The organism is Aeromonas sp. RU39B, from assembly GCF_900156095.1.
GTDB lineage: Bacteria > Pseudomonadota > Gammaproteobacteria > Enterobacterales > Aeromonadaceae > Aeromonas.
The window spans coordinates 1-57,671 of sequence record NZ_FTMJ01000016.1 but is presented as its reverse complement, the minus strand read 5'-3'; the positions used below and the strand labels follow the sequence as shown (position 1 = coordinate 57,671).

General features: G+C 58.8%; 48 protein-coding genes and 1 pseudogene (1 of these 49 running past the window's edge). 17 read left to right on the top strand and 32 right to left on the bottom strand.

The annotated features are described in order from the left end of the window. The 5 genes from recD to BW958_RS18075 all read right to left on the bottom strand — a co-directional run. Positions 1-604 carry the beginning of an exodeoxyribonuclease V subunit alpha gene (recD, locus tag BW958_RS18095; RefSeq protein WP_076577307.1) on the bottom strand. The gene continues 1,445 nt to the left of window position 1, outside the view, so 604 of the gene's 2,049 nt are visible here — the first part of the coding sequence; it begins with the start codon at positions 602-604; its stop codon lies beyond the left edge, outside the window. Beyond that, positions 601-4,128, bottom strand: coding sequence for an exodeoxyribonuclease V subunit beta (recB, locus tag BW958_RS18090; RefSeq protein ID WP_076577306.1), 3,528 nt, complete (start codon positions 4,126-4,128; stop codon positions 601-603). Before recB ends, recD begins: the two co-directional genes overlap by 4 nt. Further along, positions 4,128-7,424 (bottom strand): exodeoxyribonuclease V subunit gamma, encoded by a 3,297-nt coding sequence (gene recC, locus BW958_RS18085; RefSeq protein ID WP_076577305.1) that lies wholly within the window; start codon positions 7,422-7,424, stop codon positions 4,128-4,130. The genes recB and recC overlap by 1 nt, the downstream gene beginning before the upstream one ends. Before the next feature lie 115 nt (positions 7,425-7,539). Further along, complete coding sequence (locus BW958_RS18080) at positions 7,540-7,932, bottom strand: DoxX family protein (protein WP_076577304.1); 393 nt, start codon at positions 7,930-7,932, stop codon at positions 7,540-7,542. A 16-nt stretch (positions 7,933-7,948) separates the two neighbouring features. Beyond that, positions 7,949-8,635, bottom strand: a complete 687-nt coding sequence (locus BW958_RS18075) for a pirin family protein (protein WP_076577303.1) — start codon at positions 8,633-8,635, stop codon at positions 7,949-7,951. Between the two features lie 316 nt (positions 8,636-8,951). On the opposite strand from BW958_RS18075, the gene BW958_RS18070 reads away from it, so the two are divergent. Further along, positions 8,952-9,866, top strand: a complete 915-nt coding sequence (locus tag BW958_RS18070) for a LysR family transcriptional regulator (protein ID WP_076577302.1) — start codon at positions 8,952-8,954, stop codon at positions 9,864-9,866. A 214-nt stretch (positions 9,867-10,080) separates the two neighbouring features. Here the strand turns inward: BW958_RS18070 and BW958_RS18065 are convergent, their stop codons facing one another. Both BW958_RS18065 and BW958_RS18060 read right to left on the bottom strand, forming a co-directional pair. Further along, complete coding sequence (locus BW958_RS18065) at positions 10,081-10,404, bottom strand: hypothetical protein (RefSeq protein WP_076577301.1); 324 nt, start codon at positions 10,402-10,404, stop codon at positions 10,081-10,083. 955 nt (positions 10,405-11,359) lie between these two features. Beyond that, positions 11,360-11,683 (bottom strand): hypothetical protein, encoded by a 324-nt coding sequence (locus BW958_RS18060; RefSeq protein WP_076577300.1) that lies wholly within the window; start codon positions 11,681-11,683, stop codon positions 11,360-11,362. 712 nt (positions 11,684-12,395) lie between these two features. Between BW958_RS18060 and BW958_RS18055 the strand changes: the two genes are divergently transcribed. After that, positions 12,396-13,160, top strand: coding sequence for a helix-turn-helix domain-containing protein (locus BW958_RS18055; RefSeq protein ID WP_076577299.1), 765 nt, complete (start codon positions 12,396-12,398; stop codon positions 13,158-13,160). A 3-nt stretch (positions 13,161-13,163) separates the two neighbouring features. Here BW958_RS18055 and BW958_RS18050 read toward each other — a convergent pair whose 3' ends face one another. Beyond that, entirely contained in the window at positions 13,164-13,625 is a 462-nt protein-coding gene (locus BW958_RS18050; RefSeq protein ID WP_076577352.1) for a hypothetical protein, read from the bottom strand. 137 nt (positions 13,626-13,762) lie between these two features. Between BW958_RS18050 and BW958_RS18045 the strand changes: the two genes are divergently transcribed. After that, on the top strand, positions 13,763-14,260 hold the full coding sequence (locus BW958_RS18045; protein WP_076577298.1) for a GspH/FimT family pseudopilin: 498 nt from the start codon (positions 13,763-13,765) through the stop codon (positions 14,258-14,260). A 62-nt stretch (positions 14,261-14,322) separates the two neighbouring features. Here the strand turns inward: BW958_RS18045 and metF are convergent, their stop codons facing one another. Further along, the gene (gene metF / locus BW958_RS18040; RefSeq protein ID WP_076577297.1) at positions 14,323-15,213 is read right to left on the bottom strand and encodes a methylenetetrahydrofolate reductase; all 891 of its coding nucleotides are present in this window, start codon (positions 15,211-15,213) and stop codon (positions 14,323-14,325) included. A 343-nt stretch (positions 15,214-15,556) separates the two neighbouring features. Between metF and BW958_RS18035 the strand changes: the two genes are divergently transcribed. Then, a complete protein-coding gene (locus tag BW958_RS18035; RefSeq protein ID WP_076577296.1) occupies positions 15,557-16,345 on the top strand; it encodes a GNAT family N-acetyltransferase in 789 nt (262 codons plus the stop codon). A gap of 45 nt (positions 16,346-16,390) precedes the next feature. Here the strand turns inward: BW958_RS18035 and BW958_RS18030 are convergent, their stop codons facing one another. From BW958_RS18030 to BW958_RS18020, 3 genes are all read right to left on the bottom strand, one after another. Then, the gene (locus BW958_RS18030) at positions 16,391-17,851 is read right to left on the bottom strand and encodes an extracellular solute-binding protein (RefSeq protein WP_076577295.1); all 1,461 of its coding nucleotides are present in this window, start codon (positions 17,849-17,851) and stop codon (positions 16,391-16,393) included. 8 nt (positions 17,852-17,859) lie between these two features. Beyond that, positions 17,860-19,830, bottom strand: coding sequence for a methyl-accepting chemotaxis protein (locus BW958_RS18025; RefSeq protein ID WP_076577294.1), 1,971 nt, complete (start codon positions 19,828-19,830; stop codon positions 17,860-17,862). Positions 19,831-20,006: 176 nt separating this feature from the next. Then, positions 20,007-21,842: a M3 family metallopeptidase gene (locus tag BW958_RS18020; protein WP_076577293.1), complete on the bottom strand. Its 1,836-nt coding sequence runs from the start codon at positions 21,840-21,842 to the stop codon at positions 20,007-20,009. A 193-nt stretch (positions 21,843-22,035) separates the two neighbouring features. Between BW958_RS18020 and BW958_RS18015 the strand changes: the two genes are divergently transcribed. Next, the gene (locus tag BW958_RS18015) at positions 22,036-23,685 is read left to right on the top strand and encodes a methyl-accepting chemotaxis protein (protein WP_076577292.1); all 1,650 of its coding nucleotides are present in this window, start codon (positions 22,036-22,038) and stop codon (positions 23,683-23,685) included. A gap of 46 nt (positions 23,686-23,731) precedes the next feature. Here BW958_RS18015 and BW958_RS18010 read toward each other — a convergent pair whose 3' ends face one another. Further along, a complete protein-coding gene (locus BW958_RS18010) occupies positions 23,732-24,637 on the bottom strand; it encodes a 1,4-dihydroxy-2-naphthoate polyprenyltransferase (protein WP_076577291.1) in 906 nt (301 codons plus the stop codon). 183 nt (positions 24,638-24,820) lie between these two features. On the opposite strand from BW958_RS18010, the gene BW958_RS18005 reads away from it, so the two are divergent. The 7 genes and pseudogenes from BW958_RS18005 to BW958_RS17975 form a co-directional block, all read left to right on the top strand. Continuing rightward, positions 24,821-26,131, top strand: coding sequence for an isochorismate synthase (locus BW958_RS18005; protein ID WP_076577290.1), 1,311 nt, complete (start codon positions 24,821-24,823; stop codon positions 26,129-26,131). Positions 26,132-26,153: 22 nt separating this feature from the next. Continuing rightward, a complete protein-coding gene (gene menD, locus BW958_RS18000) occupies positions 26,154-27,851 on the top strand; it encodes a 2-succinyl-5-enolpyruvyl-6-hydroxy-3-cyclohexene-1-carboxylic-acid synthase (protein ID WP_076577289.1) in 1,698 nt (565 codons plus the stop codon). Next, positions 27,844-28,596, top strand: a complete 753-nt coding sequence (gene menH / locus BW958_RS17995; protein ID WP_076577288.1) for a 2-succinyl-6-hydroxy-2,4-cyclohexadiene-1-carboxylate synthase — start codon at positions 27,844-27,846, stop codon at positions 28,594-28,596. The genes menD and menH overlap by 8 nt, the downstream gene beginning before the upstream one ends. Next, positions 28,589-29,449 carry a 1,4-dihydroxy-2-naphthoyl-CoA synthase gene (gene menB / locus BW958_RS17990; protein WP_076577287.1) on the top strand — a complete coding sequence of 287 codons (861 nt, stop codon included), beginning with the start codon at positions 28,589-28,591 and terminating at the stop codon, positions 29,447-29,449. Before menH ends, menB begins: the two co-directional genes overlap by 8 nt. Continuing rightward, entirely contained in the window at positions 29,449-30,378 is a 930-nt protein-coding gene (menC, locus tag BW958_RS17985) for an o-succinylbenzoate synthase (RefSeq protein WP_076577286.1), read from the top strand. Before menB ends, menC begins: the two co-directional genes overlap by 1 nt. Then, entirely contained in the window at positions 30,371-31,783 is a 1,413-nt protein-coding gene (gene menE, locus BW958_RS17980; protein ID WP_076577285.1) for an o-succinylbenzoate--CoA ligase, read from the top strand. The genes menC and menE overlap by 8 nt, the downstream gene beginning before the upstream one ends. 26 nt (positions 31,784-31,809) lie before the next feature. Then, positions 31,810-32,523, top strand: a pseudogene (locus BW958_RS17975) (vancomycin high temperature exclusion protein); the annotation flags it as partial. A 23-nt stretch (positions 32,524-32,546) separates the two neighbouring features. On the opposite strand, the gene BW958_RS17970 reads toward BW958_RS17975, so the two are convergent. From BW958_RS17970 to BW958_RS17945, 6 genes are all read right to left on the bottom strand, one after another. Continuing rightward, positions 32,547-33,251: a hypothetical protein gene (locus BW958_RS17970; protein ID WP_076577283.1), complete on the bottom strand. Its 705-nt coding sequence runs from the start codon at positions 33,249-33,251 to the stop codon at positions 32,547-32,549. 155 nt (positions 33,252-33,406) lie between these two features. Next, positions 33,407-34,018: an outer membrane protein OmpW gene (gene ompW, locus BW958_RS17965; protein WP_076577282.1), complete on the bottom strand. Its 612-nt coding sequence runs from the start codon at positions 34,016-34,018 to the stop codon at positions 33,407-33,409. Between the two features lie 205 nt (positions 34,019-34,223). Then, positions 34,224-35,882, bottom strand: a complete 1,659-nt coding sequence (locus tag BW958_RS17960; protein WP_076577281.1) for a sensor domain-containing diguanylate cyclase — start codon at positions 35,880-35,882, stop codon at positions 34,224-34,226. 123 nt (positions 35,883-36,005) lie between these two features. Then, a complete protein-coding gene (gene uvrA, locus BW958_RS17955; protein WP_076577280.1) occupies positions 36,006-38,831 on the bottom strand; it encodes an excinuclease ABC subunit UvrA in 2,826 nt (941 codons plus the stop codon). Between the two features lie 105 nt (positions 38,832-38,936). Next, positions 38,937-39,596: a LuxR C-terminal-related transcriptional regulator gene (locus tag BW958_RS17950; RefSeq protein WP_076577279.1), complete on the bottom strand. Its 660-nt coding sequence runs from the start codon at positions 39,594-39,596 to the stop codon at positions 38,937-38,939. Between the two features lie 471 nt (positions 39,597-40,067). Then, on the bottom strand, positions 40,068-40,667 hold the full coding sequence (locus BW958_RS17945) for an autoinducer binding domain-containing protein (RefSeq protein ID WP_076577278.1): 600 nt from the start codon (positions 40,665-40,667) through the stop codon (positions 40,068-40,070). A gap of 335 nt (positions 40,668-41,002) precedes the next feature. Here BW958_RS17945 and BW958_RS17940 point away from each other — a divergent pair, with 335 nt between their 5' ends. Beyond that, positions 41,003-42,040 carry an acyltransferase gene (locus BW958_RS17940; RefSeq protein ID WP_076577277.1) on the top strand — a complete coding sequence of 346 codons (1,038 nt, stop codon included), beginning with the start codon at positions 41,003-41,005 and terminating at the stop codon, positions 42,038-42,040. 149 nt (positions 42,041-42,189) lie between these two features. Continuing rightward, positions 42,190-42,642, top strand: a complete 453-nt coding sequence (locus tag BW958_RS17935) for an N-acetyltransferase (protein WP_076577276.1) — start codon at positions 42,190-42,192, stop codon at positions 42,640-42,642. Here the strand turns inward: BW958_RS17935 and BW958_RS17930 are convergent. The 5 genes from BW958_RS17930 to BW958_RS17910 form a co-directional block, all read right to left on the bottom strand. Then, on the bottom strand, positions 42,632-43,534 hold the full coding sequence (locus tag BW958_RS17930) for a sensor domain-containing diguanylate cyclase (RefSeq protein WP_076577275.1): 903 nt from the start codon (positions 43,532-43,534) through the stop codon (positions 42,632-42,634). The two genes, BW958_RS17935 and BW958_RS17930, sit on opposite strands and share 11 nt — an antisense overlap. 96 nt (positions 43,535-43,630) lie before the next feature. Further along, positions 43,631-44,578, bottom strand: coding sequence for a sensor domain-containing diguanylate cyclase (locus BW958_RS17925; RefSeq protein WP_076577274.1), 948 nt, complete (start codon positions 44,576-44,578; stop codon positions 43,631-43,633). A 142-nt stretch (positions 44,579-44,720) separates the two neighbouring features. Next, positions 44,721-45,347, bottom strand: a complete 627-nt coding sequence (grxB, locus tag BW958_RS17920; protein WP_076577273.1) for a glutaredoxin 2 — start codon at positions 45,345-45,347, stop codon at positions 44,721-44,723. Positions 45,348-45,400: 53 nt separating this feature from the next. After that, positions 45,401-46,126 carry an SDR family oxidoreductase gene (locus BW958_RS17915; RefSeq protein ID WP_076577272.1) on the bottom strand — a complete coding sequence of 242 codons (726 nt, stop codon included), beginning with the start codon at positions 46,124-46,126 and terminating at the stop codon, positions 45,401-45,403. Further along, complete coding sequence (locus BW958_RS17910; RefSeq protein WP_083687396.1) at positions 46,126-46,563, bottom strand: GlcG/HbpS family heme-binding protein; 438 nt, start codon at positions 46,561-46,563, stop codon at positions 46,126-46,128. Before BW958_RS17910 ends, BW958_RS17915 begins: the two co-directional genes overlap by 1 nt. A 341-nt stretch (positions 46,564-46,904) precedes the next feature. Between BW958_RS17910 and BW958_RS17905 the strand changes: the two genes are divergently transcribed. After that, positions 46,905-47,333 (top strand): Sbal_3080 family lipoprotein, encoded by a 429-nt coding sequence (locus tag BW958_RS17905; protein ID WP_076577271.1) that lies wholly within the window; start codon positions 46,905-46,907, stop codon positions 47,331-47,333. 42 nt (positions 47,334-47,375) lie between these two features. Here BW958_RS17905 and citG read toward each other — a convergent pair whose 3' ends face one another. The 8 genes from citG to BW958_RS17865 are packed head-to-tail and all read right to left on the bottom strand — an operon-like array spanning position 47,376 to position 54,830. After that, complete coding sequence (citG, locus tag BW958_RS17900; protein WP_076577270.1) at positions 47,376-48,284, bottom strand: triphosphoribosyl-dephospho-CoA synthase CitG; 909 nt, start codon at positions 48,282-48,284, stop codon at positions 47,376-47,378. Then, positions 48,262-48,795, bottom strand: coding sequence for a citrate lyase holo-[acyl-carrier protein] synthase (gene citX / locus BW958_RS17895; protein ID WP_076577269.1), 534 nt, complete (start codon positions 48,793-48,795; stop codon positions 48,262-48,264). The genes citG and citX overlap by 23 nt, the downstream gene beginning before the upstream one ends. A gap of 5 nt (positions 48,796-48,800) precedes the next feature. Continuing rightward, a complete protein-coding gene (gene citF, locus BW958_RS17890; protein WP_076577268.1) occupies positions 48,801-50,321 on the bottom strand; it encodes a citrate lyase subunit alpha in 1,521 nt (506 codons plus the stop codon). 23 nt (positions 50,322-50,344) lie between these two features. Beyond that, positions 50,345-51,220: a citrate (pro-3S)-lyase subunit beta gene (gene citE, locus BW958_RS17885; RefSeq protein ID WP_076577267.1), complete on the bottom strand. Its 876-nt coding sequence runs from the start codon at positions 51,218-51,220 to the stop codon at positions 50,345-50,347. Beyond that, positions 51,217-51,510 (bottom strand): citrate lyase acyl carrier protein, encoded by a 294-nt coding sequence (gene citD, locus BW958_RS17880; protein WP_076577266.1) that lies wholly within the window; start codon positions 51,508-51,510, stop codon positions 51,217-51,219. Before citD ends, citE begins: the two co-directional genes overlap by 4 nt. Before the next feature lie 21 nt (positions 51,511-51,531). Next, a complete protein-coding gene (gene citC / locus BW958_RS17875; protein ID WP_076577350.1) occupies positions 51,532-52,569 on the bottom strand; it encodes a [citrate (pro-3S)-lyase] ligase in 1,038 nt (345 codons plus the stop codon). Positions 52,570-52,588: 19 nt separating this feature from the next. Then, positions 52,589-53,455: a fumarylacetoacetate hydrolase family protein gene (locus BW958_RS17870; RefSeq protein WP_076577265.1), complete on the bottom strand. Its 867-nt coding sequence runs from the start codon at positions 53,453-53,455 to the stop codon at positions 52,589-52,591. Positions 53,456-53,477: 22 nt separating this feature from the next. Further along, positions 53,478-54,830, bottom strand: a complete 1,353-nt coding sequence (locus BW958_RS17865) for a 2-hydroxycarboxylate transporter family protein (RefSeq protein WP_076577264.1) — start codon at positions 54,828-54,830, stop codon at positions 53,478-53,480. 351 nt (positions 54,831-55,181) lie between these two features. On the opposite strand from BW958_RS17865, the gene BW958_RS17860 reads away from it, so the two are divergent. Together BW958_RS17860 and BW958_RS17855 are read left to right on the top strand one after the other, a co-directional pair. Continuing rightward, positions 55,182-56,819, top strand: coding sequence for an ATP-binding protein (locus tag BW958_RS17860; protein WP_076577263.1), 1,638 nt, complete (start codon positions 55,182-55,184; stop codon positions 56,817-56,819). Further along, positions 56,809-57,528: a response regulator gene (locus tag BW958_RS17855; RefSeq protein ID WP_076577262.1), complete on the top strand. Its 720-nt coding sequence runs from the start codon at positions 56,809-56,811 to the stop codon at positions 57,526-57,528. Before BW958_RS17860 ends, BW958_RS17855 begins: the two co-directional genes overlap by 11 nt. Positions 57,529-57,671: the final 143 nt, after the last annotated feature.

Here is a 57,671-nt window from a genome sequence, read left to right as displayed (position 1 = left end):
GCTGCCAGTCCACCTGCTCGGGCAACACCAGATCGCAGTGCTGCTCGATAAAATCGGGCGCCGCAAACGCCGGAGCCAGACGCTGCGCCAACAGCGCGGCAAACATGCGGGCATAGTCACGGGCAAACAGGCGGGCGAGCAGCTCGGAGATAGCAGGAAACTCGGCGCGCTTCGCACGGCTCATCAGGTGGTGAGCCACACTGCGCTCAAAATCGTGATAACGGGTGAGATAGAGCCGGCCTTGCCAGAGCACCAGCGGTGTGGCGGCGCGCTCATGGCTGCCATCACCCACCAGGGGCGATGCGGCAAACAGTGCCGGCCACTTCGTAAGTGGCGCGAGTTCAGCCAGCAATTCACTGCGCTCAGTCGCGTCCAGTCCAGGCAATAGTGCATCACCCTCCAGCTCGCCAAGGGGCAGGCAAATGTGGCCACGCCCCAGCTCACAACTGGTCAGGGCCGCCGCCAGCACCAGCTCGGGCGCCCCTCCCAGACTCTCAATCAGCCGGGCAAACTGCAGATCGAGCTGACGTAGACGACCACTTACCGTCAAGGCCCGTAGCGCAGCAGTCAAACGGCTTTCTGTAACAGGATAAGGGGCCGTCATCGGGTCTCTCCCTTGGCAAACAGGTGATCCAGCGCGGCAACGAACCCGGCATCAGGGCAGCAGTGATAGACACCGGCCTGCGGCATGCCGCGCAAAAACAGATAGAAGATGCCACCCAAGTGGCGCGCCGGATCGTAATCGGGCAGCCGCTGGGCCAACAGACGATGCAGCGCCAGCGTGTAGAGCTGGTATTGCAGATCGTAGTGGTGATCCACCATGGCCTGCTCCAGCGCCGCGCCTTGGTAATCAGCAGCGCTCGCCCCCAACCAGTTGGACTTGTAGTCGAGCACATACCAGCGCCCTTGCCACTCGAATACCAGGTCAATAAAGCCCTTGAGCATCCCCTGCACCCGCTGGAACGACAAGGGTCTGGCCTGACGTGACAGTGGATCATATTGATGACGCAAGGCATCGAGCGACGCCGCGCTGATCCGCTCCATCGGCAGGAAGAACTCCAGCTCGGCCTGCATCCGGCTAACATCGCCAAGGCGCAGCCCGGGCAGCAACTCGGTGGTCAAGACGCCGCGCATATGCCCGGCCAGCAGCGCGGCCCACTCGGTCTCAAATCCGGCCTGACCCAGCAAGGTAGCAATACGCTGCGTCACCGGCTCGTCACACGCCGGGTTGAGCACATCGGCAAACGCCAACTCTTCAAACAGGGTGTGCAGCAAGGTGCCGGGACGCGCCCCGCGCGGGAAGGTGAAGATGGTGCGCTCGTTTTCCGGCGCGCTGCCCTGCTCACCGGCGGCGTCGGCATCAAAGCCCGGTGTGGCCAGCACGCCGCGTTCATGACCGCCGCCGTGGGAAGTGGCCAGCGCCGAGTAGGAGCTCACCCACCAGTCGCGTTCAATCTGACCGGCAAACTGGCGCACCTGCGGCTCGCCCGGTTCATCGGTCGATTCAATATAGGGATCCTCCGGACGCTGCAGTGGCGGCGCACCTACCGTCACTGCCGGCACACTGGCTACCAGTTGGTCGAGCGCTTGCTTCATCGCCTCGGACTCCCCTTCCACCCCTTGCTGCAGCAGATAGCCGATGGCGGTCTGGTGCAGATCGGTGATGGCCGATTTCCCGTTGCCCGCCCGCAGCGGCGCCAGTCCAAGCCAGGTGGCGTAAACGCCGCGAGTCAGCGCCACATAGAGCAGGCGCAGATCTTCGGCCAGCCGCTCGCGCTCGGCTTGCTCGAGAGCATCTTCGGAGTAGCTTAAATCGAGCAGGGTGCGGCCATTGTCGTGATAAAGCGGCGTCTCGTTTTTGCGGTAATTGCAGATAAAAGGCAGGAACACCAGCGGGTACTCCAGCCCTTTGGATTTGTGGATAGTGACGATCTGCACCAGCTTGCGCTCGGACTCAAGGCGTAGCACCTGCTCCTCGGCCTGACCCGCCGGCTTTGCAATCGCCTCGCCCAACCAGCGCAGCAGGGCGAACTCCCCGTCCAGTTCACTGGCCGTCTGCTCCAACAACTCGGCCAGATGCAGGTAGTTGGTAAGTCGTCGCTCACCCCAGGCCGCGCCGAGCAAGCGGGACGCTAGCTGACGGCGATGCAGCAGGGCGCGCAGCATCGCCAGCACGCCGTGGCGCAGCCACAGCCGGCGATACTCCTGAAACTCCTGCACCGTGGCTTCCCACAAGGTCTCGTCACTGCTGAACTCATCGAGCGCCCGGGCATCGAGATCAAACAGGGCGGTGGCGAGCGCCGAGCGCAGCGCCCGCTCATCTCCCGGCTGCAAACAGGCCTGCAGGATCAGCAGAATCTCACGGGCCTCGGTGCTCTCCAGCACGCTTTCGCGGTTGGAGAGATACACAGACGCGATGCCAAGGCGGGCCAGGGTTTGCTGGATCATGCGCCCTTCGTTACCGGTTCGCACCAGCACGGCAATGTCGCCGGGGCGTACCGGCGTCTCACCGATCATCGCCTGCCCGGCTTGTGCCAGGGTCAGCAGACGGTGGATTTCGTTGGCGGTGGCATTGGCCATGCGTGCCTGATAGGTGGTGCGATTAACGGTCGGCGCCTCATCGAGCCACCAGCAACAGAGCGCCGGTGCGTCCTGTCCCTCAACTTGCAAGGTGTGCGCTTTCCCCTGCGCCGCGACCGGCAGAAACGGAATATCCGCATCGAAGATGAAGGGGGCCCGTGCCCGCTCAAACAGGGCGTTCACCGCCGTCACCAGCGGCTGGCTCGAGCGCCAGTTTCGTCCCAGCGTGTAGTGATCGCTTACATTTCGCCGCGCCTGAATGTAGGTGAAGATGTCGGCGCCACGAAACCCGTAGATGGCCTGCTTGGGGTCACCGATCATCAGCAGCGCCGTGTCACTGCGCCCGCCATACAGCGCGTGAAAAATACGGTACTGCTGCGGGTCGGTATCCTGAAATTCATCGATCATCGCCACCCGATAGCTGCCGCGAATGCGCTCTTTGAGCCGCTCGCCCAGTGGCGAGTCGAGCGCCTGATCAAGATCCCCCAACAGATCGGAGAACGAGAGCAGATAGGCATCCTGCTTGGCTTGCTGCATCCGCTGCTTCACGTCATGGGCGGCGCGTTGCAACACCCGCTCAGCGATTGACGGAGGGCGGTTGACCAGATCGTCAATGGCAGAAAACAGCGGCAGATCCGGCTCTTTGCCATTTTTGGCGCGCGCATCACGCAGCACCGACAGGGCAAAGCGCCCGAGCGGGTCGGGCAGCGCATAGCCATGCTGTGGATCGCTGGCCCACTGGCCGATCTTCTCAAGCCACCCTTCGAAATTTTTCCCGGTGTAACGGCTGATCTGCTTCTCAGTTTGGGCACGAACCGCATCCAGATTAGCCAGCCAGGCGGCCTTGACCGCCGCCACCCGCGCCATTTCGCGCTCGTGGTGCTCGGTTAAACTCGCAGCATCGAGCGCTGGCAATATCTCGAGCTCCGAATTATCGAGCCAGCCATTGATGGCCGACAGCAGCGCGCTCGGGCTCTTCCATTCGGCGCGCAGGGCCCGCGCCAGCGACTCACCGACGGGATAAAAATCGCTGCGCCAATAGTCACTGACCGCCTGCAAGCGCAATTGACCATCGTCGGTCACAAACTCGCTCTCAAACAGCGCGCCTGACTCGAAGGCATTGCTTTTAAGCATCCGCTGGCAAAAACCGTGGATGGTAAAGACCGCCGCCTCATCCATCTGCCGCTCGGCGGCCAGCAACAGGCGGGCAGCCTGCTCATGGTCAGGGACTTCGGCCAGCAGTTGGGCCAGCAGCGCATCGCTGCTCTGGCCGCGCAAAAAAGCCAGCCGCGCCTCGTGGATGCGGGCCCGGATCCGGCCACGCAGCTCGGCAGTCGCCGCTTCGGTAAAGGTCACCACCAGGATCTCGGTCACATTGAGCGGCCGGGCAAATGCCGTGGGCTGCCCCTCGTCATCCGCAGGGCCATGCCCGAGCAGCAGACGCAGATAGAGACCGGCGATGGTGTAGGTTTTGCCCGTCCCGGCGGAGGCTTCGATCAAACGCTCGCCAAACAGGGGAAAACGCAGGGTTTCCAGGGTCTTGGACATTACTCAAACGCCTCCATCGCCTGCCGGACTGGCAGCAGGTGTTGCTCGGCCAGCGTCGTCATACGGCTGACCAACTCCTCATCCAACTCGGGGAAACAGCGCGCCACGTAGGGGTCGTCCACGTCGCCGCCAACCTGATACGTTCCGCTAAATCCCTCACTCAGGCTATTGATGGCTTTATCCGGATCATCAGGGGATTTGAGGTGGGCCTCGACCCACTTCCAGCAACTCTTGGGCAGCAGTGGCAAGGGGCGGCGCATCCCGGCCAGCCAGTCAGCCACCAGCGCCTCCAGATAGTGGCGCGCCTCGCTGGGCGTTAACACCGGCCAGCGCCAGTTGTTGCTTTGATCGAGCAAAATAGTGGCGGCCGGGGCATCGCTCTGACACAGGCAGAGGTGGCACAGCCACGCTTGCAGGAAATCACGGCCGTGCAGGCTGCCCGGTTTGGTGATGAGCTGCGCCTCTCCTTCTAGGTCGAGCCAACCGAGCAGGCGACCTTGGGGCAGGCTGATATCAATCTCGACGCTGCGCCGCTCACCGCGAAGGGGCGCGATCCGCTCGGCCAGCGCCGCCATATTGGCATCGAGATCATCGACCAGCAGTGGCCCGAACCAGCTTTGTGGCAACCTCCCTTCCAGTCTGAGCAACTCGCGCTGACGCTCACTGCCCCCTTCATCGAGGTGCGCTTGCAGCAGGCGGGATTTGAGATCGTAATTCTCCAATCCATCGAGGCTAAACGGTTCGCTCTCCTCCAGATGCAGATCCTGCTGCTCGAACCAGACCCGCAAGCGGCGGTTGAGAAAATAGCGGGGCGGATTGCGGTAAAAGCGCAGCAGCTCGGCCAGCTCCAATTCGCCCTCCTGCCACTCGGGCGGCAGCGGCAGCTCGCCACGTTGAAACGCATTGGCGCCGACCTGGGGCGTGAGCGCCGGCAACCAGTCGGCGGCATAGGTAAACAGGCGCGGATCACGGGCAAAGAAGTAGTCGCGGCTATAAGGGGTGAGCGGGTGCTCGGTCACCAGATGGGCCATCAAGCGCTTGCCGGAGTCGTCATCGCTCAGCGTCTCATCCCCTGCCAACCGATAACCCTGGCGGCAGTAATCGAGCAGTTCGGCCAGCAGCACCGAGGGTTCGCGCTCACTGTTATCCTGCACACTGCGCCCCTGATAGCTGATATAGAGGCCATCCTGAGCACTGAGCAGCGCTTCAAGAAACAGGTAACGGTCATCATCACGGCGCGAACGATCGCCACGCCGACCGGCCAGCGCCATCAGATCAAACCCCATGGGGGCAATCGAGCGCGGGTAGGCGCCGTCGTTCATCCCCAGCAGGCAAACCTGCCGAAACGGAATCGAGCGCATCGGCATCAGGGTACAGAAGTTGACCTGACCGGCCAGGAAACGCTGACTCGAGCGCTGCGCCGCCAGCCGTTGTCCCAGCACATCTTTCAGTAAGGCGGGCGTCACCGCCTCGGCAAAGCGGCAATCCGAGAGCGTCTCCTGCCACTGGATTAAGGTGTCACGGATCAGCTGGATATGGCGCTCTTCGTCCTCGTCCGGGGCATAAAAGGCATCGAGCAGGGCCAGCAGCAATTCGTGCCAGCGGGTCAGCGGGCGCGGCTGCTCGAGCTGTGGCAAGAATCCGGCTAACGCATCGACAAAGGCCGCCAGTTTGCCCAGTGTCACCCCCTGCTGCCCTTCAATGTGGGGATAGGCCAGAATGCCGGCCACCGGCTCCCCTTCCCCCATGGCGTAGCCGAGCAACATGCGGCGCAGGCCAAACAGCCAGGAGTTGCCACTGAGCGCCGGCAGGCCAAAGCGCTCGGGGTAGTGATCATCGAGTCCCCAGCGGATGCCGCTCTCCTGCACCCAGCTGCGTAGGGTGTCAAACTCACCGTCAGAGAGCTCAAAGCGGCGCAATACGGCAGGGACTTCCAGCAGCGAGAGCAGCTCTCCTGCCCCCAGCCGCTGCTGCGGCAAGCCGAGCAGGGCGAGGAAACTTTGCAGCAGCGGGCTCTCCTGGCTGGCCGCCCGATCCGAGATGGAGAACGGGATCTGGCCGCGAGCACCAAACACCGCCTGAATAAAGGGGGCATAACCGGCCACGTCCGGCATCATCACCACCACATCTTTCGGTGTCAGATCTGGGCGGCGTTCAAACAGATCGAGCAGACGATCATGCAGCACCTCCAACTCGCGCACCGGGCTATGGCAGGCGTGGATCTGCAGGCTGTCATCATCTAAAGAGAGGGGCGTTTTATGGCGGCTCGAGTCTGGATTTGTCAGATCCCGTCCCCGCTCGCGCTGCTCCAGCACGTCGGCTTGCAGGCGATGCAGCAGGGAGTCCTCCTCGATATCGACAAATGCCTCCACTTCGGGGGGGGAGAGATCCATCAACTGATAGAGATAGTCACGACCGAGTTTACCCATTGAGGCGAGCAGCGGATTGGCTTCTCCCTGCAGGGTCTCGAGATCGGTGCCGGGCTTGAGCTTTCGCTCTAGCCGCGCCATGGTTTTGCGATCGAGCAGATCCCCCCAGTAGTAGCGACAGGGGTTGGTGACAAACAGGTGCACCTCGCAGCGCTGGCCGAGTGCCGCCAACGCATCCACATAACGCGGCGGCAAGGCCGAGATGCCAAACACAAAGACCCGATCCGGCAGACTGCCCGGCAGCGGCGCGCCGCTTTGCAGGGTCTGAATAAACTCTTCATAGAGATTGGCGCGGTGATAGCCGCTATCGGCCAGCGCCAGCGTGCGCGCCACCAGCTCCCGCCACAATTCGGGTTGCCAGGCTTGTCCACTCACTTCACTCAATTCTGCGGGTAACCCTTCGCCGCGCTCCCACCCCTCAATCCAGTCAGGACGATAGACCAGATATTGGTCGAACAGATCCGCAACCTTCTGGCACAGCTGCCACAGCCGAACCTGCTCCGGCGCGGCACCATCCGGCGAGAGATAACCGCGCAGCGGCTCAAACTCGGGGCGATCCAGCATGTCTGGCAGGATCATCATCAACTGCCAGGCCATCCCCTCTTTGTTGTAGGGGCTGTGCGCCGGCACATCGGCCAGCACCTGGGTAAACATCTGCCAGATAAAGCTGGCGGGTAGCGGGAAATCGAGGTTGGCGGCGATACCAAACTCACGCGCCAACTCCAGCCGGAGCCACTGGGCCATGCCGGGGCTTTGCACCAGGATCTGTTCGCGGGCAAATGGATCGGTCAGTGGCGCGCGCCGGATAAGGGCGACCAGCAGTGACTTGAGCACATCGAGCTGATTGGAGTGATAAAGGGTGAACATGAGCAATCCCCAGCGAAGGCAATGACGGGATTGTCAGCGATTGAGACGCCAGATGCAAAAAAGCCGGAGCATGAGCTCCGGCATTTTGAGTGGGAACAACTTGTAAAACAGGATGTTACCAGTTGCGTCCCAGCTTGCTGTCGATGCTGAATGCACCGGGACCTGCCGCCATCAGGGCCAGGAAGCCGCCGGCAATCGACACGTCCTTCCAGAACATCATCATCTGCATCTGTTCGGCAGGCTGATAATGGAACAGGTAGGCGGCAATCAGGGTAAAGCCGGCCATAAACACCGACAGGCTGCGGGTGAACAGACCGAACAAGATCGCCAGACCGCCGCCCAGTTCAAGCAGGATCACCAGCGGCAGCATGGCACCCGGAACACCCATGGCCTCCATATAGCCCTGGGTCGCAGCATAACCGGCGATCTTGCCCCAGCCGGCAGAGATATAGAGCAGGGTCAGCAGGAGGCGGCCCAGCAGCAGTGCAGAATCATTAATGGTCTTCATATTCATTTCCTTGTCATCACGGCAGGTCAAATAACAGGGCAACACTGGCAGACGTGGCCGTGAGCTCCCACTTGGTTTCATCGCGACTGAGCACCCCGTCGCCGGGCTGGGCATGCTGACCAGAAGCGATCAGCTCACCTGAAATCTGATGCAGATAACCGTGACGGCCCTGCAGCAACCATTCAACAGACTCTCCTTCGGCCAGCTGCAGACGCCAAACCCGGGCCTGCTGGCGAATGAGGAACGAGTCATCAGCGCCATCCGGCGAGGCGACCAATACCATCCCCGGCCGGTTATTCATGCACTTTTGCTGATAACCGGGCTGGGTATTGTGCTGATCCGGCTCGATCCAGATCTGCAGCAGCTCCAGCACTTCGCTGTCGGAGGGGTTGTATTCGCTATGACGAATCCCCGAACCGGCACTCATCAGCTGAAACTCACCGGCCGGGATCTGCTCGATATTGCCGAGACTGTCGCGATGCTCGATGGTTCCTTTCAACACGCAGGTCAAAATCTCCATGTTGGCGTGCGGGTGAGTGGCAAAACCGCCACCCGGCGCCACGTGGTCGTCATTGATGACCCGCAGGACCGAATGCCCCATCCACTTGGGGTCATAGTAGTGGCCGAAGGAGAAGCTGTGACGCGCATCCAGCCAGCCGAAGTTGGCTCGTCCGCGATCTTGTGCTGGTCTCATGGCAAACATGTGAGGCTCCTTTTCTTTCGGTCGGGATGACTGCCAGCCCATTAGCATTGCGGCCCAGCCCCCGATTTATCTGTCTGTATTACGGCACTGAGTGGTGACAATTCAGCATCTTGACCGTAAATCTATTCAAAAATGTTGTGCCTGATTAGAAAGAGCGTTGTCTCTCTCTTCGCTAGCCTAACCCCCAATAAAACCAAGGTATTTCGGGGCTCTGCTATGCTTCGTGAAGCAATGAGCTCATAATAGTGGCTGCTGTGGTGCATTGTTATCGAGATAATCTGGCTTAGTGATTCAAAAAAATTGAAGGCAGGATTCAATGGGAAAAGAGCGAGCATTAACCCTGGAAGCGATCCGGGTGCTGGATGCCATTGATCGTCGTGGCAGTTTTGCCGCCGCCGCCGAGGAGCTGGGCAAGGTGCCATCGGCACTGAGCTACACGGTGCAGAAACTGGAAGATGAACTGGATGCCGTGCTGTTTGATCGCAGCGGCCATCGCACCAAGTTTACTGCAGCCGGGCGGATGCTGCTGGAGCGTGGCCGCGTGCTGCTCGAAGCCGCCGAACATCTGGTGGGAGAGACCCGGGCATTGGCTCGTGGCTGGGAGACCGATATTACAGTGGCCGTCGATGCGGTGGTTGCTATCCCCGAGCTCTATCCATTAGTCGAGCGACTGGCACAGCATACCGATACAAGGTTGCGTTTTCGTGCCGAGGTGCTGGCAGGCAGCTGGGAGTGCCTGGAAGATGGCCGCGCCGATCTGCTGATCTCGACCCTCAACCCGGATCTGGTGATGCACGGCAGCAAATATCAGGAGCTGTTCAAAGAGGTGATGCTCTATGTTGCCCACCCCGACCACCCACTGCACAACGAGCCGGAGCCGCTGGCCGACGATACGCTGCGCCGCTATCGGGCCATCGCCATCGCCGATACCGCCCTGCGCAAACCGGCGCTGACCTATCGCCTGCTCGACAAGCAGCCGCGCCTGACGGTCAGTACCATGGGCGAGAAACGCGATGCCCTGCTGGCGGGCCTTGGGATTGGCACCATGCCGCAGCGCTGGGTGCAGGAAGATATCGATGCCGGACGCCTGCGCGTCATCAGCCCTGAGTATCGTCATCAAGTTACGGTGATCCTCGCCTGGCGACGAGATGTGATGGGCAAGGCCAAAAGCTGGCTGGTACGCGAAATTCCCAAACTGTGGAACACGCCCGGTGGTAGCAAGCTGAAATAAAAAAACCGGAGCAGGGCTCCGGTCAAAACGACTATGGAATAACGTAAGGCATTGCTACTACACAGATATCTGGCGCGGGAGACAACTCCTACTCGAGCGATCATCTGTCGTCAGCCACCCTGGCTTCGGCTGCGACAGATGACCGGATACCCATTGGGTCATACCGGTCATGTCGATGGCGGGAGCTGGCCGTTTGCCAGCCCCGTCAGCACACTTAGCCTTGACGGCCTTGGCCGAGGGTGTACGGCACGCGCAGATCACTGCTTTCGTCGCCGACAGTCACAGTCAGATTGCCTTGAGCGCTGCGCGGCAGGCTGATGACTTGACGACCGCTGGCATCGGCTTGGGCTGAGGCGATCACGTCGCCGTTAAAACCGCGCACTTCGATGCGGTCACCCGGCTTGACGCTGGAAGCGGCTTGAGCCTGCCAGTTTACAAACAGGGAACCCGGAACCACGTGCAGATCAGCCGGTACAGCGGCGTTGGCAGCGACGGAACCCATCAGGCCCAGCAGGGCGATTGCGATTTGCTTTTTCATACTTTCATCTCTCTTAGGTGTCTTAGTCATTGTCGAAAGCGTTCTGTGCTTTCTTGCAATGCATCCTTGCCTAGAGACCATTCAAAAATGTTGTTGCCTCACTCAGAGTCATCGGAACTCGTTTCCGACATTTTTCTCTATAACAACAGCGAATTTCTGGTCGATTGCTGTGCTCTCCGAAGCAGTGAGGTCATAATAGTGTGACCAAGCGCACATTGTTAGCGAGTGATTCTGGATCAACTCATCAAAAATTTTGAATTCACAAATGGGGATTTTTATGAAATGAGTGAACACTCATTCTAAATTAATCTTGGTGATTATAAAAAAAATAGAGCAATAACAGAGAGATATTGCGCCCCCACACGCCGAGCTCTCACTCCAACATGTTGCGATAGTCAGCCACCCTCAAGCCAAACAAGAAAACCGAGGGCACCAGCGCCCTGCTCAGGGTTATGCCCAACCGAGCAAACGGCGTGCAAAATCAAGTGGCTAGAATGAGTGGCCTCTTACCAAGACGCGCTTGGATGGCGGCACATAGTGCATCGCTACAGTAAGAAGAGCCGTGTATGGTTGCGTGGCAAGGAGATTAACCCACCTGTAGCGAGAGTCTTGCCAAGCGGCAAACAGCTTACGGAGCCCAGCTCCTTATGACCATTACGGGTGGATTAACCTAGCGAGTGAGTTCTGCTGGCCATGCACCATAGGTGGGTGTTGCCTTAGCGAAGCGACATTGAAAATAAAAAAACCGGAGCAGGGCTCCGGTCAAAACGACGATGAAATAACGTCAGGCATTGGTTGCGGCACAGATTGCTGATACTGGAGGTAACTCCGGATCGGGCGGTCATCTGTCGTCAGCCGTCCTGTCATCGGCTGCGACAGATGACCGGACACCCATTGGGTCATACCGGTCACGTCGATGGCGGGAGCTGGCCGTTTGCCAGCCCCGTCAGCACACTTAGCCTTGACGGCCTTGGCCGAGGGTGTACGGCACTTGCAGGTCACTGCTCTCGTCGCCGACAGTCACGGTCAGGTTGCCTTGGGCGCTTCGCGGCAGGCTGATGACTTGACGACCGCTGGCATCGGCCTGGGCAGAGGCGATCACGTCGCCGTTAAAACCGCGCACTTCGATGCGGTCACCCGGCTTGACGCTGGAAGCGGCTTGAGCTTGCCAGTTTACAAACAGGGAACCCGGAACCACGTGCAGATTAGCCGGTACAGCGGCGTTGGCAGCGACGGAACCCATCAGGCCCAGCAGGGCGATTGCGATTTGCTTTTTCATACTTTCATCTCTCTTAGGTGTCTTAGTCATTGTCGAAAGCACTCTGTGCTTTCATGCAATGCATCCTTGCCTAGAGACCATTCAAAAATGTTGTTGCCTCACTCAGAGGCGTCGGAATTCGTTTCCGACATCGCTCTCTATAACAACAGCGCTTTTCTGGTCGATTGCTGTGCTCTCCGAAGCAGTGAGGTCATAGTAGCGTGACCAAGCGCACATTGTTAGCGAGCGGATCTGGATCAACCAATCAAAAAATTTGAATTCACAAATACGCTAAATCGTGAGCAATGAATGAATGCTCATTCCAGAAAGAACCCAGAAAAAGAGACTCAATAGTAAACAGGGAGAGAGACGTTGGTGGATTGGCACATGACCAGAAAAGAAAAAAGCGGAACCCTAAGGATCCGCTCAATTTGCCAGGAAAGAATAAAAACCTTGCGGTTTAATTAACCCTTAATTGGAAGCAAACGGCCGGCTGACCACTGGGGCTCACCGACCGACGGCAACCTTAGCAATGGGTTACCCACCTCGCCAGCTTTTTGTCCCCGGGTAGAGGAAACTGCACCACACGGCATCATTTTCTGATACTTTAACTGACCAATCACGATGCATTGCCCCATTACGTGACCAGTAATAAAGCACTAGTTTCATTGTGGCCTTGTTTCCAGGTATCAAAATCTGCATCCCGTCAGACCGCATCAAGGAAGTGTCATTCATGTCCTATAGCCAGGAGTTGGCCCAACAGATCCTCGACACCCTCAAGCAGGCACTGCTCGACAAGGGATTACGTTATCAGGAGTTGGCCGACGCGCTCGGCGTCTCCATTGCGACCATCAAGCGCATGATGAACAAGCCCTCTCTGCCGTTTGATACCCTGCTGGAGATTTGTCATTTGGTCGGGCTCTCCTTTGACGAGTTGCTGGAACGAACTCAGGATGCCCAAAGCCGCCGGGCCGAGTTCACCAAAGAGCAGGACGATGCCTTCCATAACGAACCGGGGCTCTATGCGTTTCTGGCCAATATATTCTGGCGGGAAAAAAGTCTGGCAGAGATCCAGCAGGAGTATTCGTTAAGCGAAGCCTCCTGTTACCTTTACCTGCGCAAGCTGGAGAAGCTGGGCGTCCTGCAGCTGGGGCTCGATAACAGCTATCACTTTCTTATCAGTGAACGTATTACCTTCGAGCAGCACAGCCGATTTGCCCGCCAGCAAGCCCGCCAAGCCATGTCGGTGCTGGGTAACTATCTGCTCGACAACATGCACCGCCCCAACAACTATATCGCTCTGTGCCAAATGCATCTTGAAGAGGATGAAGCCATGGCCCTGATCACTCGCATGAAGGAGTTCTGGCACAGTGAGCGGAAGCTCAACCGGCCTGCGGTCGGTCAGCATGAAGGCGCCAAAACCTACACCTTCTCCCTGCAGCTGGCCGACTGCGGTTATCAGAGCTACGACGACTTCATTCCCAATATCGACGGCTAAGGGTTAAAACTCCCCTTCGGCAACAAACTCTTCGGCGATCTCGACCAACTGCGGCCACATCTCTTCCGGGATCCAGGCGTCGGGATCGTCTTCATCACCATCGTATTGGCTCCAGAAGTAGCGACGCAGCGCCGTGGCAAACTCATCCTGAACTTCGGCCAGCTCGGAGAGAGGGCCAAACCAGGCAATCCGGCGCAGACCCGACGAGAGATCATTGAGCGCATCGACCAAGCCCCGTTCGTCAAAGCTCTGTTCGATCAGCAGGGCAAACCGCTCACGGGCAGCCTCTATCTGATCTTCCTCCAACTCACCCACATCGGCCAGCAGATCGACATAATCTTCCTGCAGATAGTCAATCACCGCTTCCCGATCGTCGAACCAGAGTAGCTGAGTACCCTTGGTGCCGAGCACCGGCGCCTCGAACGAGTCATCCAGATGGCACAAAGCCCACGGATCGTCAGTCATCATCTCCCTTTTCCTCCACGTGAGTCATCAGCTTTCTATGGTAAGACTGCTGACTGCTGCACGCCAACCCCGAAGGGTGACGCATTCGGTGATCCCGAGCGGTAAAGCGGCCTAATCTTGTCTAGAGAGGTGAGTTTATGCTGCAACGTGGATTCACACTGCTGGAATTGCTGGTCAGCATGGCGCTGCTGACCATACTGCTTGGCGTCGGTCTTCCCTCGCTACAATCGCTGTTGACCGATAACCGGGCCCGCTTCGAGCAAGAGCGAATACTCAAGATCCTCACTGCCGCCAGATTGCAGGCTATCAGCGACCGGCAAACCATTACCGTCTGCACCGTCAATGCCGACAATCTGTGCGTCACTCATGGTGGTCAGGCTCTGATCATGTTTAGCGATGACAACGGTGATGCCACGCAAGATCCTGGCGAGGCGCGTTTGATGGCCTCCCCCGGGTTTAGCGATGGGCTGAGCCTGACCAGCAGTCGAACCGCCATCAACTTCGCCCCGGACGGCACCACGCTCGGCAGCAATGCCACATTGCAACTTTGCGTCAGTGGGCAGCCCCGCATCGATCTGGTTATCTCCATGTCGGGTCGCGCCCAAAGCAGCACACAAAGCACGCTCTGTCCCTAAATTGCAGGCAGCAAAAAGCCGGAAAGGTCTCCCCTTCCGGCTTTGTTTTTTCATTCAACCCGTTACGCCTTGGGACGAACGCCCAGCGTGTGGCAGATGGCGTAGGTCAACTCGGAGCGGTTAAGAGTATAGAAGTGGAAATCCTTCACCCCTTCCTGACTCAATACACGCACCTGATCGATGGCAATACTGGCGCCGACCATGTTACGAGTCATCTGATCGTTTTCCAGCCCTTCAAAACGCTGGTGCATCCAGCGCGGGATCTTGACGTTGGTAAAGCCGGCAAACTTGGCCAGGGTCTGATAGTTGGAGACCGGCAGAATACCCGGCACGATCTCGGCATCAATGCCGATCGCCGCGCAGCGATCGCGAAAACGCAGGTAGGTTTCCACATCAAAAAAGAATTGGGTAATGGCGCGGTTGGCACCGGCATCGATCTTGCGCTTGAGATTGAGCAGGTCCGATTGCGCGCTCTTGGCCTCCGGGTGAACCTCGGGATAAGCGGCCACCGAGATGTCAAAGTCGGCCTCAGCCTTGAGCAGAGCGACCAGATCGGCAGCATACATGTCCGGCTTGTCAACGCCTTGCGGCAAGTCGCCACGCAGAGCCACGATATGGCGGATGCCGCTGTTCCAGTAGTCCCGGGCAATGGTTCGCAGTTCATCACGGCTGGCATCGATACAGGTCAGGTGCGGCGCGGCAATGATACCGGTGCGATCCTGGATATCTTTGATCACCTTGTGAGTACGATCCCGGGTGCCGGAGTTGGCGCCATAGGTCACCGACACAAACTTGGGCTCCAGCACCTTGAGGCGCTCAATGGATTGCCACAGGGTCTGCTCCATGCTTTCGCTGCCCGGCGGAAAGAACTCGAAGCTGACGGAAATGTTGCCATCAAGATCGGCAATGCTCTGGTTGAGTGCCTCAACCTGACGCGCGCTGTGAAAACCCATCTGAATCTCTCCCTGTAGTGCGAGCGGTCCCGATTGCCACTCCGGATGTTTAGACGTCCAAACGTCTTTCTATCCTTTCCTGATTTATGTCGATTGTCAATGTCCTTTTTTGTCCGTTCTGATAGTTGGTCTCCGCTGTAACCACAAATATTGTCGATATTCTTGGGTTGACCCATCGCAAAGCGTGCTAATCAGGCTATCATGTTGCCGGAACGTTTTACGTTCTGAATCTGCGTGTGATTGTTTGGCCGGAGGCTTCTCCGGCCCTTCTTTTATGGTCTGTTGATTAATATCTCCGTAGCGGATGCCGATAAGCAAGATAGCTTGCTGACAGGACCCCTTTATGGAGCTTCACCCCGCCATTGCCACCGATTTGCTGTTTGACGGTTATCAGGGCCGGGTCGAGTGCTTTCCGCAATATTGGGCAGTCACGCTGCCCGAACAACCTGAGTGTCAGTTTGGCAACTATCTGTTGCTCGATCACCCCCCAACCGAATACGACAGGGATTGGCTAGAGCGGGCATTTGACCAGCTAATTGGCAGCAACCCGCTGATCCGCCACCGCACCTTCCTCTGGTCCCACACCCACGACGATCCTCTGCAACTGGGCAGTTTTGTCTCGGCTGGCTATCGCTATATGGAGTGTCTGGCTCTGGCGCTGCAACGGGGCCAGCTACGTGCGCCATCGGGCCTAGCACCACTGCCGATTCGCCCCTTCGAGCCTGCGGACTGGAGTGACTGGCTGGCCTTTGAGCTAGCCGAACACCCATCAAGTCGCCAGCGCCCGGCTTATCAACACTATCTGCAGGCCAGAGCGAGCCTCTATCAGTCCATGATTGCCGATGGCCTCGGCCAGTGGTGGGGGATGTGGCAGGATGAGCTGCTGGTTGCCAGCTGCGGTCTGTTCTTTACGCCAGAGCATGGCCGCTTCCAGCTGGTGCGCACCCGTGAAGGGTGGCGCAATCGCGGTCTGTGTCGCCATCTGCTGCATGAGGTGGCAAGGCGTGGGCTGGAACGGGTCGATACCCTGGTGATCGTGGCCGACATTCACTACCACGCCCTCGGCATCTATCGTCGGTTGGGGTTTGAGCCCACCACCCGCATTGCGACCTTGTGCCGCGCCTGGAAATAGAGCGGGAGGCCACGCCTCCCGCACTTATCTCACGTCATCCCCCCATTACTGGGACGGCAACGGCGCGGCTGCCGGTGTGTCCAACTGCTGCGACAAGGCTGACTCAGTCGCCGCTTGCGGGGCAGACGTCGCCTGCACTGCCGAAGCGGGCGTGGTCGTTTGCGGCGCTTGAGCAGGCTCTGCCGATGACGCTACGGCCGTTATCGCAGGGGCTGGCGTGGCCAGTGGCAATGGACTTTCTGCAGCGCAGGTTTGGGTCAGACCGGCTTTGCTCTTTTGCTGCGGCGCATACCAACCCAGCAGCCCCTGCTCGATGCGCGAGGCAGCGGCTTTGGGGGCCAGCTTGCCGAGCAACACTGATTGGCTCACTTCGGCCAGCTCATCACTGAGCTTGGGCTTTCCGCGCGAGAGGATCTGGGTCGCAACCCGGATGGTGGAATCGCACTGGTCACGCCATCCCATCATCTCGCGGGCCGCCGGGTTGGTGACCTCAAAGAAGTGGTTGGAGAGCGAGAAAAAGCCCGGCAACGCGTTGGTATAAAGCTCGGCAAACTCCGGCGTGGTCAGCCACTGCAGGAACTGCATCGCCTCTTCCTTGTGGGCGCTGGCGGCATTCATGCCCATGCCGATGTCGGTGTGATCGGTGAAGTAGCAGCGATCCCCGGTCTTGGCCACGGGCGGGCGCAGCACACCAAAATCGACCTTGCCGGTGAAGGGGGCAATTTCCCACGAGCCGGCGGCATACATGGCCGCCTTGCCGCCGGTAAACAGACTATTGGCGGTGGCGTAATCTCGCGTCTCGGCACCTTCGCCCAGATAGGGCTGCCAGCGCGCCAGCTCTTCAAACACCTGCTCGAATGGCGGGCTGTCGAAACGCTCACTGCCGCCAAGCAGCGCCATACGGCCATCTTCGCCCTTCCAGTAATTGGGGCCGATATTCTGAAAGCCAAGCTCGGAAGCCACCCAGCTCTCGGAGCCACTGACCGCCAGTGGCACATAACGGCCATCGGCCTTCACCTTCTCAAGCGCGGCAAAGAACTCGTCGCGGGTTGTTGGCGCGGCAATGCCCAACTCTTTGAAAATGGTCCTGTTGAAGAAGAAACCGTGGATGACCGAAGCCATCGGCACACAAAAGGTCTGAGCGCCGGAGTCAGTCTGCCAGGGAGCCTGGGCAAAACTCGGGAAATTCTCCATCCCGGCCATTTCGGTCAGCTCAGAGAGGTAACCTGCCTTAAACAGCGCCAGTGAATCATCAAACGGGCGGCAGGTGATCAGATCGCCGGCGTTGCCCTCTTTGAGATTCTTCTGCAGGGTGTCCATGTAATACATGTTCTGGACCGGCTTGAATTTGAGGCTGATCCCCGGATGACTGGCCTCAAAAGCCGGAATGATCTTCTGCTCCCAGAGGTCCTTGTCATCCACACGCCAGCTCTCGATGGTCAGCTCGGCCGCCAACAACGGGCAGCACAGCAACAAACCGAGCGCCCCTATCCATTTTTTCGCCATGGTGCCTCCTAGACCTTGAAGTGGGCGATCAGTTTCTGCTGCTGGGCCACCAAGTCGGCCAGCACTTCACTGCTGCCGGCAGATTGGCGCGCCTCGCGCTCGGTTTCATAGGCCACATCAGCGATGCTGGCGATGTGCTTGGCCACCCCCTGGCTGACCGAGATCTGCTCGGCCGCAGCATGGGCAACCTGATCGGCCAGCCCCTTAATGGACTCCATGCGCTGGGCAATCGAGTGCAACGCTTCATCCAGTTCGCGGGTCTGGGACACGCACATCTGGGTCTGATCCTGACTGCGTGCCATCACCTCGACCACCTGCTGGCTGGCCGCCTGCAGGCTCTCGATCATGGTCTGGATCTCTTCGGTGCTGGTCTGGGTTCGGGTCGCCAGCGCCCGCACTTCATCAGCCACCACGGCAAAACCACGTCCCTGCTCACCGGCGCGAGCCGCTTCGATCGCCGCGTTCAACGCCAGCAGATTGGTCTGCTCGGCGATGCCGCGAATCACATCGAGGATGCTGCCGATGCTGTTACTGAACTCGCCCAGCTGATGGGTGATACCGACCGCCGACTCCATAGCCGTGGCCAGCCCTTCGGTGATGCGCCGGGTGTTGGCCACCTTGTTGCGACCGGCGCGAGCCTCATCGTTGGCCAGATCCACCTCTTGCTTGGTGTTATCGGTGGAGCGTGCCACCTCATTGGCACTCACTTCCAGCTCGGTGATGGCTGCCGCCACCTGATCGGTCTGACTCTTCTGATCCTGTACCCGCGCCATGGCACGTTCGCTGATCTGGGCCGCCCGCGCCGCTTCATCCACCAGATGGCGGGAGCCGTCGTTGATCCGCGCCAGCAGATCGCCGGTTTTGCTTGCCAGGGTGTCGATGGAGTTGGAGAGGCTGCCAAACTCGCAGCCGCTGCGGTAGTTGATACGCCGAGTCATATCGCCCGACGCCATAAAGCCAAGCTCCCGGTTGATCCGGTGCAGTGGCCGCTGGATGCTGCGGGCGGTGGTATAACCGATCAGCAGCGCCACCAGCGCTGAGACGGCGGCAACCGTGATAATCCAGAAACTGGCGCTGCTCACCGCGTCATCAGCCGAACTCCGACTCTGCGACGCCACCTGTCCGGCACTGGTGCTAAACTGATCGAGCAGCCCCAAAGTCTGCACCAGTGCCGCATCAAGCCGGCCGTTCAAATCGGCCAGCACCACATCGAGCTGCTGCTTGCTGCGCATGCTGGCCAGCAGGCCACTCTGCCCAAGGGCCAGCTCTTCCATCTTGCCGAGGTTGGCAAGATAACGAGCCTTCACGTCATCCGGCACCGCCACCTGTTCGAGGCGTTTGCGCGCCAGGCTGATATCGGTGGTCAGCACCTTCTCAAGACGGGTGAGATCGGTGCGCGCATCGGAACGCCGAATGTTTTTCAGATCGCGGGCAATCCCCGAGGTGATGAGCTCGGCCTTGTTGCGCATGGAACGCTGGCTGGAAGCTTGTTGCAACAGCAGATCCGCCGCCCACTGGTAGGTATCCTCCAGACGGATAAAGCTCTTGCCGAGCGCATCGAGCCGCTCGTGGGTCTCAACCCAACGCTGGTGCTGCTCCTGAACCTGAGCCGCCAGATCGAAGAACTGACCAGCCGCTTGCTGCACTTCGCCTAAGCGGTTGGCCGCCTGATCACTGCCGGTAAGCGACTGGCTGCTTTGCAAGAAGTGCTGGCGCTGCTCGTCATAGCGGGAAGCCAGCGAGCCAAGCTTGGCCGCTTCCTGACTGGTGCGATACTCCAGCACCCAGCGATTGGCATCCTGCAAGGTGCCCTTGAGGCTGGCGGCAGTCACCACCAGCGGGGTTGAACGCTCGGTTACGTCAGTCAATCCGGCATTAATACCCCGGATTTTCAAGGCACTGACGGCACCGAGCACAATCAGCAGCAATAACATCAGCACGAAGCCGGCGATGATCCGCTGCACGATGGAAAGGCTCATGGAGCACTCCTGAAGTTAAGGTGGTGTTCATCCAGTATTTATCGACCATGGCGCGCGGATCTGGAATTAACGTCGGTCCGATTCTGTTGATACAGCACACATTTTCAGGGTGGGAAGGTAACGAAGTGTAAAATCGCGGAGAGGCGGGCCACTTTGCCTCTCCGCAGAGGGGGTTATCAGGCGTGAGCGAGCTCGGACTGGCGCTTTATCCAGCACTCAAAATCGGCGAGTAATTGCTCGTCAGAGTGGCTGTTATCGGCGATCAATTCGCTACCGTGGATCACTCGGATTTGAGCTTCGAGGGGAAGTCCTTCTGGCTGGGGTCGATTGACAGCGCTGAGCATCATGGCTTGCGCCTGCTGCCAGGCGGTATCGACCGTCTGGTTGCACGCATCGGCCAGATACCGGGCGTTAAACCCCTCGCCGGTCAGGCTGCGCAGTGTCTCATCGTGGGTGGCAGCATTGCCCGGGGCCCAGTAGTGCTCAGCCAAATCCGGCCCGATGCGCGGGTTATCGGTCAGATAGCCGTCACGCTTGAGAAAGAAAGCGCGCGTCTGCTCCACCGCCATCTGCGCCAACAGGTAGCCGTGATAAGCGCAGGCGGACTCCTGATTGAGCAGGTGAGGAATCGCCAGCAGCGGGCGCGGACTCTCAGTGCCAAGAATGCGGCGCTCCCACTGCCGGGCCAGCGCAATCACGCGCTCGCCGGTCAGTTCATCCTCCGCCAGACGGTAAAGGTCGCGCTCAAAATAGGCTACCAGCGCAATCTGGCGCTCGTTAAAGGCACGCATCGGCTGGGTGGTTTCGATCAGGCTATGGATCAACGCATCCGGGATCACCGCGCCATCGGCATCTTTGGCATAGCGCTTGAGCCAGTCGGCATCGCCGAGCAGGCTGTCGCAGAACATGGACTGGGTTTCGGCATAGGCCATCGAAGTGGGCGGAAACTCTTGCGAGAAGCAGGGCGCATTACCGGTCACATTAGAGAAATGAGCAGCATGCCCCCCTTCGTGGAACAGAGTGTTGAGCCCGTTCCAGCCACTGCCCACCTGCCCCGGACGCGCCAGACTGGTAAAGTTGACCACCGCCGGCACCCACTGCCCTTCCTGCCAGCAACTGGGAACCGGACCGTGACAAAACCCGTTCTCATATTTGCCACTGCGATCAAGCAGATCCAGCGTCAGGGTCGCATCACGAAACTGGATGCCAAGGCGTTGGAAGCTCTCGACCCAGTCACGCAGAGCGCGTGAGAAAGGCACGTAAGGGTCGAGCTGACGCATCACATCGCCGCTGGCAAAGTAGCGCAGGTTATGGGGCTGGGCGGCCGCCGCCCCTTTTGCTGCCACCAGTTCGTCAATGCTGGCCCGGCAGCGTTGATCGGTACGGCTGATGAAATCATCGAGGATGGCAAACAGCTGCTCGGGCGACATCCGCTCGTTCTTGTTGACCTTGTAGTCGAAGTAGTCGCGATAACCCATGGCGCGGGCGAAGCGGTTACGCAGGCTCACAATGCCGAGAAAGCCGTGTTCGGTCACCCACTGCTCAAGGCTGCGAAACATGGCAAGAGCGCTCTGCCGCACCGGTTCGCTCGGGCTGGTAGCCAGCGCCGTGGCGGCGGCTGGCAAGGAGCCCGGGATGGCGGCACCCTGCTCATCTAACAGGGTCAATGCCAGTTGGCGGCGGGCGGTAAACAGGGCCGACTCAGCGGCCACCAGCGCTTCCATCAACTGCGCCGCCTGCGGATTTTCAATCACATTGCACTCGAAGAAGGCAATCCAGCCGCGCAGGCCGGCTTCCAGCTCGGCATCACCGGCTGCCTGTTCCAGCGCATGACGCAGCTGCGGCAGACGCTCAGGGTTGGCACAAAAATGCTTATAGGCCTGCTCGGCCGCGGTGAAACCGTCGTGATCCTCGCTGATCCCCATGTAGGTGGACCAGAACAGGTCTTCCTTGCGACGGTGAACCGCCAGATAGTCCCGGTTCAACTCTGAAAAATATTCCCTGGCAGACATATACGCTCCTGCTTGCACTGCACTCGCCTGATGGCGTGAATAAAAAAGAACAGGTGACACGATAAAGGTGTGATCAATATCGCCTCTGCGGTTGGACAGATCGCAACCCCCTATACAGACTTAGACTCAAGCGACTGTGGCCTGACCAGCATTTCTGGCCCGTCAATTCTCAGGGTTGGTTCAAGGAGGCTCTATGGTAAGGCTCGCGGACATCGCCGTCAGCCGCAAACTGTGGCTCATGCTCTGCATGGCGATGGTCGGTTTCATCGCGCTGCTCGCCATCTCGGCCAGCGCACTACACCAGAATCTGCTCGATGAACGGCAAGCCAAGCTCTCGGCCGTGATCGATCTGGCCATGACCCGCATCCAGAAACTGGCGGCGACCCTGCCCAAGGAGCAGGCGCAGAAAGAAGCGATGGCCATGATCAACCAGATGCGCTACGACAGTGACAACTACCTTTTCGTGCTCGATGAGAATCGTACGCTGCTGGTCCATCCGGTCAAGCCCGAGCTGGTCGGCAAACAGATGGGCGAGCAAGGAGCCAACGGCGGAGAGCACTGGTTCAAGATGGTGGATATTGCCCGTGGCGGACATACCGGCTCACTGGAATACCTGTGGGAGTCCCCTTCGGGTGAGAGCATGTTGAAGCTCTCTCGTGTGGCCGGATTCCCCGAATGGGGCTGGATTTTAGGCTCCGGTATCCTGATCCAAGATATCCGCAGCACCTTGTGGAGCGAATTTTATCGCATGGGCGCTGCCGGTCTGGTTATCGCCCTGCTAATGGGCTTTATGGGTCACGCCATCAGCAACTCCATCGTCTCTCCGCTAGCATCGATTCATAGTGCCATGCGCCGGGTAGCGGCCGGCGATCTGGTGGTGACCGTTCCGGTGCAAGGCCATGATGAATTGGGCCAACTGGCACTGAGCACCAACGCCAGTCTCAATGCGATCCGCTCAGCCTTGCTCGAAGCCAGCGAAGGGGCCAGCAGTGTGGCCGATGCGGCGCTGCGCATCGCGGCTTCTGCCGAAGAGACCAATCAGGCCGTCACCAGCCAGCGTGACCAGCTTTCGCAACTGGCCACTGCCATGAACGAGATGAGCGCCACCATCTCCGACGTGGCCGGACACGCGGAAAGCACCGCCCGCGATACTCAGGAGGCCACCAGCGAAGCCGGTCTTGGTAACAACGATGTCAATGCCAGTGTGAACGGCATCCAGAGCCTTGCCAAAGAGGTGGAGCTGGCCAGCCAGCAAGTCACTCAACTCAAGGAAGGGGTGATGCAGATCAGCGAGGTCACCAACGTTATCAGTGCTATTTCAGATCAAACTAATCTGCTGGCACTCAATGCCGCCATAGAGGCGGCGCGGGCCGGTGAACAGGGACGCGGATTTGCTGTGGTGGCTGACGAAGTACGCCAACTGGCCAGTCGCACCCGCCAATCGACCGAGGAGATTCAAAATACCGTTAGCGAACTGCAGCAACGGGCGCTCAGTGCCGCACACGCCATGGAGACCAGCCGCAAGCTGGCCGAAAGCAGCGTGCAACAATCGGCAAAGGCCGGTGAGGATCTTGGGCTGATCCTCACCCATATCCAGCACGTTAACGACATGTCAACCCAGATTGCCACGGCGGCAGAAGAGCAAAGTGCCGTGGCCGAAGACATGAACCGCAATGTGCTGGGCATCAACGACTCGGCGCAGGAGGTATCGCAATCAGCCGCGCATCTGGCCCAGGAGAGCGAAATGCTGGCCGACTTGTCACGCACTCTCGATCAGCGGCTGGGGGATTTTCGCCTTAAAGAGAATCAGCCAGAGCGGAAAGACCGCTCACCACGCCACTGACCCTTGGTTACGAAACAGGCCGTTGCAAGACGGCCTGTTGGTTTTTCTAGCCAATCGAAATACCCAGTGCCAACAGCACACTGTAGAAAAAGGCGCTGATGGCGGTTTTCTTCAAGGCGCCGTTGAGCGCAACACCATCGCGGGTTTGCGACAGCAGGCGCGCCGCATCGGTCAGCGGCTTGAGCGCTGGCATAAAAATCCAGGGCCACCACCCCTTACCCTGCAGCACCAAAAACAGGGCAGTCAGCAGCAGGGCGCCGCCAATCAGACTCCAGTGATAGATAATCGCCCGCTCCCGACCGAGCCGGACAGCCAGCGTAATCTTGCCGGTGCGGGCATCGCCCTCGATATCGCGCACATTGTTGATGTTGAGCACCGCCGTGGCCAGCAAACCACAGGCGCCGGCCGGCAGCAGCAGGGCCCAATCGAGGGTGTGGGTGAAGAGATAGTACGATCCCAGCACACCGAGCAGGCCGAAAAAGATAAACACCGAGATATCGCCAAACCCGCGATAACCATACGGCATGCGCCCCACGGTATAGGTCACAGCCGACACGATAGCAATGGCGCCAAGCGCCACAAACAACAATACATCCAGCCAGTTGTTACCAAATGCGGTGATCAGCAGCGCCAAACCGCTTAGCACCGATCCCAGCCCAACCAATACCATGGCTCGCACCATGTCACTGCGGCTAATAAGGCCAGAAACCACCGCCCGCTGCGGGCCGATCCGCTCTGCATTATCGGCGCCCGACACGGCATCACCGTAGTCGTTGGCAAGGTTAGAGAGGATCTGCAACAAGATGGCGGTTAGCAGAGCCAACGTCATGATACTGCCCTTAAACGCCCCGACACTGGCCGCCAGACCACTGCCGAGCAGGATCGATGAACAAGCCAGAGGCAAGGTGCGAGGACGGGCCGCCAGCACCCAGGCGCGGAATTTTTCAGTCATAAGTCGATGGCCAAACAGTCAGATCTTGATCCTGTCGAGGTTGTGCCAAAATGCCTTTTTTTATACTGGCCTGGCCCAAGGATCGGATATCCGGACAATTTACATGGAAGAATGGGCAGTTAATATATATGAATTGTCTGCCATTTGGCACATACCAGCTCACAGGCCCACGACATCCGATCCATGTTGGCACCCACACATCTCATGCAACAGCTCGACGCGTTGCGTCATGAGACAACCTGCGGCTTCGTGCGTTTGCGCGAACCGTTTCGCGTCGTATCCATGCTGGGCTGGCTTTCATCCCAGCCCCTCTATCCCCGTATCTACTGGCATGCCCGCGGTCAGGACCGCCCGGAATATGTGGCGCTCGGCGCCGTACATGAGCTGACCGATAGCCATGGTCTCAACGCACTGTGTGAGCGAACGGCACGAACGGAGACGGACTCGCCACGCTACTTCGGTGGGCTGGCATTTGACCCAACGACCGAGGGTTGGCCGGGGTTTGGCCCCTGCCGGATGGTGCTACCACGCATTGAGCTGGTCCGCCGAGGGGAAGATCTCTGCCTCTGCCTCAATCTCTGGCTGGAGCCGGGCAAGCGTGAAGCTGAACTCGATGCCGCCGCCGGCGCCCTGCAACAACTCCAGCCGGAGTTACCGCTGCCCACCTTGCCAGCAGTCAGTTTCGAGCGCCACGACACCCCGGATTTCGCCACCTGGCAATCGCTGGTAGAGCAAGTGACCTCGGCCGAGTTTCAGGCCCACACACCCAAGGTGGTGCTGTCACGCGCCAGTCGTTTGCAGACCAACATCGCGCTTGACCCGTGGCAACTGCTCGACAAATGGCGTGCCCGAGCCCAGGACTGTTTCCACTTCGGGTTCCAGTTCTCCCCCGACTCGGCGTTTGTCTCCTGCTCGCCAGAGCGGCTCTATCGCCGTGAAGCACGTCACCTGTTTACCGAAGCGGTGGCCGGCACCATTCGCCGCACCGGCGATCCGCACACTGACCACGCCCTCGCGGCCGAGTTGATGGCCGACAGCAAGAACCGCTGGGAAAACCGGGTGGTGCATACCGACATTCTCACCCGACTGACTCCACTCGCGCTGCATACCCAACAGGCCGAACCGCGCATTCTGCAGCTGCGATTATTGCAACATATCAAATGCGATATTGAAGCAGTTCTGCATCCAGATGTGGCAGACTGGCAGTTGCTCTCGGCGCTGCACCCCACTCCGGCAGTGGGCGGCGCGCCGCGGGAAACGGCCCTCGATTTTATCCGCCGTTTCGAGCCTTACGAGCGCGGCTGGTATGCCGGTGCCTGCGGTTTATTGAGCCGCGACACCTGCGAGTTCTCCGTCGGCATTCGCAGCGCCCTGCTGGATGCCGAGTCGATCACCCTGTTCGCCGGTGCGGGCATTGTGGCTGGCTCCGAGCCCTACGCCGAGTGGGATGAACTCGATAACAAGATCAGCAACGCACTCTCCTTGCTGCAGTAACAAGAGCCTCTCTGGATAGACTATGTTTGCGAGCCACTACCCCACCTTCAATCACGTCTGGTCCTCCTTGCTGCTCGAAGAGCTCTATCGACTGGGGGTGCGCGATGTAGCGTTGGCCCCCGGCTCACGCAGCACACCGCTGACGATGGCGGTAGCGGCCCACGAGGGGTTGCGCGCTCACCTGCATTTTGACGAGCGCGGACTCGGATTTTACGCGCTGGGACTGGCCAAAGGCTCGCAGCGACCGGTCGCCATTATTACCACGTCCGGTACCGCAGTCGCCAATCTCTGGCCGGCCGTGGCCGAGGCGCAGTTAACCGGCGTGCCCCTGATCATTCTCTCGGCCGACCGCCCGGCCGAGCTCATCGACAATGGCGCTAATCAGGCGATCAACCAGCAGGGGATCTTTGCCGGTTATCCGGTTTATCAGGTCAACCTGCCGAGCCCTGATCCGCGCATGCCGGCGGCGTTTGTGCTAAGCACGGTGGATCAGGCGTTGGCCATTCAGGCGCGCACGCCAGGCGTGGTGCACCTGAACTGCATGTATCCCGAGCCGCTCTACCCCAATGGCGATGCCCACGATGCCAGCACTTATCTGCAACCACTCGACAGCTGGCTGGGCAGTGCCAAGCCCTGGAGTCCGTGGCAAGGCCTATCGAACGCTTGCGCGACCCAAGCTGACTGGCAACCATTTTGCCAACGCCGCGGCCTGATTGTGGCAGGACGCATTGAAGATCCGCTCGAAGCAGAAGCCGTCGCCGCGCTGGCCCACACCCTGGGCTGGCCACTGGTGGCGGACCTGCAAAGCCAGCTGCGTTTTCACCCCGATGCGCTGCTGCATAGCGATCTGGCGCTGCATGATGCGGCGTTTGTGCGCGAGCTGGAACGTGCCGAGGTGCTGCTGCAGTTTGGCGCGCGCCTGATCTCCAAGCGCCTGAGCCAATTTATCCGGCGCCAGCCGTGGCAAGATTACTGGCTGGTCGATCCCAAACCGGCACGCCTTGACCCCGACTACCGGGTGCGCCGCCACCTGCGCGCTACGCCGACGCAATTTGCGGCAGCCCATCCGACCAAGACCGCCGCCCCCTGGGCACAGTTTGGTGAGACGCTCACACGCACGGCTGATGTGATAGAAGCTGCCAGCGCCGGTTTCTCCGAGCTGGGGGTGTGCCATCGCCTCAATAGTCTGATAAGCGGTCAACTGTTTGTCGGTAACAGCATGCCGGCGCGACTGATGGATATGCTGGGCAGTCGCGGCAAGGGCCCTTGCAAGGTGATGACCAATCGCGGCGCCTCGGGGATCGATGGTTTGATTGCCAGTGCCTGCGGCTTTGCCACCAGCAGCGATCAGCCTACTACCCTGCTGATTGGCGATCTCAGTGCCCTGCACGACCTCAACAGTCTGGCGCTGCTGCGCCAGCGCACCGCCCCTTTTGTCATCGTCCTGCTAAACAACGATGGTGGCAGCATCTTCAATATGCTGCCGGTGCCGACCGAACAAGGTCTGCGCGACACCTATTACCGCCTGCCGCACGGGCTGGATTTTTCCCATGCTGCTGCGATGTTTGGTATTCATTACCAAGCGCCACAGAGCCTGGATGAGTTTGCCCAAGGCTATCGCAATGCACTGAACGCAGGCACCACCCTGATCGAAATCCGGGTGCCGGCCAGCGAGGTCAGCGACCAGCTCAAAGCGCTGGGAGAGCGCATCCGTGGCTAAGATCACTACCGTTTTTTTACACGGGCTGCTTGGCGATCGGCAGGACTGGGAGCCGGTTATCCGGGATCTGCCCGGCCCGGTGTTGACGCTGGATCTGCCCGGCCATGGCGCCAACCATGTCCAGCGGGTCGCTGATTTTGCCGAGTGCAATGAGTGGCTGCGCGCAACCCTTAACCAGCACGGCATTCGTCACTACCGACTGGCCGGTTATTCGCTTGGGGGGCGCATCGCTCTGTACCACGCCAGCCAAGCGCCCAATGGTTTGCAGGCGCTGTGGCTGGAGAACTGCCATCCGGGGCTTGTGGCCGATGAGCGCGCTGCCAGAATCGTGCATGATGGCGCCTGGGCCAACCGTTTTGCCAGCGAGCCGATGACTGAAGTGCTGGCCAGCTGGTATCGTCAGCCGGTCTTTGCCGAGCTCGACGAGCAGGCGCGGCAACGGCTGATTGCCCGGCGCAGCCACAACCACGGCCCCGCCGTTGCGGCCATGCTGCAAGCCACCTCGCTTGGCCAACAGCCGGATCTGCGCCACTGGTTGCAACACACCCGGCTACCGGTCACCTACCTGTCGGGGGTGCGTGACCAGAAATTCCACCGTCTGGCTTGCCAGCTGGCGACACCGGACTCCACAATCGACCACCAGGTATTGGAGGGCGGCCACAATCTGCATGCTGCCTGTCCCGATACCTACGCCCGCCTCCTGTGCGAGTGGGTCACCCAACCAGAAGAGAAGCGTCATGATTGAAGGTTTGACCGAAGCCCAACTGTATGCCCCTATCGAGTGGCAAGACTGCTCCAGCGGCTACGAGGACATCCTCTACCACAAGTCTGCCGAGGGCATCGCCAAGATCACCATCAACCGTCCCCAGGTGCGTAACGCCTTCCGCCCGCTCACCGTCAAGGAGATGATCCAGGCGCTGACCGACGCCCGCTATGATGATCAGGTAGGGACCATCATCCTGACCGGTCTGGGTGATCAGGCATTCTGCGCCGGTGGCGACCAGAAGATCCGTGGCGACTACGGTGGATACCGTGACGATACCGGCGTGCACCACCTGAACGTACTCGACTTCCAGCGTGACATCCGCACCTGCCCGAAACCGATCGTGGCCATGGTGGCAGGCTATGCTGTAGGTGGCGGCCATGTGCTGCACATGATGTGCGATCTCACCATCGCCGCCGAAAATGCCATGTTCGGTCAGACCGGTCCCAAAGTGGGGTCATTTGACGGTGGCTGGGGCGCTTCCTACATGGCTCGTATCGTCGGCCAGAAGAAAGCCCGTGAAATCTGGTTCCTGTGCCGCCTCTACAACGCACAGGAAGCCCTCGACATGGGTCTGGTCAACACCGTAGTGGCCCTGCCGGAGCTGGAGCGCGAAACCGTGCGCTGGTGCCGTGAAATGCTGCAGCACAGCCCGATGGCTCTGCGCTGCCTGAAGGCTGCGCTTAACGCCGACTGCGACGGCCAAGCCGGTCTACAAGAGTTGGCGGGCAATGCCACCATGCTGTTCTATATGACCGATGAAGGACAGGAAGGGCGTAACGCCTTTAACGAGAAGCGTCGTCCCGACTTCACTAAATTCAAGCGGAACCCATGATGACACTGGCCCTGTATCGCTACCGAATCGAGTTTACCCAACCCCTGACATTCCATGGCCGGGTCGAAACGGCGCGGCAGGGCCTGCTGGTCAAAATGAATGACGGCTGGGGGGAGATTGCCCCCCTGCCGGGTTTTTCGCGCGAAACCTTGCAAGAGGCACAAGAGCAGGCGTTGGTCTGCCTCAAGGCACAAGTACGCGGCGAGGAGGTCACGGCTACGCTACCCTCGGTCCAGTTTGGTCTGAGCTGTGCCCGCCACCAGTGGCAACCGCTCAATACGCCGCTGCCCGAGCCCTATCCCCTGATCCAGGGTGCACCACACGACCTGCTGAAAAACTGGAAAGTCTGGCTGCATGAGACCGCCAACAAGGCCAAGCTCAAGGTCGCCCGCTACCCGATGCGTGATGAGCTGGCGCTGATCCGGCTGCTGCTCGACCGACTGCCCAACCTCAAGCTGGTACTGGATGCCAATCAGGGTTGGACCCGGGAAGAGGCGTGGGCGTTCTGCCAGCACCTCGATCCGGCCCGCATCGATTATCTGGAAGACCCCTGCGCCGACTTTAACGATATTCGGTTTGTCGCCAGCCACACCGGCATGCCCATTGCGCTTGATGAGCTGCTGGCCCAGGGCAAACCGTGGGAACCTATCCCGCAGCTCAAGGCTCTGGTGCTCAAACCGACCCTGCTCGGCTCGCTCTGCCGCTGTGAGGCGCTGGTTGCCAGAGCCAAGGAGCTCAATCTCAAGATTATCGTCTCATCGAGTTTTGAGTCGGGAGTGGGATTATCCCAGCTGGCCAAACTGGCGAGTGAGTGGGATCCACAGCAACCACCTGGACTCGATACCCGGCGCTGGCTGCGCCACGATCTGCTGACGGCAGAAGGTGAGCCGGATCTGCAGCAACTGGAGTGCCTCTGGCAGCATGACTGAACCGTGTCCCATTTCGCGCTGGGCGCATCAGCTTCCGGCGCAACTGGCTATTGTCGGTAGCCACACCCGTATCGATTACGCCACCTTGGATTGCCATCTGTGCAGTGTGCAACAGCAGTTGGCCGAGCAAGGCATGCAACGCGGTATGCGATTGGCCGCCTGCGTTCGTGACTCCCTCGAAGGGGTGCTGCTGGCCTGGAGCTGTGTGCGCTCCGGCATTCTGTTTTGCCCGCTCAATCCAGCGTTTCCCCTTGAGCAGCAGCAAGCCCTGGCCAACCGATTGCGTGTCGATGGCTTTTGGTCGCCACAGACGCCACCAGTGGGCAACTGGCGGTCGATCTGCCTCGATTTTGCAGCCCTGAGCCCGTCTTCGCACGACGACACGCTGGATCCTGACCAGCCCAATAATCTGGTGCTTACCTCTGGTTCGAGTGGCCACCCGAAAGCGGTAATGCATACCCTTGCCAATCATCTGGCGTCTGCCCGTGGCTCGGCCACACTGCTGCCACTGGATCATGATTGCGGCTGGTTACTCTCTCTGCCGCTGTTTCATGTGGGCGGTTACGCCATTTTGTTCCGGGTCTTTTTGGCCGGAGCCACTCTGATCCTCGATGAGCGCAATATCCCGCTCAAGGAGCGACTGGAGCAGCAACCCATCACCCACCTGTCACTGGTGCCCACTCAGCTCTGGCGCCTGCTGGCACAAGGTTTTGATCCCCGACGCGGTCACTTGCGCGAGGTGCTGCTCGGCGGCGCCGCCATTGCAGAGCCACTGGTTGAGCAGATGACCGCGTTGGGGCTCACCCCCAAGGTCAGTTATGGTCTCTCCGAGATGGGCAGTCAGGTCTGTACGGCCATTCCAGCGCAGCCCGGACTGGTGGGCAAGCCGCTGCCGGGACGCGAAGTGAAGATCGAAAACGGCGAGATCTGTGTACGGGGCGATACCCTGTTTCTCGGCTATGACACGGCGCACGGCATCGAACCGGCCCGTGATGCCGATGGCTGGTTTCATACCCGCGACAAGGGCTGGCTGACCGAGCAGGGCGAGCTGATCGTGGAGGGACGCCTCGACAACCTGTTTATTTCCGGTGGCGAGAACATTCAACCCGAAGCCATCGAGCAGCAGCTGGTTAACCATCCGGCTGTGGCGCAGGCACTGGTGGTGCCGGTCTGTAATGAAGAGTGGGGCGCTCGTCCCGCCTGTTTTATCGACTGGCTGGCCGAACCGTGTCCCTATGCTGAACTGGAAGCCTGGCTGCGCCAGCGTCTCCCCGGATTTATGGTGCCGGACTTCTGGCTAGCCTGGCCGGCTCAGGGCGGTGCGCTCAAGCCGTCTCGGCGGCTGTGGCAGCAGCAAGCCGAAGCACACTGCAAACATGGCGTGACAAACCAGACTGACGATTGAGCCGGCATTGTTATAAAATGCCTGACATGCAGTTTCGTATTTCCCCGAAAAAAATCGCCCTGTTTCTTCTGGCGGCTGTTTGCTTGTTGCTGGCGCTCGCTCTGCTGCTGCTGACTTACGGTGAATGGCGCGTCTCGAAAACCGGGCGCTTTACCTTCGACAACCTGGCCGATGTGCCCTACAACAAGGTGGCACTGGTGCTGGGGACGTCGAAATACCTGGTTGGCGGCGGCCACAACCCCTACTTTATGAACCGGATCAATGCGGCTACCGAGCTCTATAACAACGGCAAGGTTGATTACATTCTGGTCTCGGGAGATAACGCGACCGTTCAGTATAACGAGCCGCGTTTGATGCGCCGTGCGCTGATCAAGGCCGGGATCCCGGCATCAGCCATCTATATGGACTTTGCCGGTTTCCGGACCTTGGACTCGGTGGTGCGCGCTCGGGAAGTGTTCGGCCAAGCATCCTATACCGTGGTGTCGCAGAAATTTCACAACGAACGGGCTATTTTTATCGCCCATCGCTTTGGCATTAAGGCAATTGGCTACAACGCCCGGGATGTCGAGCCGGAAGAGGGGATCAAGACCCGCACCCGCGAGATCTTCGCCCGCTTTATGAGCCTGCTCGATCTCTATGTCCTGAGCAAGGAGCCGAAGTTTCTCGGCAAGCCGATTGAGATCGGAGCGCCGCAGCCCTGCTCGCCACTCAGTACATTAGGCACTCTGCAGCCATGCCTGGCCCAGAGCGCCACGACGACGCCTTAAGGATGAACCGCTTGCCAGGTCAGCCGGGTAACCCGATTGGCCGTCACTTGGCACACCATATCCAGCTCGACCCACTGTCCTTCCCGTGACAAGCGAACCCGGCCTTTAACCTGCTGGGCATCCAGCTGCCAATGGGCTCCATCATGGGTCACATCCGCCGCGCCGCTCATGGCCAGCATCTTCTGGTTGCACAACCACTCAGTACGCGCGCTGCCTGCCGCCGGGGCGCCGGCACCACCTTTATCTAAGCTGAGCTCGGCCTGACTCGGCACAAACAGCGACTTGAGCTCTGCCGCGCGGCGCACCAGCCAGCGCTCCCGCTGCTGCATGCTCACTTTGCTGACAAAGCGTTCCGGCTTGCCATGCTCGTCGAGCCATTCGAGTAAGTGACCGTCATGAAACGAGAAGCGCGCTTCGGGCTCGCGCACCCCGAACAGCTCGCCCTGCTTGAAATAGTAACGGCTGACGCCCTGCTGCTGGCCATTCTCGTCCAGTCGTGGCACCGCAATAATGACGGGAAGATCGCCATCAAGCCAAGCGGTCATGATGACGCCATCATGGCTCACCTGACGGGTGTCCAGCGCGGTGTTGGCACCCTTCTCCATCAGGTCAAACTGCTGATCAAGCGTCATCAGTGGCAGGGCGGTGGCCGGCAGGCCGGCCACCATCAGAGTCATCGACAGCAGGCAAGTGTGTTTCACCAAAACTCTCCAGTATTAAGGAGGCCACCATCAGCGGTGGCATACAGCAAGAATGGCGTCAGGCTACCCTGCCCCAGCGCGCGACTCAAGCCCGGACCAGCAAGAACAAAAAGGCCCGGAACAGAGTCCGGGCCCCATGTGATGACCAGTAGAGATTAGAAACGATAACCGGCGGCCAGCATAAAGACATACGGATCAATCTGGGTCTTTATCGTACCCACAGCAGTGTGCACATCAGTATCAATGTCGATCATCCAGGCGGAGGCGTTCATAAACCAGCGCTCATTCAACGCCACATCCACACCGACCTGACCGGCAACACCCCAGGAATCATCCACTTTTACGCTGGTACCTGACAGAGCGCCACGTCCCTCTTCGTCAAAGAAGGTGGTGTAGTTCACACCCACGCCGACATAAGGACGCACCGTACTTTTGGCATCACCGAAATAGTACTGACCCATCAGGGTTGGCGGCAGATGCTTAACCTTGGCGACTTCACCCAAGCCGCGGGTGCTGACCGTGTGGGAGAACGGGGTAGCAGCCAGCAGCTCTACGCCGATATTGTCGGTCACCATATAACCCAATGTCAGCCCCAACTGGGTATTATTGTTGACTTTGAGTTCGCCGGTATTAAGAACATCATCACTGCTTTCGTGAGGTACCACCATGGCGGCGCCACCGCGCACCAGGAAGTCACCGGCCTGGTGGGCCATTGCAATCGGAGAGGCTATTGCTGCTGCAATCAACAGAGGAAGTGTCTTTGTCATTGTATATTCCTTGTTCTGATTTTTTATGAAAGTGCCGTAAGCGCCCTCACTCTACGAAAAGGAAACAACCTCGTTATTGATTTAGCGCAATTGTTGCCGAATTTAATGATGGATGTACGAATCATCTTTTAAATGACAGATAAGGCGCACATTTATGCGTTTCACAATGCAACAACGCGATAAAAGATGTATTCATCAAGGATATTTATGGCTTGAACAGTTCGACCACCCCGAGGCTCTGCAGCTCATCACCATTAAAGGAAGGGAGCGGATCTGCCCCTTCAACCAGCATGCCGACCCAGGTGTTACGCCCCGATGTTTTGGCACGATAGACCGCCATGTCGGCCAGTTTAAGGCAGAGCGCCCAACCGGCAGCATGGCGCTCTGGCCCTGGCGGGAAGAGGGAAAACCCCATGGAGGCAGTCACTGAGATATCGGCCTTATCATTACCAAACGGCGCCATGGCGATGGCCTGTTGCAAACGCTCTGTGATGGCTCGGGCCTGCTCGCGGGTACGGCATTCACATACCACCAAAAACTCCTCGCCACCGAGTCGTACCAGTAATTCGTCATGGCGCAGCTGGCTGCGCATCAGGTCGGCAAACTGTATCAACACCAGATCGCCGGTATCATGGCCATGACGGTCATTGATCTGCTTGAAGTAATCGAGATCGATCGTCAGCACCAGCAGATGCTGATGACGGTACTCCAGCCGCTCCTGCCAGCTGTCGAGATAACGGCGGTTAAAACACTGGGTCAGCGGATCCAGATTGGCCGCCTCCTCCATACGTTGACTATGGAGTTGTAAGGTCCGGTGTTGCAGGTGCAGACGAACCGCCAGATCGCGGATCTTGCGCGACAACACTCCCAACTCATGGCTGCTATCGATAAGCGGCAGAACCACAGGGTCACTACCTATGTGATAGCGTTGGACGCCTTCCATCAGAGCGTGCAGTGGACGCAGTACGATGCTTTGCAACCGGACAAACGCCACCAGGCCACAAAGCAGGCAGATAAGCAGCGTGCCAGCCAGCACTATCAGCAAAGCTTGTCCGCTACCCAGCAGCATGTCACGGGGGGACACCAGCCGCAGTTGCAAACTGGCGTTGCCGCGATCATCAAGCAATAGCACCTCTCCCCACTGATGGCGCCACCCCTCATACCCCAGGCGGAACAAGGTGTTATTGCCAAGTGGCGTGTAAAGGGAGAGATCCGGCATCTCCTGTGGCGAGGTCAGGCTCATGGGAAGCGCCACCTTCTCTGACAGACGCCGCAGATAGTGCTCATCCAGCCAACGCGCCACCAAGAAATAGCCGTTCGGCGTCAGCGTTCCAGCTGAATTGGTGATGGGCTCGAGGCAAAACAGCAAAGGCCCCCACGGGGTTTCCTTAAGACCTTGAACGCCTTCACGATCCACCTTGGGCAGCTCTTCGAACTTGAGTTTATCGAGGTAGGCAGGAAAGACGTGATAGCTGTCTGGCGGTAAACCCGGCAGCATGATGCGGGTCCATTTCTCATACCCCTGCACCTTGATAAAGCTCATCACATTGAGCTCAAAGTCACGCATGGGAGCATCGGTTAACAGGTTGACCCGGACAAAATCCGGGTTGGTGTCTGCCATAAAGTTGTAGGCGTCATCCCACATGGACCAATCTTTGGCGAAGGCCTGCATGCCCTTCAGATCGCTTTGCACCAGACTGATAGCCCGCACCAGATGCTGGCGCATCTGCTGCTCTTCGATGCGGTGTAGTTGTGGCAACAACGCACTCAACAGGATTGCGATCAGCAATCCCATGGCCACCACCCAGATGACGCCCATCGAGAAGGCAACCTGATAGTTAATCGTCTTGGCGGGATGCTGCATCAAACGTATCCGGATTCATCGTTTTTTCTATTATGGCGAAGGATCAACAGAGCGGGTCCGATACTGGCATTCCTGTGAGAAAAAACAAAGGGGCACAAGGCCCCTTTTGCATCCCGATTTCACTCAGCGGACCAGTAACGGCCGCAAGAAACGGGCGGTATGTGACTCCTGATTCTCGCAAATTTGCTCGGGCGTACCGGTCACCAGAATACGGCCGCCACCGGCACCGCCTTCTGGCCCCAGATCGACGATCCAGTCAGCGGTTTTAATCACATCCAGATTGTGCTCGATGATGACGATAGTATTGCCGCGATCGCGCAGCTGGTGCAGCACCTTGAGCAGCTGCTGAATATCGTGGAAATGCAGACCTGTGGTCGGCTCGTCGAGAATATAGAGCGTCTGGCCAGTGTCACGCTTGGAGAGCTCGCGCGCCAGCTTGACCCGCTGCGCCTCACCGCCCGACAAGGTGGTGGCGGACTGGCCAAGACGAATGTAGGAGAGACCGACATCCATCAGGGTTTGCAGCTTACGCGCCACCGCCGGCACCGGGTCGAAGAAGGCACGGGCGTCTTCCACCGTCATCTCGAGGATTTCATGGATGCTCTTGCCCTTGTACTTCACTTCCAGCGTTTCACGGTTGTAGCGCTTACCCTTGCAGACATCACACGGCACGTAAACATCCGGCAGGAAGTGCATCTCCACCTTGATGACCCCATCCCCCTGACAGGCTTCGCAGCGCCCCCCTTTCACGTTGAAGGAGAACCGCCCCGGTTGGTAGCCGCGTGAACGCGCCTCCTGAGTACCGGACAACAGCTCGCGGATCGGGGTAAACAGACCGGTATAGGTCGCCGGGTTAGAGCGCGGGGTACGACCGATCGGGCTCTGATCGATATCCACCACCTTATCCAGATGCTCCAGCCCCTCAATGCTGCGATAGGGCGCCGGGGTCGATTCGGTCGCCTTGTTCAATTCGCGATGGGCAATACGGAACAAGGTGTCGTTAATAAGGGTCGACTTGCCAGAGCCGGAGACGCCGGTCACGCAGGTCATGACCCCGATGGGCAGATCCAGATTGACGTTGCGCAGGTTGTTGCCACTGGCGCCTTTCAACTTCAACCACTTGTCAGTCAGCGCAGTGCGCTGCTGGGGCACCTCAATTTTTTTGCGGCCCGAGAGATAATCACCGGTCAATGAATCAGGGTTAGCGATGATCTCTGCCGGCGTCCCTTGCGCCACGATGGCACCACCGTGCACACCGGCACCGGGACCGATGTCGAGCACATGATCTGCCAAGCGAATAGCATCTTCGTCGTGCTCCACCACAATCACAGTGTTACCGAGATCGCGCAGGTGAGTCAGGGTGTTGAGCAGGCGCTCGTTGTCACGTTGGTGCAAACCGATACTCGGCTCATCCAGCACATACATCACGCCAACCAGACCGGCACCAATCTGGCTGGCCAGACGGATCCGCTGCGCTTCACCGCCGGAGAGGGTCTCGGCGCTGCGCGACAGGCTCAGGTAGTTAAGCCCCACATTCACCAAGAAACCTAGCCGCTCGATAATCTCTTTGAGGATCTTCTCGGCGATCTGGGCGCGCTGACCAGTCAGGGTCAGCGTCTCAAAAAAGGCCAAGGCATCGCCAATCGAGTCATCGGCAATAGCCGGCAGATTGCGGTTTTCAATAAAGACATGGCGCGCCTCTTCACGCAGACGGCTGCCGCCACAACTGGTGCAGGGCTTGTTGGCGATATATTTGGCCAACTCTTCGCGCACCGTCATCGACTCGGTCTCGCGATAGCGCCGCTCCATGTTGTGCAAGATCCCCTCGAAGGGGTGCTTGCGCACGACCACGTCGCCACGGTCGTTCATATAGCGGAACTCGATATCGCTATGGCCCGAGCCACGCAGCAAGACCTCTTGCACCTTGACCGGCAGCTCTTCCCACGGCGAGTCGAGATCAAAGTGATAGTGCTCCGAGAGCGAGCGCAACATCTGGAAGTAGTAGAAGCTGCGCTTGTCCCAACCGCGAATCGCACCGTTAGCCAGACTCAGGGAGGGATCGTGGATCACCTTGGCAGGATCGAAATACTGCTGCACACCGAGCCCGTCGCAGGTGGGGCAGGCACCGGCCGGGTTGTTGAATGAGAAAATGCGCGGCTCCAGCTCCGAGACCGAGTGGCCGCACTCCGGGCAGGCGAAGTTGGCCGAGAAGGTCATCGGCTCCACCATCTCGCCATCCATCGGCGCCACCTGCACGATACCGCCGGAGAGCGTCAACGCGGTCTCGAACGACTCAGCCAGACGCTGTTGCAGATCACTGCGCACCTTAAAGCGGTCCACCACCACTTCAATGGTGTGCTTCTTTTGCAGCTCAAGGGTTGGCGGATCGGAAAGATCGCACACCTCGCCGTCGATACGGGCGCGGATATAACCCTGAGCCGCCAGATTCTCCAGCAGCTTAACGTGCTCGCCCTTGCGGTTACGCACGACCGGCGCCAGCAGCATCAGCTTGCTCCCCTCCGGCAATGCCAGCACCTGATCGACCATTTGGCTGATGGTTTGGGCGGTCAGCGGGATGCCGTGCGTCGGGCAGCGCGGCTCGCCTACCCGGGCAAACAGCAGACGCAGGTAATCATAAATTTCAGTGATGGTGCCGACCGTCGAGCGCGGGTTGTGCGAGGTCGACTTCTGCTCGATAGAGATTGCCGGAGAGAGCCCCTCGATATGATCCACATCCGGCTTCTCCATCAGGGAGAGGAACTGGCGGGCATAGGCAGAAAGCGACTCGACATAGCGGCGCTGGCCCTCGGCATAGAGGGTATCAAAGGCCAATGAGGATTTGCCCGAGCCGGATAGACCGGTGACAACGATCAGCTTGTCACGGGGCAGCGTCAGATTGATGTTCTTGAGGTTGTGGGTGCGGGCACCCCGGACCACGATCTTTTCCATCTTGCACACGCTCGTTTCGACACGTCAGAGCGAGTGAGTATCGCACAGTTGATACTGGATGGATAGACAGTGCCTTTTGTCACTGCCTATCCGGGGACAACCGCATCAATGCCACATGGCCGAGTCCAGATTCTCTTTGGCCCAACGCACAGCCTGCAGCCGGTTGCGCACATTGATCTTCTTGAACACGTTATAGAGATGGGACTTGATGGTGTGCTCGCTGACAAACAGGCTGCTCGCAATTTCGCTGTTGGAAGCACCTGTCATCAGGCAGCGCATGATCTCCTGTTCGCGAATGGTCAGATCGATCAGTGAATCGGTCTGCGCCTTGCGCGGACGGGCAGAGCGGTAATACTCAAGCAACTCTCCCATCACCTGTCGCGGTAGCCACATTTCACCAGCCAGTACTTTTCTGGTACCCAGTACCAGTTGACTGAGCGGCGCATGCCGGAAGAACAACCCCGACAAGCTGGGCCACGGCAGCAGCATGTCTGCCGCCACATCTTCGGGAGCATTGAGCAGCACGACCCGCGCCTGCGGACAGAGGCGCAGCACCTCTTCGTGCCAACGGGCATCCTGTGCCTGCCTGAGATACTCCTGATCCACCAGCAGTAACGCCGACGGAGACCACGCAAAGGAGGTAAAGTCATCCACATTGCAGATCAATGCGATATCTTGCACCAGCTGTTCCATCAGATAGTGGCGCAGTGTATCTGCCTGCAAATTGTCTTTAGTTATCAGCCCGATTTGATAGATGACTGACATAGTTATTTTCCTTATTACAGCCAACATCCGATTATCCCGACTGGGATAAACCACAGACTAAATCAATACCTTTCCAGCAAGAAGTATTAAAAAAGTACTAGTTCGGTCAACGTTTTTAAAAATGCTTATATAACATGGCGATAGCATTCACACCCCAATTGGGGTACTACTCGCAGCCAAGTTACGACAGCCTGTCATCATTTTATGGCAGTGAATCGAGCGGCCTGTTGAGCCTCGAAAGAAACCCAATGAAACCTAGAAAACAATATTCCCTTACGATTGATGAAGTTATATAGGGCACTCATATTCAAATGATAAAAGAGAAGTGAGATACCTTATTTATGGCTTGAACAATCTCTTGCCAAGAAGAAATAACAGAAGAATAAATAAGCGTCAGTATTCCGTTAAGGTCGATAAATAGAGAGATAATCCAGTAACGACCGAATATTGCATGCCTGAATGGCAGCAATGTCAGTGCAATCTGTCGGTTCTGATGACTCGGTAGGGGGTATGGCCTTCGTTAGGGCCTTCGACCGCCGCCCCAGGCAGCAGATTGCGACGGGCGACCCGAATGGCCGCAGCGAAAATGTTGTGCGACATCCAGAACAGCAGCGGAGAACTCTCCAGCACCAGCGCAGAATCCACCGCCGTGTGGGTAATAAACGAGAGGATGCCGTTTTCACCCTCAGCGCCATGCAGCGGGAAGGAGACGCCCTGGTGCAGACCGGAGCAGGCCACCTTCTCCATCAACTCAAGCGTATCTTTCTGCAAGAAGCGGGCTCGCTCGTCGAGGCGTCCCCAGTAAATAGGCAGTGTCTGCGTTTGGGCAAGACGAATTAGCGGATCTTCCGCTATGGGGTGGTCAGCTTCATGCACCTGCATCGACGCCTCGGTGGCCTCATTAAAAAGTACGACCCGGGCAGGCGATTGTGGCATGGGCATCACTAAGGCACACCCGAAATGGTCATATCCCATCTCCCGGCTGAACCGGCCAATCAGGGCTGACAGATGTCCACTATCCGAAGTACGAGAGAACCACTCCACATACTCACGTTGTCGTGCTTGCTGCATCCACACCACTCATGTCGTTTGCTGGTTTTTGAGGCGTATCAAGACACCGGAGGTGACGAAATACGCATGAGACTGATTTTCAGATCAACCGATGATTTCAGCAATACCCAAACGGCACTAATTTTTTCATCAATATTGGTCGTAAAGACCAACAACTCATGGAGTTATATTCACCAGAATCGATCGAAATGTCCACAAAGGTAACCTGAAATCTCCCTGCGTAACAAAGGGTAAGTACGGCACGGGGCGCTTCACAATTGGCAAGTTCCTGCCTTGTCCCACACCGTTCCCTTGCACTAACGTGTCAGCTTCTGACGTACTCTTGCTGCATCGTGATGAGAATTTCCAGTATCGAGTGTGGACGGGTCATCGCCATGATGGCCGTCATGACCATACACATTTCCCCGTTCAACAATGTGTTGGATCCCACTCTCTGGCGTGACCCCTTCTATTTCTGGCTGGGTGGAACGCTCAACCAGTTGTGCCGGTTTGCTGTCCCCCTGTTTTTCCTGTGCGCCGGATATTTTCTGCAGCCCAAACTGGCCGGCGGCCATCCACTCAGCGTTGCCTTGCGCTACTGCCGACCTCTGTTACTGCTGTGGCTGGTCTGGAGCCTGCTCTATCTGCTGATCCCGTTCAATCCGTTGGCTGCAGCCGAGCAGGGCTATCTGGCCACCTTGCAACAACAATGGCCGCTACAAATCGGCGATCGGCTCAACGTCTGGCTGGTCGGTGGCATGGTGCACCTATGGTTTCTACCCGCCCTGATGCTGGCGGTCATGCTCACGGCGTTGTGTCATGGGTTGGGCAGACCGGCACTGGCACTGTGGCTTGGTACATTTCTTTACCTGCTGGCGCTGATCGGTGGCTCCTATGCCAAGCCACTGCTGGGTGCTGAGTGGCCACTGCTGACTCGAAACGGCCCGCTTTTCTCGCTGGTGTTTGTGGCGCTGGGTGTCTGGTTGCGGCAAGGCCACTGGCAACCGGATGCCGGTACCGGCTGGTTGCTACTGACAGGTGGCATACTGCTCTATGCGCTGGAGGCTTGGGCGCTGCTGGAATTTGGGGATGTGCCGCTTAATCGTCACGACTTTTTGCTGGGCTCGCTGCCTTGGGGAGTCGGCCTGTTCGCTTTGCTGCTGGCTCATCCACAGCTGGGCGCCGGTAGTTGGCTGGAGCGGCTCTCACCCAAGGTGCTAGGTCTCTATTGCCTGCACATGCTGCCGGCCATCTGGCTGTTCGTATTTGGTCCGCAGGGCAAACTGCCCTGGTGGGAACTGCTCAAGCTGCCTCTCCTGTTTGCCGCGTCACTGCTGCTTTACCGCATCCTCTCCACCACGCCGATGACGCGCTGGCTGTTGCGTCCGCATTAAACGATTTGTCACCATCCACCATGGTTGGGCCTCCTAGTGAGGCCTTTTTTTTATTTAGCTGACGTTTCCTTTACCAAATTAGAGCGAGATCTCAACGATTGGGGAACCATGTGAGTATTCTGGCATTCTCTCCCTAATTTGGAGTCTGCATGTTGTTGCGTCCGTTTATTGCCACGGATACCGAGGCCCTGTTGCAAATCTGGCTTGAGGCATCCTGCCGCTCCCATGATTTTATTCCCGCCAGCTATTGGCAAAATAATCTGGAACTGATGCGCACCTATTATCTGCCACAGGCGAGCATCATAGTGGCGGAGCAAAATGGCCAGGTGGCGGGGTTTTACGCCCTGTGTGAGGAGCATCTGGCAGCCCTGTTTGTCTCTGTCACCCACCAGCATCAGGGGATCGGCACCGCCCTGCTAAACCATGCCAAGACCGAGAGCGGCCGACTGACCCTGCAGGTGTATGTACAAAATCAACACGCCTGTCGTTTCTACCGCCACCACGGCTTTGTCGTGATGGCTGAGCGCCTCTGCAATGGCACCGACTGCCCGGAGCTGGTGATGTGCTGGTCGCGTTACCCATCGGGCGATATCACCGCATGACGCAGTGCTCAACCCGGTTGCGACCGGCGCGCTTGGCACGATAGAGCCATTCGTCGGCACGGGCTAGCACTGTGCTGGCCTCCTCTTGTGGCAATACATCGGTACTGCCCAAGCTGACCGTGACCCGCAGTTCCGGCAGTGACGGATCAACCAACATCGTCTCCACTGCCAACCTGATCCGCTCAGCCACCCGGCGCAAAGCCACCCCGGCAAGACCTGGAAGCAAAATAACAAACTCCTCACCGCCACTGCGTACGAACAGATCTTCACTGCGCAGTAGCGCCTTGACGCAACGGCTGAAACACTGCAACACTCGATCACCGACCTGATGGCCATACAAGTCATTGATCTGCTTGAAGTGATCGATATCCAGCATGATTAAACCGGTCTGTGGATGCGCGGCGACCTGCTTTGGGTAGTGCTCGAAGAAGAAATGACGATTGTGCAAACCGGTCAGTTGATCGGTTTCACTGAGCTGCTTCAGCCGCTGCTGCAACTCGCGTTGACTGGTGATATTGCGGATGACCCAGGCCACAGCACGACGCCCTTCATACAGGGAGGGCAGCGGTGCTATCTTGCCTTCAAAATACTGCACACCTTGCGGGCCCGTGTCGGTATCAATGCCTTTGACCTCGCTCGGTGACAGCTCATATTCCACCACCTGAACTTGTCCGCTATCGAGGGCCGCACGGATTTGCGCCATCATCCAGGCAGCCTTATCCTCTGGCAAAATGTCAGCCACCATCTTCCCCACCAAGGGATTGCCATCCTGATAGGATTGCTGCTCGATACCGCCGATGTATTCGACGTAGTCACCCAGTTCACTCAAGATAAAAACCGGGTCGGGCAACTGCGCCATCACTTCATAAAGCTGTTCTACCGTGAGTGCCACACGACCTCCCACCCGAGTGAGCTGGCTGCCATAAGACCGAAAATCATCGTACAAGAAATAGACAGAGAGATGTTATCGCACGGGAAATCGGCGCTGTCACGCCTGCTTTGGAGGGGTGACCGGTAACGGTGAAGTGTCACGGGCCATGACCATGCAGTGGGCGGCACGATTACGACCGGCTCGCTTGGCGCGATAGAGCCATTCGTCGGCGCGCACCAGAACATTGCCGGCACTCTCCCACGGCGCCACCAGGGTGGTGCCCAAGCTGACAGTGACCCGCAGCTCGGGTAAGTCAGGGTCCACCACCATGTGCGACACGGCGAGGCGGATCCGCTCAGCCACCCGACGTAATGACTCACCATCCACGCCCGGCAACAGGATGACAAACTCCTCACCGCCGCTGCGCACAAACAGATCATCGCTGCGCAGCTCATGGCGAACACAGGCACAGAAACACTGCAGCACCCGATCACCCTGATGGTGCCCATACAGGTCATTAATCTGCTTGAAGTGGTCAAGATCCAGCATGATAAGACCGGAGCAGTCAAACGCTGCGACTTCAGTCGGATAGCGTTCGAAGAAGAAACGGCGATTATAGAGACCGGTCAGTTGATCGGTTTCGCTAAGGGATTTGAGGCGCTGCTGCAGCTCGTAGCTGCGGGTGATGTTGCGGCTGATCCAAGCCACAGCGCAGCGACCATCGTAGCGGGTTGAGAGCGGCGCAATCTTGGTTTCGTAATATTGTCGGCCAAGCGGCCCCTGCTCGGTATCGATGAAGCGAATCGACTCGATATCCAGCTCATACTCCACCTGCCGCACCTGACCCGTTTGCAGCACGGCCTGCACCTGCTCCATGACCCAGGCCGCCCGCTCGGCAGGTAATACATCTACCACCCGATTCCCCACCAAGGGATGACCACTCTGATAGGCGCCGGCATCAATACCTCCAATGCAATCAAGGTAATAGCCATCTTCACTGATGATAAAAACCGGATCCGGCAACTGCGCTATCACATCTTGCAGCTGCGCTATCGACAGGGTCATGCGGGTTCCTTCCACATCATCGTAAGCGGCGCCTGACAGTGCCGCTTACGAACAACGGATAAACAGAATTTATCGCATAAAAGAAGGAGTTAGGCTAACCCCAAGTCGGTCATAGCCAACAAAAAAGAGCGGATGGCCGAGATCAGATAAACAGCGGCGCATCCGCCGTTTTAGCGGCCTGCTCCAGCCAGCTCACAACATCAGTTGGCCAACGTCCAACGACAGGCCCCACATAGAGGCCGCGCAAAATGGAGAACACCACAGCCGCATCAAGCATGCGCTGCGCCAGTTGACCACTGAGGATCATCGGCACCAGCTCTTGCACCAACTCGTCACTGCGTTGCAGAAATTCGCTGCTACGAGCTTCCAACTCGGCAAAGGAGCATCCAGCCGCCTTCTGCTTATTTTCAATCCAGGCCAATTTGGCTTCTTCAGTCGCGTATTCGCCGAGCCCCATCTTGTACCAGCGCGGATAGCCAATTCCTTGCAAAACCGGAAACGCCCGCGATTGCCAGTCGGCAATATTGGCAGAGAGCGTCATCTGCTCGTCGTTGGCCCCCGTCAGATAACGAATAATATCCAGACTCTCAGGCATCGGAGTTTTACCCTCCTCGACCAAAATGGGAGCAACTTTACGACCTACCAGCGCGGTCGGTGTCGCTACGTCAGCATACGAAAGCACCACGGCAGACACGCGACGACCTGCCGCACCGGCGGCATAACGAACCCGCGAGCAAAACGGGCAATGCTCATAGACATACAGCTGCATCAGACTCTCCTGCAACAAGGTTGGCCAGCCACCATGGCTGGCAACCCGAGGCTCTATCCCAACATGATGCCGCCATCGACGGCAACATGCTGACCGGTGATAAATCCATTTTTCATCAAAAACAGATAAGTGGCGGCCAACTCATCGACACTGGCCAGGCGGCCAAGGGGAATGCTGGTTTCAAAATGCGCCTTGGTCGCCGCCACCTGCTCGGCCGGAACGTTGCGCCAGAACGGTGTCAGGGTCCAGGTGGGCGACACCGCATTAACCCGCACCCGCGGCGCCAGCTCAGCCGCCAGCCCTTCTACCAGCGCATTAATGCCGAGATTACCCACATAACTGGCGCAGGCGTGCTGGGCACGGCCGCCAGTTCCCGAGGTAAAGGTGAGCGAACCGCCCTCTTTCAACTTGTGCGCCGCCAGCTGTCCGATCCGGACATTGGTGAAAAATTTCGACTCCATGACGTGGCGGATCACGGCCATCTCGGCATTCAGGAAACCGCCACCCATCACATCCCCCACCATCGATACCACATGATCGAGTGGCGGCAAGTCTGCAAACAGGGCCGCAAGCTGATCATGGTCATGAGCATCACAACGCCGCGCATCGACGCGTTGTCCTGACCACGCCAGCTCGTGGGAGGCCTCAGAGAGGCGTTGCTCATCCCGCCCAACGATGATCAGATGGGCCTGCTCGGCTCTGGCCAACTCGGCAACCCGCAGCCCGATGCCTGAGCTGCCCCCAATGATCAGTACCGTCTTATCTTTCAGCGATCCCATCACAGCACCTCCAGCGTCATCAGGGCCGCTACGCCAGCGGCGGCGACTTGTGTGTCGTTAGGGCCGTGGGCACCACTGACCCCGATGGCGCCAATCACCTGCGATCCTGAATAAATTGGCAGGCCGCCCTCTAGCGGCGTGACACCCGGTACCGATAGAAAGCTGGGTTGACCGTTATTGATGAAGCGTTCGAATTCTCCGGATGGAGCCTGCAACAGCGCCGCCGTGCGGGCCTTGCCAAAGGCAACCGAGGGGGAAATACCGATGGCACTGTCACATTTTTCAAAGGCCACCGGCTCACCGGCCGCATCGACAACCGCCACGCTGATGTGCCAGCCATTGCGCTCGGCTTCACCCTGAGCACCTGCGATGGCAATACGCGCCGCCACCAGGGTGATCTGCGCAGAAGTTCGGGATAAAGGGGTCGTCATCGTCATGATTTTCTCCGTGACTGCCGGGAGGCATCAACCGGATGCAAAGCGGCAGGTTTCAGCGATCAAACATGATTAAGATATATCTTTTAATGAAAAACAAAAGCGCTATCTGCGCCAGTTTTCATTTGTGAGGCCCCTTTCCCTGACAAGAGCTGACACACGCCTCTTTCGGTCGCGCACTCTGATATCTCCTGTTGTCATCAGGTTCTGCGCACGTTCGAGACTATTCGCTGCATCTCCCATCGATGATGCTACCGGGATTCATCACTCCGCCTCTGCTATCCTGCCGGCCGCTCGACACCCAGCCCCTTATGAATCTTTTCTGCCCCTTTCGGAGAATCGTGATGCGTCGTACTGCCTTACTCTGTTTGCTCTTCCCGTTATTGACGGCCTGTACCTCGGTATCGGTGCAACCGGTCGCCAGAGAAAGCCGTCTGCAGGAGGTGTGTATTCAGCGCAATCCCAAGGTCGCAGTGAGTGATTTTCTGATGGTGTTGCAGGCCGGTTTTAGCCGTCACAACATCAAGACCCGCCTGTTTGATGGCGCCAAGCCGGATGATTGCGAGTATGTGCTCAACTACACGGCGCGCCGGACTTGGGACATCGTCCCCTATCTGAGTCAGGCCGAGCTGACACTGACCCGCAATATGGAGCAGGTGGGCTACGCCCAATACCACCTGCGCGGTCGCGGCGGGTTCTCCCTGATGAAGTGGCAAGGAACCGCCAGCAAGATTGACCCGGTGATCGACCGACTGCTGGCCAACCAGTGGTAAAGCGCCAGAAAAAAGCGCTATCCGTTGGGATAGCGCTTTTTATCAGGGCGACACGACCGGCTGATGGGTCGCCGGGGGCCGCACCGGCAACATCGGCCGAAGATCCTGCGACGGCAAGGCAGCCAGCAACCAGGCCACGGCCAGCAGATCGGCACTGCCACCGGGGCTCAGATTGCGCGCGATCAACTGCCTGTCCATCTCGACCAGATCGCCATGATGCCAGCCATTGCGCAGCAGTTGCCGGGCATAGTGCTGCACATAATGCAGCCCGGCCATCCCGCCACGGGAGACCAGATTGGTATCGGGATTGACCGCCATCAGGCGCAGCAACGCCTGCAGCAAATGCTGCTCGTCAGCATGACCTGAGGCCGGCCAGTGCGGCAGCAGATGACGGCGCACCGTGGCAAAACCGCTTTGCACCTCACCGCGAGCACCGGTCAGTCCAAACCGTAAATAGAGCTGCTCACCGGCAGTACGGCCACGGGCGCCACGGGCCAGTTCGCGCTCCACCATGCCCTGGCAGAGCAGGGCGACTTCCTGACAAAGACGCTCACGGGTAAGCCTTTCTCCTTGCGCTTGCAACCGCCCGGCCACACCGCACAGCAGCCCCAGCGAGAAGATGCCGCCCTTGTGGGTATTCACCCCGCAGGTGGCAGCAAACATCGCCTGTTCGCAGGCCATCCCGGCATCGCGTAGCGCCGCCAGCAAGCTAGCCGGTGCCTGCTCGGCAGTATCAATTCCCAGCTCATAAAAGCAGAGAAACCAGGGTGCGATGGCCGCGATGCTGGCCAAAAACAGCGGGTAATCCATGTCTTTGTGGGCGCCATTACCCAGGCGATCCACCAGCCCCGGCTTGGGGGTCAGATCGATCTCCATGCGCAGGGCGCTGGCGGCCAACTCGGGGATGGGGCGGTGAGTCCGCAGGGACTCACTGCCTTGCAAAGTAATCATCGATCAGGGTTTCCACACGGGTAACAACGTCCAGCAGCGGATGGCGCCGGGAGCGTGAGCAGGCGTGCGCCGGTTCACTGCAGATAAGACAGCCGCGTCCGGCCATGTTGATGGCTGAGCGCCCAATTGGACCGGCCTGCGGGCAAAACAGATCAAAATCCCACAACCGTCCGAGAGGATGGCTCTCTTCGAGATCGACACACAGGCGCTTGAGTGAGAAGGCCGGGTGGTTGACGCTCCACAGCGCCGTACCACCGGCAGGAGAAGCAAAGGTGGCGTGCGCCAGCACACTCAGTCCATGACGCCGCAGCATCTGCTGACAGGCCTGCCGGCCCTCCTCCAGCAGGCGCTGATAGCGCAGGCTCTCCTTGATAGGACCGGGCGTCACCAGCGAGAGGGCGATCAGCGGCTGCCGATAACCATCCAGCCAGCTGCGCTGGCGGCGAGCCCGCTCATCCTTGGCTGCCAGCAACTGATCGAGCGTAATGCCCGTGTTGGCGCTCGCCTCCATACTGCTTACTCCTTCACCTGGCGAACCAGATCAATCACGCTGCCATCGCGATAACGCACCACACCGACGATGCGATCGGTGAACTCGATGGGCTTGGGCTCGCCAGTCAGCGAGATGGCGCTCTGCCACAAGTCGTGGATATCCACTACCTTGAGGCCGGCCGCCAGCAGCCGCTCACGCACTTCCGGGCGACGCGGGTTCACCGCAATACCGTGGTCGGTTACCAGCACATCGATGCTCTCACCCGGAGTCAGCAGGGTCGTCACGCGCTTGACCACGGTCGGAATCCGGCTGCGCAGCAGCGGAGCCACCACGATGGTGAGGTTGGCCGCGGCCGCCACGTCGCAGTGACCACCGGAGGCGCCACGCATCACCCCGTCCGAGCCGGTAATCACGTTAACGTTGAAATCCACGTCGATTTCGAGCGCACTCAGGATCACCACATCGAGCTGATCACAGCAGGCGGCTTTGCTACCCGGGTTGGCATAAACGTGGGTAGAGATCTCCACGTGGTTCGGGTTCCGCGCCAGCGACGACGCCGCCTGAGCATCGAAGCACTGGGTATCGATCAACTTACCGATCAACCCCTTTTCGTGCAGATCGACCAGACTGCCGGTGATGCCACCCAGTGCAAAACTGGCTTTCACGCCGCTGCGCTTCATCTTCTCTTCCATAAAGCGGGTGCAGGCGGTGGACGCGGCACCAGAGCCGGTCTGCATCGAGAAGCCGTTACGGAAGTAGCCGGAGTGCTCGATCACTTCCGCCGCCTGACGGGCAATCAGCAGCTCACGCGGGTTGCTGGTGACGCGGGCGGCGCCCACGCTGATCTTGGCCGGGTCCCCGACGCTCTCGACCGGCACCACCCAATCCACCTGATCCTGCACCAGGCTGGCCGGCATGTTGGGATAGGGCACGATCTCTTCGGTCAGCAGCACCACATTGCGGGCAAACTGGGCATCGACCATGGCATAGCCGAGCGAGCCGCAGCAGGACTTGCCGTGGCTGCCGTTGGCATTGCCGAACTCGTCGCTGCAAGGCACCCCGAGAAACGCCACATCGATCTTCAGCTCGCCATCTTGCAGCAGCTTGACGCGGCCGCCGTGGGAGTGGATCTGCACCGGCTCTTCCATCAGGCCGTGCGAGATGGCGTCGGCCAGCTTGCCGCGCATGCCGGAGGTGTAGATACGCGTGATGACGCCGTTGCGGATATGCTCGATCAGGGCGTCGTTACAGGTCATCAGGGAGCTGGACGCCAGGGTCAATCCCTTAAAGCCCATCCGGGCCAGCAGTGCGACCACCTGATTGATGACCCGATCCCCTTCGCGAAACGCGTGGTGAAAGGAGATGGTCATGCCATCTTTGAGACCACAGCGCGCGACCGCCTCTTCAATGGAGGCGCACAGCTTGCGGTTGTGCTTCTGCTCCGGGTCAGACAGCCAGGGCGTCATGGTGTGCGCCGTATCGAACGACGTCAGGTGGCGCAGATGGGGGTAGGCAAGATGCAAATATTCAGTCTGGTTACTCATGTCGTGATCCTTGCTTGCAACCATTAGCGACGCACACCGGAGGCGGCAGCGCGCTCCAGTACAACCCGGGCGTGATTGATGATCGGGGCATCGATCATCTTGCCGTTGAGGGAGACCACCCCCAGACCATTGCGCTCACCCTCTTGCGCCGCGTCGATCACCCGGTGGGCGTGATCCACTTCCTGCTGGGTCGGCGCGTAGGCGTTGTGCAGCAGATCGATCTGGCGCGGATTGATGAGGGACTTGCCGTTAAAGCCCATGCGGCGGATCAGTTCGACCTCGCGCAGGAATCCGGCCTCGTCGTTGACGTCTGACCACACCACATCGAAGGCATCGATACCGGCGGCACGGGCGGCGTGCAGCACGGCGCAGCGGGCATAGAACAGCTCGGTGCCATCACCCCGCTCGGTTTGCATGTCCATCACGTAGTCAAAGGCGGCCAGCGCGATACCGATAAGGCGCGGCGAGCTGCGGGCAATCGCCACGGCATTGATCACGCCGATGGCTGACTCAATGGCCGCCATCAGCTTGGTCGAGCCAACCTCACGGCCGCACTCGCGCTCGATGCGCTCAAGGTGAGCTTCGAGCTGATGGATGTCGTCGGGCGAATCGGTCTTGGGCAGACGCACCACATCGACCCCGGCGCGCACCACCGCTTCCAGATCGGCCAGACCGAACGGGGTGCTGAGCGGGTTGATACGTACCACGGTTTCGATGTCGTGGTACATGGGGTGTTGCAGGGCATGGAACACCAGCAGACGGGCCGAGTCCTTCTCGCGCAGGGAGACCGCATCTTCCAGATCGAACATGATCGAATCGGGACGATAGATGAAGGAGTTAGAGAGCATGGCCGCGTTGGCGCCCGGCAGGAACAGCATGCTACGGCGGAGTCGACTCATTTCAGCACCTCCCAATTGATCGCCTGTTCCTCGGCAGCGCGCAGGAGGGCACTTTGCAGACGCGCACGGATGACGCAATCCAGCGCCCCCTTGTCGTCAATGATGATAAGACCGGCATCCACGCCCATCGCATGCAGCGTCTCGTGTACCACCTGGCGGATCTGATCGCCAAACTGCTTGTACACTTCGCTGTGAATCTCTACCTCAAGGGCGCTCCCGTTAGGGGCAACCTTGACCATCAGGTCGCTGGACTCAGCCGTGCCGGCCAGCGCCTCCCTTGTAATCTTCATGCTGTTGTCCTGTTAATCGAATCAGGCCACCTCGGCGCGATAGTGATGCGCGAGATGGACAAAAGTGCTTTCCGGCACGATCTCCCGAATGCGGGAAAATTGCTGGCTCTTGAGCAGACGGCGCACTTCGGAGGCCGAGATGGCCGTGCCACTGGGGCGGCAGTGACGCTCCAACTCCACCACCTGCACGGCGGACACCTGCGGATCGGGCTGTTCGAGCCAGTGGTGCATCGCCTGGTTATAGGCCCGGGTCACCGGACAGAAAGGCTCGCTACCAACGAAGCGGTGGGTGATCCCGAGCGCCGGGGCGAGGTGCTGACGAAACAGCTGCAGGTCAAGCCCGCTCCAGGCTCGCTCCACCAGCCCCTGCTCCTTGAGGAAATAGCCGGGGAAGGTGGCGCGCGAGATGAGGTAGGGCGACCCTTCGTGGACCGTGACATTGCCAAGCCCGGCGACACCGGCCTGCACCATGGCGAGCCGCTCCTGATAAGGGAAAAAGGAGGCCTCTTCCCGCACCACGAACAGGTGCAGCCAGTCGCACTCGCGAGCGGCCTGCTCGGCCAGATAGCGGTGCCCCAGAGTAAAGGGGTTGGCGTTCATCACGATGGCGCCTATCTTGGCGCCAGGACGGCGCTGCCGCGCCAGTTGCCGGCAGTAGCGGGTCAACCCGCACGGGGTGTTTTCCAGCAGCACGGCGGTATCGTCACAACGCGCCAGCAGCCAGAATCCACACTGTTCAAAACGTGCCAGATTGCAGGGCCGGGTACAGAGGAAGAGATGAAAATGGCCCTGTTCGAGGGCCAGATTTTCCACTTCCACCAGCAGCCGGGCGGCGAGGTTTTCACCACGCTCACTCTCGGCGACGGCGACGCACTTGATGACATTGGTAGCCAGACCGGCGCAGCCGACCAGCTCACCATCGCGCTGAGCCATGACAAACAGCCCGATGTCCTCGTCCATTCCCAGCAAGTTGGCAGCCAGGAAAGCGCGAACCCGTGCCCACTGCTGCGGCCATTCTCCGGCGCGCAGCACACTCAGCTCTACATTACCGTTCATCATGATGCGTCGCCTGTCAGCCTCAGTGAGCCGCTGCCATGGCAGCAACACCGGGTGCATCGGCAATCACATTGCACAACTGCCCGATACCTTCGATCTCGACCTCGATGCGATCCCCAGCCTTCATAAACAGCGGCGGGTTACGCTTCTTGCCGACCCCACCCGGCGAACCGGTGATGATCACGTCACCGGCGCTGAGGCGGGTGAAGGTGCTGATGTATTCGATCAGTTCAGACACCTTGTGGATCATGCTGCGGGTGTTGTCTTCCTGCACCATGTTGCCGTTGAGCCAGGTGCGGATGGCCAGTTGGTGCGGATCGGGGATCTCGTCACTGGTGGTCATCCAGGGGCCGAAGGCACCGGTTTGGCGCCAGTTTTTACCAGCGGTAAACCAGGTGTGTTGCCAGTCACGGGCCGAGCCATCCATGTAGCAGCTGTAGCCCGCTACGTGGGAGAGCGCCTGCTCGCGGCTGATGTGTTCGCCATCCTTGCCGATGATCACAGCCAGCTCGCCTTCGTAATCAAACTCGCTGGAGTGACGCGGTTTGAGAACCTGGGAGCGGTGCCCGGTCTGCGAATCGGGGAAACGCACGAACAGGGTCGGGGCCGGGTTGTGTTGATCAAACTCCTTGCGCTTGTCGGCGTAGTTCATGCCAACACAGAGGATCTTGCCGGGGTGTTCAATCACCGGCAGAAAGCTCACCTCATCGAGCGCCAGATCAGCCGGTTGGCTGGCAAGGCTGCGCGCCAGATCCAGAGCATCAGCCGCCAGCAGCGACTTCAGATCGGCAAAGCGGTCACCAAGGCGATTGCCAAGGTCGATGAGCCCCGCCGAGGTCACCATGCCGTAGCTGCGGCGACCTTGATGGAGATAACTCGCAAGTTTCATAACTAATTCCTACTTACTTGAATTACACCAGGAAATTGGCAAGAACCAACAGCGACACCGACACGTTGATGGCGCCGCCGATACGGGTGGCGATCTGTGCGAACGGCATCAGGCTCATACGGTTGCCGGCTGTCAGGATGGCGACGTCACCGGTACCGCCTTGGCCGCTCTGGCAGCAAGAGACGATGGCAACATCGATCGGGTGCATGCCGATCTTCTTACCGACAAAGAAGCCGGTGGTGACCAGCGCAGTCACGGTACTGACGATGACAATCAGGTTTTGTGCGGTGAAGGCATTCACCAGCTCTTGCCACGGGGTGATGGCCACACCAACGGCAAACAGGATGGGATAGGTCACCGAGGTCTGGAAGAACTTGTAGACCACTTGGGAACCTTCCAGAATGCGCGGGGAGACGCCGTGGGTCAGCTTGACCAGAACCGCCATGAACAGCATGCCCACCGGAGCCGGCAGACCGATCAGCTTGTGACCCAGCATGCCCAGCATGTAGAGCAGTACGGCCAGCAGCGCACCGGAGGCGATGGTGGTGACATCTACCTTGCCACTGAAGGCAGCGGTCAGGTTTTCAGTCTTGGAGCCCGGCATCAGTTCGCCTTCACCGGTCAGGTGCGGATAGCGCTTGCCCAATTGGTTGAGGCAGCCGGCAATCACGATGGCAGTCAGGCTGCCCAGCATCACGATCGGCAGTACGCGGCCCAACGCAACCCCTTGATCCATGTGCAGTAGGGCGGCGTAACCGATGGAGAGCGGAATCGCACCTTCACCTACGCCACCAGCCATAATTGGCAGGATCAGGAAGAAGAAGATCTGGAACGGGTCCATCCCCAGCGTGATACCCACGCCCATCCCGACCAGCATGCCAACAACTTCGCCGCACACCATGGGGATGAAGATACGCAGGAAGCCCTGGATCAGGGTGGTGCGGTTCATGCTCATGATACTGCCGACGATGATGCAGCAGATGTAGAGATAGAGGATATTGGTGGACTTGTAGAACTTGGTGGTGGATTCCACGACCACGTCCGGCAGCAGTCCGTAGTAGACCAGGGCAGAGGGGATGAAGGTGGCGCAGATGGCCGCCGCACCCATCTTGCCGACGATCGGCAGACGCTTGCCGAATTCACCGCAAGCAAAGCCAAAGAAGGCCAGGGTCGCTACCATCACCACGATGTCGCTTGGCAGCTTGCCGTTCAGGCAATCGATGGCAATCAAGGCGCCAGCCAGAAGGAACAAGGGCAACGGAATCACCCCGACCTTCCAGGAGTCCATGATCTGCCACCACTTCTCTTTCAGGGTCAGATTCGGTTCACCCGACTTTTCGTAGGGGACCGTGTATGCATTTTCAGATGCGCTCATTTTTTTGACGTCCTATGGTTAGTTGTCACGGCGATACTAAAAAATGGCGGCTGCACAATATGTGATGGAATACCTATTGGCCAAGGAGATTTAATGGAAGGTATGGGTTCTATGGTTTCTATTATTGGAGTGTGATGTTGTTCTTATTTATTTTCGTGGTTTCTATGGTTTTTATTTCCGGCCAGGTTAATAGGTCGTAAATTATCTTAACAATAAGATTCGACCAGCGTCCACAAAAGCTTCGAGCGACGCCGACACGTGCAGAAGATCACAAGTTTCAGGCAAAGCACAGCAAGATACGTGGTAACACTGCTAGAATCCCGCTTCATCCTTTATCTTCCTCTTGCGGTCATGAAACTCTCATTTCGCATCAAACTGTTTATTCATCTGATCGCATTTTTCTCGGTGCTATTTATTGGGCTCGGCACCTATTACTATTTTGATGTCGGACACCAGCTATATCAGGAAATGAGTGAGCGTGCCAGAATTCAGGCCGAAGAGATTTCCATGATTCCTGCTTTACAAAAAGCCGTCGAACAGAAAGACAGCAACAGCATATATTCATTCATGACTGATATTGCCCGGCGCAGTGACGCCAGCTTTATTGTGATTGGTGATAATAACGGAAAACACCTCTTTCATTCGGCCTCGAAAAACCGGATCGGAACCGACCTGGTCGGCGGCGATAATCAGGAAGTGTTGAAGGGTAAAACCATCACCACCATCCGCAAGGGGGGGCTCGGTGTCTCCTTGCGCAGCAAGGCGCCGGTGTTCAGTGCCGATGGCGACGTGATCGGTATCGTCTCGGTCGGCTATCTCACCAGCCATCTCGACCGCATCACCCTGTCCAAAGTGATCGACTTGTTTGTCGCCGCCGTGCTGCTGATGGTGGCCCTCTTTATATTCTCCTGGTTTTTCACTCGTAGTATCAAAAAGCAGATGTTTTCGCTGGAGCCGCGTGAAATCGGCCTGCTGGTGCGCCAGCAGCAGGCATTGATGGAGTCGATCTATGAAGGGGTCATCGCCATTGACGAGCGCTCGCGTATTGCCGTCATTAACCGGGCGGCCAAGCGACTGCTGGGACTGGATACCCCCTCGCGCCTGCTGCGCGGTTTGCCGCTTGAGGATGTGATTGCCCACGTCCCTTTCTTCGAGCCGCAGATGATGCTGGACAAAGATACCCACGACGAGATCTGCGTCTTTAACCAGTTGACCGTCATCGCCAGCCGGGTTCGTATCATGCTGGAAGGACGCCTGCAGGGCTGGGTGATCACCTTTCGCGATCGCAATGATATCGACAGCATGAGCATGCAGCTCAGTCAGGTGAAGCGCTACGTCGACAACCTGCGCATCATGCGTCACGAGCAGCTTAACCGCATGTCGACCCTGGCTGGACTACTGCATATGGGGCACTACGAACAGGCCCTCGATTATATCCATGCCCAGACCGAGCATGCCCAGGAGTTGCTGGATTTCCTGTCGGAGCGCTTTAGCTCCCCAACCCTGCGCGGCCTGCTGCTAGGCAAATGCTCCCGCGCCCAGGAGAAGGGGGTGGCGCTCAGCTTCGATCCTGCCTGCCTGATGGATCGCACTTTTCATACCCTCGATGAAGCGGAGCTCATCTCCATCATCGGCAACCTGCTGGACAATGCCATCGAAGCCACCCAGCGCTCGGAAGGGCCACACGCGCCGGTAGAAGTGCTGATCCGGCTCAATGCCCGTGAACTCATCATCGAAGTGGCCGATCAAGGAGTGGGGATCTTGCCGGAGCTGCGCGACCACATCTTTGAGCCCGGCTTTACCACCAAGCGCAGCGGCGATCACGGCATCGGACTGCATCTGATAGCCAACTATGTCCATCTGGCGGGCGGCATGATTGAAGTGGCCGACAACGACCCGCGTGGCACCATTTTTTCACTTTTTATCCCCGACACCCAGGGCACACCTCGCCCGGTATTCCTGCAGGGAGACACCGACTATGCAACCTGATCTGACCCACGTGCTGATTGTGGAAGACGAAAGCCGCTTGGCCGAGCTTCATGCCGAGCTCATTACCAAGCATCCACGTCTGCAACTGGTGGGGACCGCCGCCAGCCTGGCCAGTGCCCAGGAGCAAATCCGCAGCAAACGCCCCCATTTGATCCTGCTCGATAACTACCTGCCGGATGGCAAGGGGATCTCGCTGATCAACCATCCGCTGCTCAAAGAGTTCGGCTGCTCGGTCATCTTCATCACGGCGGCCAGCGACATGCAGACCTGTAGCCAAGCGATCCGTAACGGCGCGTTTGACTACATCCTCAAGCCGGCCTCGTGGAAACGGCTGAGCTATTCGCTGGAACGTTTCGTGCAGTTTCGCGATCAGCAGCGGGTGTGGAAGGTGGTGGATCAGAAGAACGTGGACTCTCTCTATCAACTGCAGGGTAAGAACTTTCGCCCCGAAACCGGCGCCAAGGGGATCGATGACAACACGCTGCAACGGGTGCAGCGCCTGTTTCTGGAGAACCCGGAGCAGCGCTATAGCGTCGAGGAGGTGGTGGAAGAGAGCGGCCTGAGCAAGACCACGACCCGCCGCTATCTGGAACACGGGGTAGAGAGCGGTTTTCTGCAAGTCGAGCTGCTGTATGGCAAGATTGGCCACCCGCGCCGCCTCTATCGCAAAGCGGATGATGCCGGCAGCGAGCCGCAGCACGCCCACTGACTTTTGCCCGGATAGACAAAAACAAACCCCTCCGGCCGCTAGGCGATCGTGAACTGACCCCATAAAGTTGGACAGTTAAAGATACGGGTTAAATCAAGAAGGCCTGAGTTCGGTACTGCACCGGACTCAGGCCTTTCAATTTT

Excerpts from the sequence above, each read along its gene's own strand:
- recB (WP_076577306.1), bottom strand. The coding sequence starts at position 4,128 with ATGTCCAAGACCCTGGAAACCCTGCGTTTTCCCCTGTTTGGCGAGCGT.
- recC (WP_076577305.1), bottom strand. The coding sequence starts at position 7,424 with ATGTTCACCCTTTATCACTCCAATCAGCTCGATGTGCTCAAGTCACTG.
- BW958_RS18080 (WP_076577304.1), bottom strand. The coding sequence starts at position 7,932 with ATGAAGACCATTAATGATTCTGCACTGCTGCTGGGCCGCCTCCTGCTG.
- BW958_RS18075 (WP_076577303.1), bottom strand. The coding sequence starts at position 8,635 with ATGTTTGCCATGAGACCAGCACAAGATCGCGGACGAGCCAACTTCGGC.
- BW958_RS18070 (WP_076577302.1), top strand. The coding sequence starts at position 8,952 with ATGGGAAAAGAGCGAGCATTAACCCTGGAAGCGATCCGGGTGCTGGAT.
- BW958_RS18065 (WP_076577301.1), bottom strand. The coding sequence starts at position 10,404 with ATGAAAAAGCAAATCGCAATCGCCCTGCTGGGCCTGATGGGTTCCGTC.
- BW958_RS18060 (WP_076577300.1), bottom strand. The coding sequence starts at position 11,683 with ATGAAAAAGCAAATCGCAATCGCCCTGCTGGGCCTGATGGGTTCCGTC.
- BW958_RS18055 (WP_076577299.1), top strand. The coding sequence starts at position 12,396 with ATGTCCTATAGCCAGGAGTTGGCCCAACAGATCCTCGACACCCTCAAG.
- BW958_RS18050 (WP_076577352.1), bottom strand. The coding sequence starts at position 13,625 with ATGACTGACGATCCGTGGGCTTTGTGCCATCTGGATGACTCGTTCGAG.
- BW958_RS18045 (WP_076577298.1), top strand. The coding sequence starts at position 13,763 with ATGCTGCAACGTGGATTCACACTGCTGGAATTGCTGGTCAGCATGGCG.
- metF (WP_076577297.1), bottom strand. The coding sequence starts at position 15,213 with ATGGGTTTTCACAGCGCGCGTCAGGTTGAGGCACTCAACCAGAGCATT.
- BW958_RS18035 (WP_076577296.1), top strand. The coding sequence starts at position 15,557 with ATGGAGCTTCACCCCGCCATTGCCACCGATTTGCTGTTTGACGGTTAT.
- BW958_RS18030 (WP_076577295.1), bottom strand. The coding sequence starts at position 17,851 with ATGGCGAAAAAATGGATAGGGGCGCTCGGTTTGTTGCTGTGCTGCCCG.
- BW958_RS18025 (WP_076577294.1), bottom strand. The coding sequence starts at position 19,830 with ATGAGCCTTTCCATCGTGCAGCGGATCATCGCCGGCTTCGTGCTGATG.
- BW958_RS18020 (WP_076577293.1), bottom strand. The coding sequence starts at position 21,842 with ATGTCTGCCAGGGAATATTTTTCAGAGTTGAACCGGGACTATCTGGCG.
- BW958_RS18015 (WP_076577292.1), top strand. The coding sequence starts at position 22,036 with ATGGTAAGGCTCGCGGACATCGCCGTCAGCCGCAAACTGTGGCTCATG.
- BW958_RS18010 (WP_076577291.1), bottom strand. The coding sequence starts at position 24,637 with ATGACTGAAAAATTCCGCGCCTGGGTGCTGGCGGCCCGTCCTCGCACC.
- BW958_RS18005 (WP_076577290.1), top strand. The coding sequence starts at position 24,821 with ATGTTGGCACCCACACATCTCATGCAACAGCTCGACGCGTTGCGTCAT.
- menD (WP_076577289.1), top strand. The coding sequence starts at position 26,154 with ATGTTTGCGAGCCACTACCCCACCTTCAATCACGTCTGGTCCTCCTTG.
- menB (WP_076577287.1), top strand. The coding sequence starts at position 28,589 with ATGATTGAAGGTTTGACCGAAGCCCAACTGTATGCCCCTATCGAGTGG.
- menC (WP_076577286.1), top strand. The coding sequence starts at position 29,449 with ATGACACTGGCCCTGTATCGCTACCGAATCGAGTTTACCCAACCCCTG.
- menE (WP_076577285.1), top strand. The coding sequence starts at position 30,371 with ATGACTGAACCGTGTCCCATTTCGCGCTGGGCGCATCAGCTTCCGGCG.
- ompW (WP_076577282.1), bottom strand. The coding sequence starts at position 34,018 with ATGACAAAGACACTTCCTCTGTTGATTGCAGCAGCAATAGCCTCTCCG.
- BW958_RS17960 (WP_076577281.1), bottom strand. The coding sequence starts at position 35,882 with ATGCAGCATCCCGCCAAGACGATTAACTATCAGGTTGCCTTCTCGATG.
- uvrA (WP_076577280.1), bottom strand. The coding sequence starts at position 38,831 with ATGGAAAAGATCGTGGTCCGGGGTGCCCGCACCCACAACCTCAAGAAC.
- BW958_RS17950 (WP_076577279.1), bottom strand. The coding sequence starts at position 39,596 with ATGTCAGTCATCTATCAAATCGGGCTGATAACTAAAGACAATTTGCAG.
- BW958_RS17945 (WP_076577278.1), bottom strand. The coding sequence starts at position 40,667 with ATGCAGCAAGCACGACAACGTGAGTATGTGGAGTGGTTCTCTCGTACT.
- BW958_RS17940 (WP_076577277.1), top strand. The coding sequence starts at position 41,003 with ATGAGAATTTCCAGTATCGAGTGTGGACGGGTCATCGCCATGATGGCC.
- BW958_RS17935 (WP_076577276.1), top strand. The coding sequence starts at position 42,190 with ATGTTGTTGCGTCCGTTTATTGCCACGGATACCGAGGCCCTGTTGCAA.
- BW958_RS17925 (WP_076577274.1), bottom strand. The coding sequence starts at position 44,578 with ATGACCCTGTCGATAGCGCAGCTGCAAGATGTGATAGCGCAGTTGCCG.
- grxB (WP_076577273.1), bottom strand. The coding sequence starts at position 45,347 with ATGCAGCTGTATGTCTATGAGCATTGCCCGTTTTGCTCGCGGGTTCGT.
- BW958_RS17915 (WP_076577272.1), bottom strand. The coding sequence starts at position 46,126 with ATGGGATCGCTGAAAGATAAGACGGTACTGATCATTGGGGGCAGCTCA.
- BW958_RS17910 (WP_083687396.1), bottom strand. The coding sequence starts at position 46,563 with ATGACGATGACGACCCCTTTATCCCGAACTTCTGCGCAGATCACCCTG.
- BW958_RS17905 (WP_076577271.1), top strand. The coding sequence starts at position 46,905 with ATGCGTCGTACTGCCTTACTCTGTTTGCTCTTCCCGTTATTGACGGCC.
- citG (WP_076577270.1), bottom strand. The coding sequence starts at position 48,284 with ATGATTACTTTGCAAGGCAGTGAGTCCCTGCGGACTCACCGCCCCATC.
- citX (WP_076577269.1), bottom strand. The coding sequence starts at position 48,795 with ATGGAGGCGAGCGCCAACACGGGCATTACGCTCGATCAGTTGCTGGCA.
- citF (WP_076577268.1), bottom strand. The coding sequence starts at position 50,321 with ATGAGTAACCAGACTGAATATTTGCATCTTGCCTACCCCCATCTGCGC.
- citE (WP_076577267.1), bottom strand. The coding sequence starts at position 51,220 with ATGAGTCGACTCCGCCGTAGCATGCTGTTCCTGCCGGGCGCCAACGCG.
- citD (WP_076577266.1), bottom strand. The coding sequence starts at position 51,510 with ATGAAGATTACAAGGGAGGCGCTGGCCGGCACGGCTGAGTCCAGCGAC.
- citC (WP_076577350.1), bottom strand. The coding sequence starts at position 52,569 with ATGATGAACGGTAATGTAGAGCTGAGTGTGCTGCGCGCCGGAGAATGG.
- BW958_RS17870 (WP_076577265.1), bottom strand. The coding sequence starts at position 53,455 with ATGAAACTTGCGAGTTATCTCCATCAAGGTCGCCGCAGCTACGGCATG.
- BW958_RS17865 (WP_076577264.1), bottom strand. The coding sequence starts at position 54,830 with ATGAGCGCATCTGAAAATGCATACACGGTCCCCTACGAAAAGTCGGGT.
- BW958_RS17860 (WP_076577263.1), top strand. The coding sequence starts at position 55,182 with ATGAAACTCTCATTTCGCATCAAACTGTTTATTCATCTGATCGCATTT.
- BW958_RS17855 (WP_076577262.1), top strand. The coding sequence starts at position 56,809 with ATGCAACCTGATCTGACCCACGTGCTGATTGTGGAAGACGAAAGCCGC.